57 protein-coding genes (2 of these 57 running past the window's edge) are annotated in these 56,600 nt (G+C 55.9%); 32 read left to right on the top strand and 25 right to left on the bottom strand.

What is annotated here, in order from left to right:
• The 3 genes from AC5TBW_RS02740 to zigA form a co-directional block, all read left to right on the top strand.
• A protein-coding gene (locus AC5TBW_RS02740) for a PepSY-associated TM helix domain-containing protein (RefSeq protein WP_495510608.1) crosses the window boundary here: on the top strand, nt 1–22 show its final stretch. It extends 1,373 nt beyond the left edge of the window; 22 of the gene's 1,395 nt are visible here — the last part of the coding sequence; its start codon lies off the left edge, out of view; its stop codon occupies nt 20–22.
• A gap of 3 nt (nt 23–25) precedes the next feature.
• The gene (locus AC5TBW_RS02735) at nt 26–301 is read left to right on the top strand and encodes a TIGR03643 family protein (RefSeq protein WP_495510607.1); all 276 of its coding nucleotides are present in this window, start codon (nt 26–28) and stop codon (nt 299–301) included.
• Nucleotides 302–391: 90 nt separating this feature from the next.
• A complete protein-coding gene (gene zigA / locus AC5TBW_RS02730) occupies nt 392–1,618 on the top strand; it encodes a zinc metallochaperone GTPase ZigA (protein WP_495510606.1) in 1,227 nt (408 codons plus the stop codon).
• Nucleotides 1,619–1,704: 86 nt separating this feature from the next.
• On the opposite strand, the gene AC5TBW_RS02725 is transcribed toward zigA, so the two are convergent.
• The 6 genes from AC5TBW_RS02725 to AC5TBW_RS02700 all read right to left on the bottom strand — a co-directional run bounded on the left by AC5TBW_RS02725 (nt 1,705) and on the right by AC5TBW_RS02700 (nt 7,788).
• Nucleotides 1,705–3,018: a TRAP transporter large permease gene (locus tag AC5TBW_RS02725; RefSeq protein ID WP_495510605.1), complete on the bottom strand. Its 1,314-nt coding sequence runs from the start codon at nt 3,016–3,018 to the stop codon at nt 1,705–1,707.
• Complete coding sequence (locus AC5TBW_RS02720; RefSeq protein WP_035587466.1) at nt 3,018–3,524, bottom strand: TRAP transporter small permease; 507 nt, start codon at nt 3,522–3,524, stop codon at nt 3,018–3,020. The genes AC5TBW_RS02725 and AC5TBW_RS02720 overlap by 1 nt, the downstream gene beginning before the upstream one ends.
• 65 nt (nt 3,525–3,589) lie before the next feature.
• A complete protein-coding gene (gene dctP / locus AC5TBW_RS02715) occupies nt 3,590–4,588 on the bottom strand; it encodes a TRAP transporter substrate-binding protein DctP (RefSeq protein WP_495510604.1) in 999 nt (332 codons plus the stop codon).
• Between the two features lie 170 nt (nt 4,589–4,758).
• Nucleotides 4,759–5,397 carry a 3-isopropylmalate dehydratase small subunit gene (gene leuD / locus AC5TBW_RS02710; RefSeq protein WP_495510603.1) on the bottom strand — a complete coding sequence of 213 codons (639 nt, stop codon included), beginning with the start codon at nt 5,395–5,397 and terminating at the stop codon, nt 4,759–4,761.
• Nucleotides 5,397–6,836, bottom strand: coding sequence for a 3-isopropylmalate dehydratase large subunit (gene leuC, locus AC5TBW_RS02705; RefSeq protein WP_495510602.1), 1,440 nt, complete (start codon nt 6,834–6,836; stop codon nt 5,397–5,399). The genes leuD and leuC overlap by 1 nt, the downstream gene beginning before the upstream one ends.
• A gap of 145 nt (nt 6,837–6,981) precedes the next feature.
• Nucleotides 6,982–7,788, bottom strand: coding sequence for a GntR family transcriptional regulator (locus AC5TBW_RS02700; RefSeq protein WP_495510601.1), 807 nt, complete (start codon nt 7,786–7,788; stop codon nt 6,982–6,984).
• 213 nt (nt 7,789–8,001) lie between these two features.
• Here AC5TBW_RS02700 and AC5TBW_RS02695 point away from each other — a divergent pair, with 213 nt between their 5' ends.
• The 6 genes from AC5TBW_RS02695 (at nt 8,002) to AC5TBW_RS02670 (ending at nt 13,408) form a co-directional block, all read left to right on the top strand.
• A complete protein-coding gene (locus AC5TBW_RS02695; RefSeq protein ID WP_495510600.1) occupies nt 8,002–8,385 on the top strand; it encodes a nuclear transport factor 2 family protein in 384 nt (127 codons plus the stop codon).
• Between the two features lie 55 nt (nt 8,386–8,440).
• Nucleotides 8,441–9,334: an isocitrate lyase/PEP mutase family protein gene (locus AC5TBW_RS02690; RefSeq protein ID WP_495510599.1), complete on the top strand. Its 894-nt coding sequence runs from the start codon at nt 8,441–8,443 to the stop codon at nt 9,332–9,334.
• 63 nt (nt 9,335–9,397) lie between these two features.
• The gene (locus AC5TBW_RS02685) at nt 9,398–10,063 is read left to right on the top strand and encodes an isochorismatase family protein (protein ID WP_495510598.1); all 666 of its coding nucleotides are present in this window, start codon (nt 9,398–9,400) and stop codon (nt 10,061–10,063) included.
• Nucleotides 10,064–10,078: 15 nt separating this feature from the next.
• Entirely contained in the window at nt 10,079–11,032 is a 954-nt protein-coding gene (locus AC5TBW_RS02680) for a polysaccharide deacetylase family protein (protein WP_495510597.1), read from the top strand.
• 4 nt (nt 11,033–11,036) lie between these two features.
• The gene (locus AC5TBW_RS02675; protein ID WP_495510596.1) at nt 11,037–11,987 is read left to right on the top strand and encodes a polysaccharide deacetylase family protein; all 951 of its coding nucleotides are present in this window, start codon (nt 11,037–11,039) and stop codon (nt 11,985–11,987) included.
• Nucleotides 11,987–13,408 carry an FAD-dependent oxidoreductase gene (locus tag AC5TBW_RS02670; RefSeq protein WP_495510595.1) on the top strand — a complete coding sequence of 474 codons (1,422 nt, stop codon included), beginning with the start codon at nt 11,987–11,989 and terminating at the stop codon, nt 13,406–13,408. Before AC5TBW_RS02675 ends, AC5TBW_RS02670 begins: the two co-directional genes overlap by 1 nt.
• Before the next feature lie 47 nt (nt 13,409–13,455).
• Here AC5TBW_RS02670 and AC5TBW_RS02665 read toward each other — a convergent pair whose 3' ends face one another.
• From AC5TBW_RS02665 to AC5TBW_RS02650, 4 genes are all read right to left on the bottom strand, one after another.
• Nucleotides 13,456–13,674 carry a DUF1653 domain-containing protein gene (locus tag AC5TBW_RS02665; RefSeq protein ID WP_495510594.1) on the bottom strand — a complete coding sequence of 73 codons (219 nt, stop codon included), beginning with the start codon at nt 13,672–13,674 and terminating at the stop codon, nt 13,456–13,458.
• Nucleotides 13,671–14,552 carry a tRNA cyclic N6-threonylcarbamoyladenosine(37) synthase TcdA gene (gene tcdA, locus AC5TBW_RS02660; RefSeq protein WP_495510593.1) on the bottom strand — a complete coding sequence of 294 codons (882 nt, stop codon included), beginning with the start codon at nt 14,550–14,552 and terminating at the stop codon, nt 13,671–13,673. Before tcdA ends, AC5TBW_RS02665 begins: the two co-directional genes overlap by 4 nt.
• A gap of 10 nt (nt 14,553–14,562) precedes the next feature.
• On the bottom strand, nt 14,563–15,336 hold the full coding sequence (locus tag AC5TBW_RS02655; protein WP_495510592.1) for a pseudouridine synthase: 774 nt from the start codon (nt 15,334–15,336) through the stop codon (nt 14,563–14,565).
• Nucleotides 15,337–15,436: 100 nt separating this feature from the next.
• Nucleotides 15,437–16,399, bottom strand: coding sequence for a LysR family transcriptional regulator (locus AC5TBW_RS02650; protein WP_495510591.1), 963 nt, complete (start codon nt 16,397–16,399; stop codon nt 15,437–15,439).
• Nucleotides 16,400–16,582: 183 nt separating this feature from the next.
• On the opposite strand from AC5TBW_RS02650, the gene AC5TBW_RS02645 reads away from it, so the two are divergent.
• From AC5TBW_RS02645 to AC5TBW_RS02605, 9 genes are all read left to right on the top strand, one after another.
• Nucleotides 16,583–18,100 carry an ABC transporter substrate-binding protein gene (locus AC5TBW_RS02645; RefSeq protein ID WP_495510590.1) on the top strand — a complete coding sequence of 506 codons (1,518 nt, stop codon included), beginning with the start codon at nt 16,583–16,585 and terminating at the stop codon, nt 18,098–18,100.
• A gap of 76 nt (nt 18,101–18,176) precedes the next feature.
• A complete protein-coding gene (locus AC5TBW_RS02640; RefSeq protein ID WP_495510589.1) occupies nt 18,177–19,094 on the top strand; it encodes an ABC transporter permease in 918 nt (305 codons plus the stop codon).
• A gap of 12 nt (nt 19,095–19,106) precedes the next feature.
• Entirely contained in the window at nt 19,107–20,015 is a 909-nt protein-coding gene (locus AC5TBW_RS02635; protein ID WP_495510588.1) for an ABC transporter permease, read from the top strand.
• A complete protein-coding gene (locus AC5TBW_RS02630; RefSeq protein WP_495510587.1) occupies nt 20,008–21,057 on the top strand; it encodes an ABC transporter ATP-binding protein in 1,050 nt (349 codons plus the stop codon). Before AC5TBW_RS02635 ends, AC5TBW_RS02630 begins: the two co-directional genes overlap by 8 nt.
• A complete protein-coding gene (locus AC5TBW_RS02625) occupies nt 21,054–22,058 on the top strand; it encodes an ABC transporter ATP-binding protein (protein WP_495510586.1) in 1,005 nt (334 codons plus the stop codon). Before AC5TBW_RS02630 ends, AC5TBW_RS02625 begins: the two co-directional genes overlap by 4 nt.
• 38 nt (nt 22,059–22,096) lie before the next feature.
• Nucleotides 22,097–23,518: a M20 family metallopeptidase gene (locus AC5TBW_RS02620; RefSeq protein ID WP_495510585.1), complete on the top strand. Its 1,422-nt coding sequence runs from the start codon at nt 22,097–22,099 to the stop codon at nt 23,516–23,518.
• Complete coding sequence (locus tag AC5TBW_RS02615; RefSeq protein ID WP_495510584.1) at nt 23,503–24,660, top strand: M20 family metallopeptidase; 1,158 nt, start codon at nt 23,503–23,505, stop codon at nt 24,658–24,660. The genes AC5TBW_RS02620 and AC5TBW_RS02615 overlap by 16 nt, the downstream gene beginning before the upstream one ends.
• A gap of 140 nt (nt 24,661–24,800) precedes the next feature.
• Nucleotides 24,801–25,346 (top strand): superoxide dismutase [Cu-Zn] SodC, encoded by a 546-nt coding sequence (sodC, locus tag AC5TBW_RS02610; protein WP_495510583.1) that lies wholly within the window; start codon nt 24,801–24,803, stop codon nt 25,344–25,346.
• Nucleotides 25,347–25,543: 197 nt separating this feature from the next.
• Nucleotides 25,544–27,019 carry a carbon starvation CstA family protein gene (locus AC5TBW_RS02605; protein WP_495510582.1) on the top strand — a complete coding sequence of 492 codons (1,476 nt, stop codon included), beginning with the start codon at nt 25,544–25,546 and terminating at the stop codon, nt 27,017–27,019.
• Nucleotides 27,020–27,131: 112 nt separating this feature from the next.
• Here the strand turns inward: AC5TBW_RS02605 and bfr are convergent, their stop codons facing one another.
• From bfr to lptF, 5 genes are all read right to left on the bottom strand, one after another.
• Nucleotides 27,132–27,614, bottom strand: a complete 483-nt coding sequence (gene bfr / locus AC5TBW_RS02600) for a bacterioferritin (protein WP_008959829.1) — start codon at nt 27,612–27,614, stop codon at nt 27,132–27,134.
• Between the two features lie 191 nt (nt 27,615–27,805).
• Complete coding sequence (locus tag AC5TBW_RS02595) at nt 27,806–28,012, bottom strand: bacterioferritin-associated ferredoxin (RefSeq protein WP_495510581.1); 207 nt, start codon at nt 28,010–28,012, stop codon at nt 27,806–27,808.
• 157 nt (nt 28,013–28,169) lie between these two features.
• Nucleotides 28,170–28,643 carry an RDD family protein gene (locus AC5TBW_RS02590; protein WP_495510580.1) on the bottom strand — a complete coding sequence of 158 codons (474 nt, stop codon included), beginning with the start codon at nt 28,641–28,643 and terminating at the stop codon, nt 28,170–28,172.
• Between the two features lie 61 nt (nt 28,644–28,704).
• Nucleotides 28,705–29,775, bottom strand: a complete 1,071-nt coding sequence (gene lptG / locus AC5TBW_RS02585) for an LPS export ABC transporter permease LptG (RefSeq protein ID WP_495510579.1) — start codon at nt 29,773–29,775, stop codon at nt 28,705–28,707.
• The gene (gene lptF / locus AC5TBW_RS02580; RefSeq protein WP_495510578.1) at nt 29,775–30,854 is read right to left on the bottom strand and encodes an LPS export ABC transporter permease LptF; all 1,080 of its coding nucleotides are present in this window, start codon (nt 30,852–30,854) and stop codon (nt 29,775–29,777) included. The genes lptG and lptF overlap by 1 nt, the downstream gene beginning before the upstream one ends.
• 146 nt (nt 30,855–31,000) lie before the next feature.
• Between lptF and AC5TBW_RS02575 the strand changes: the two genes are divergently transcribed.
• From AC5TBW_RS02575 to AC5TBW_RS02515, 13 genes are all read left to right on the top strand, one after another.
• Complete coding sequence (locus AC5TBW_RS02575; RefSeq protein WP_495510577.1) at nt 31,001–32,521, top strand: leucyl aminopeptidase; 1,521 nt, start codon at nt 31,001–31,003, stop codon at nt 32,519–32,521.
• Between the two features lie 194 nt (nt 32,522–32,715).
• The gene (locus tag AC5TBW_RS02570) at nt 32,716–33,828 is read left to right on the top strand and encodes a branched-chain amino acid aminotransferase (RefSeq protein WP_495510576.1); all 1,113 of its coding nucleotides are present in this window, start codon (nt 32,716–32,718) and stop codon (nt 33,826–33,828) included.
• A gap of 74 nt (nt 33,829–33,902) precedes the next feature.
• Nucleotides 33,903–34,334, top strand: a complete 432-nt coding sequence (locus tag AC5TBW_RS02565; RefSeq protein WP_495510575.1) for a DNA polymerase III subunit chi — start codon at nt 33,903–33,905, stop codon at nt 34,332–34,334.
• A 42-nt stretch (nt 34,335–34,376) separates the two neighbouring features.
• Nucleotides 34,377–35,585 (top strand): MFS transporter, encoded by a 1,209-nt coding sequence (locus AC5TBW_RS02560; protein ID WP_495510574.1) that lies wholly within the window; start codon nt 34,377–34,379, stop codon nt 35,583–35,585.
• A 91-nt stretch (nt 35,586–35,676) separates the two neighbouring features.
• Nucleotides 35,677–38,523 carry a valine--tRNA ligase gene (locus AC5TBW_RS02555; protein WP_495510573.1) on the top strand — a complete coding sequence of 949 codons (2,847 nt, stop codon included), beginning with the start codon at nt 35,677–35,679 and terminating at the stop codon, nt 38,521–38,523.
• A 234-nt stretch (nt 38,524–38,757) separates the two neighbouring features.
• Nucleotides 38,758–39,801, top strand: a complete 1,044-nt coding sequence (locus tag AC5TBW_RS02550; protein WP_495510572.1) for an aminoglycoside phosphotransferase family protein — start codon at nt 38,758–38,760, stop codon at nt 39,799–39,801.
• Between the two features lie 29 nt (nt 39,802–39,830).
• Nucleotides 39,831–41,075, top strand: a complete 1,245-nt coding sequence (locus AC5TBW_RS02545; RefSeq protein WP_495510571.1) for an ABC transporter substrate-binding protein — start codon at nt 39,831–39,833, stop codon at nt 41,073–41,075.
• 3 nt (nt 41,076–41,078) lie between these two features.
• A complete protein-coding gene (locus tag AC5TBW_RS02540) occupies nt 41,079–42,752 on the top strand; it encodes an ABC transporter permease (RefSeq protein ID WP_495510570.1) in 1,674 nt (557 codons plus the stop codon).
• A gap of 11 nt (nt 42,753–42,763) precedes the next feature.
• Entirely contained in the window at nt 42,764–43,402 is a 639-nt protein-coding gene (locus AC5TBW_RS02535; protein WP_495510569.1) for an ATP-binding cassette domain-containing protein, read from the top strand.
• A complete protein-coding gene (locus AC5TBW_RS02530) occupies nt 43,350–44,102 on the top strand; it encodes a TIGR04283 family arsenosugar biosynthesis glycosyltransferase (RefSeq protein ID WP_495510568.1) in 753 nt (250 codons plus the stop codon). The genes AC5TBW_RS02535 and AC5TBW_RS02530 overlap by 53 nt, the downstream gene beginning before the upstream one ends.
• Nucleotides 44,092–44,727 (top strand): TIGR04282 family arsenosugar biosynthesis glycosyltransferase, encoded by a 636-nt coding sequence (locus AC5TBW_RS02525; protein ID WP_495510567.1) that lies wholly within the window; start codon nt 44,092–44,094, stop codon nt 44,725–44,727. Before AC5TBW_RS02530 ends, AC5TBW_RS02525 begins: the two co-directional genes overlap by 11 nt.
• A 68-nt stretch (nt 44,728–44,795) precedes the next feature.
• A complete protein-coding gene (locus tag AC5TBW_RS02520) occupies nt 44,796–46,940 on the top strand; it encodes a dihydrolipoyl dehydrogenase family protein (RefSeq protein ID WP_495510566.1) in 2,145 nt (714 codons plus the stop codon).
• Nucleotides 46,937–48,070, top strand: a complete 1,134-nt coding sequence (locus tag AC5TBW_RS02515) for an FAD-dependent oxidoreductase (protein ID WP_495510565.1) — start codon at nt 46,937–46,939, stop codon at nt 48,068–48,070. Before AC5TBW_RS02520 ends, AC5TBW_RS02515 begins: the two co-directional genes overlap by 4 nt.
• A 9-nt stretch (nt 48,071–48,079) precedes the next feature.
• Here the strand turns inward: AC5TBW_RS02515 and AC5TBW_RS02510 are convergent, their stop codons facing one another.
• Both AC5TBW_RS02510 and gloA read right to left on the bottom strand, forming a co-directional pair.
• A complete protein-coding gene (locus tag AC5TBW_RS02510; RefSeq protein WP_495510564.1) occupies nt 48,080–48,541 on the bottom strand; it encodes an META domain-containing protein in 462 nt (153 codons plus the stop codon).
• A 52-nt stretch (nt 48,542–48,593) separates the two neighbouring features.
• Nucleotides 48,594–49,034 carry a lactoylglutathione lyase gene (gene gloA, locus AC5TBW_RS02505; RefSeq protein WP_495510563.1) on the bottom strand — a complete coding sequence of 147 codons (441 nt, stop codon included), beginning with the start codon at nt 49,032–49,034 and terminating at the stop codon, nt 48,594–48,596.
• Between the two features lie 127 nt (nt 49,035–49,161).
• On the opposite strand from gloA, the gene AC5TBW_RS02500 reads away from it, so the two are divergent.
• On the top strand, nt 49,162–50,232 hold the full coding sequence (locus tag AC5TBW_RS02500) for a metal-dependent hydrolase (protein ID WP_495510562.1): 1,071 nt from the start codon (nt 49,162–49,164) through the stop codon (nt 50,230–50,232).
• 22 nt (nt 50,233–50,254) lie between these two features.
• On the opposite strand, the gene AC5TBW_RS02495 is transcribed toward AC5TBW_RS02500, so the two are convergent.
• The 8 genes from AC5TBW_RS02495 to rho all read right to left on the bottom strand — a co-directional run.
• On the bottom strand, nt 50,255–50,986 hold the full coding sequence (locus AC5TBW_RS02495) for an MliC family protein (RefSeq protein WP_495510561.1): 732 nt from the start codon (nt 50,984–50,986) through the stop codon (nt 50,255–50,257).
• A gap of 45 nt (nt 50,987–51,031) precedes the next feature.
• Nucleotides 51,032–51,544 (bottom strand): DUF3087 family protein, encoded by a 513-nt coding sequence (locus AC5TBW_RS02490; RefSeq protein WP_495510560.1) that lies wholly within the window; start codon nt 51,542–51,544, stop codon nt 51,032–51,034.
• An 80-nt stretch (nt 51,545–51,624) separates the two neighbouring features.
• Nucleotides 51,625–52,707 (bottom strand): 3-deoxy-7-phosphoheptulonate synthase, encoded by a 1,083-nt coding sequence (locus tag AC5TBW_RS02485; protein WP_495510559.1) that lies wholly within the window; start codon nt 52,705–52,707, stop codon nt 51,625–51,627.
• 2 nt (nt 52,708–52,709) lie between these two features.
• Nucleotides 52,710–52,871 carry a hypothetical protein gene (locus AC5TBW_RS02480; protein ID WP_495510558.1) on the bottom strand — a complete coding sequence of 54 codons (162 nt, stop codon included), beginning with the start codon at nt 52,869–52,871 and terminating at the stop codon, nt 52,710–52,712.
• Between the two features lie 391 nt (nt 52,872–53,262).
• Nucleotides 53,263–53,391 (bottom strand): hypothetical protein, encoded by a 129-nt coding sequence (locus AC5TBW_RS02475; RefSeq protein WP_495510557.1) that lies wholly within the window; start codon nt 53,389–53,391, stop codon nt 53,263–53,265.
• A 57-nt stretch (nt 53,392–53,448) separates the two neighbouring features.
• Complete coding sequence (locus AC5TBW_RS02470) at nt 53,449–54,189, bottom strand: NAD(P)H-flavin reductase (RefSeq protein ID WP_495510556.1); 741 nt, start codon at nt 54,187–54,189, stop codon at nt 53,449–53,451.
• A 55-nt stretch (nt 54,190–54,244) separates the two neighbouring features.
• Nucleotides 54,245–55,741 (bottom strand): 4-hydroxy-3-polyprenylbenzoate decarboxylase, encoded by a 1,497-nt coding sequence (gene ubiD, locus AC5TBW_RS02465; RefSeq protein ID WP_495510555.1) that lies wholly within the window; start codon nt 55,739–55,741, stop codon nt 54,245–54,247.
• 57 nt (nt 55,742–55,798) lie between these two features.
• Nucleotides 55,799–56,600, bottom strand: the 3' portion of a protein-coding gene (gene rho, locus AC5TBW_RS02460) for a transcription termination factor Rho (RefSeq protein WP_007111700.1). Its footprint extends 458 nt past the window's final position; the window shows 802 of its 1,260 coding nt (coding positions 459–1,260); its start codon lies off the right edge, out of view — the gene reads right to left on this strand; its stop codon occupies nt 55,799–55,801.

The raw sequence follows: 56,600 nt of genomic DNA, 5'->3' as shown, positions 1-56,600 counted from the left end.
CCCTTCAAATATATCGAGGTGATCGATGCCAAAAGCCCCCGTCAAACGCTTTCGTCGCTTACCCGATGACGAGCAGTCACGTGTTATTGAGATGGCCTGGGAAGACCGAACGCCGTTTGAAGCGATCGAAACGCTATTTGGTTTAGCTGAACCTGATGTTATCGAGGTAATGCGCCACCAGCTCAAACCCGCTTCGTTTCGCCTATGGCGTAAACGCGTCACCGGCCGCGCGACAAAGCATACCGCATTGCGTTTACCGGACGTTCTACGCGGCTACTGCCCCACTCAATATAAGCGCTGATACTACAGTTACCAAAACAAGCCTTTATCTAAACGTCTCTTTATTGTTATATTATCACATAACATAAATGTGTTTAGAGGCGTGCTAGTAATGACTGCGTTTTCTCCCCTACCCGTCACCGTTCTTTCGGGTTTTTTAGGTGCTGGTAAAACCACCGTACTCAACCATATTTTGGCCAATCGTGAAGGTCGTCGGGTGGCGGTGATCGTTAACGATATGAGTGAGGTGAATATCGACGGTGCCCTGGTTCGGGGCGGCCCTGGTGAGCCGACGCTGGATGGCGATGTTGCTCTGAACCGCTCTGAAGAGCGCTTGGTAGAAATGAGTAACGGCTGTATCTGCTGCACCCTGCGCGAAGACTTGCTAGTGGAAGTCAGCCAGTTGGCTCGAGAGGGCAAGTTCGATTACCTGGTCATTGAATCCACCGGAATTTCCGAACCGCTGCCCGTGGCGGAAACCTTCACCTTTGAAGATGAAAGCGGCCAGAGCCTCTCCCACGTCGCGCGGCTGGATACGCTAGTGACCGTAGTGGATGGCGCCAACTTTCTTGAACAGTACCGTGAAGCACAAAGCCTCGCCGAAGCGGGCGAAAGCTTAGGTGAAGACGACGAGCGCAATGTCGCCGACCTGCTGGTCGATCAAATCGAGTTTTGCGACGTGCTGTTGATCAGCAAGACTGACCTGATCAGTGAGAATGAGTTAGCAGCGCTGAAGGCTATCCTGCATTCGCTAAACCCCGACGCAGAGCTGGTACCAATCACTCAAGGCGGCGTGCCGCTCAATAAAGTACTGGGTACCGGCAAGTTCAATTTCGAGCGTGCCCAGTTAGCGCCGGGCTGGCTAAAAGAGATGCGTGGCGAGCATGTACCAGAAACCGAAGAGTACGGGATTGGCAGCTTTGCTTATCATGCCCGACGCCCCTTCCATCCGCAGAAATTCCACGATCTGCTGAACCAGGAGTGGTTTGGTAAGGGTCTGTTGCGCTCGAAAGGCTTTTTCTGGCTCGCCACTCGCCCCCAGGCCGCTGGTCAGTGGAGCCAGGCAGGCGGTATCGCCCATCACGGCCCTGCCGGTGTGTTCTGGAAAGCAATTCCCGCAGAGCGTTGGCCAACCGATCCAGAAACGCGTCAGTTTATTATGGATAAATGGCAGGAGCCGTTTGGCGATATGCGCCAAGAGCTAGTCTTTATTGGCCAAAACCTGGATCAGACCCGGATGCGCGAAGCGCTGGACGACTGCCTGCTAAGCGAGGCAGAACTGTTGGCAGGCATGGAAGCGTGGAAGCAATTACCCGACCCATTCCCTTCCTGGGAGTAGGTGGCATCAGTCATCCTAAACTACCAAAAGAGAGGCCGTAGCCTCTCTTTTTTGTTGCCATCTACTTTTTCTGCAGGCAAAAACTCTTACTGCAGCATGCTCGGCAACCAAGTAGCGAGCCCCGGGAACACTATCAGCACGGCGACCAGTAGCATCGAACAGAGAATATAAGGAATCGCGGCCGAGTAGATTTCACTCATGGTCGTGCCCGGCGGTGCTACCCCTTTCATCACAAACAGTAACAGCCCCAATGGTGGAGTTGAGAAGCTGATTTCCAGTGCCAGCAACACGACGATACCGAACCACACCAAATCAAAGCCCAGTGCCTGCGCCAGCGGAAAAAAGATCGGCACAGTGAGCATCATGATGGAGATTTGCTCCATAAAAGTGCCCAGCACCAGCAGTACCGCAAACATGGCTAATAGCATCAGGATGGGCGAAAGATCAAAGCCTGTTGCCCAACCGATCAAACCGCCCGAAGCGCCCGAGAAGCCGAGCAATTGGCTGAAGGTGGCCGAACCAAACACGATCAGATAAGCCATCAGCGTGACTTTTAGCGCGCCGGTGACCGAAAGCTTAAACGCCTCCCAAGTCATGCAGCGGAAAATGAACGCCAGGATAATCACGCCCAATGCCCCAAAGGCCGCGGCTTCTGAAGGCGTGGCAAATCCCATCAGCATCATCGCAACGATAATGACCATCACGCTGAGCATTGGCAGAATATCGGTCACTATCAGCTTGAGCTTAGCGCTTAGCGGCACCAGTTCTAACTCATAGACAGGAGCGGCATCCGGATCCAGCTTGGTTTGGATAAAAATGGTGGCAATATAGAACCCCGCCAGCGTCATCCCAGGCAAAATGCCAGCGATGAGCAGCGCGCCAATATCCACTTTTGCCAAGGTTGCCAACAGTACCGCCAACGCAGAAGGCGGAATAATAATCGCCAAACCGCCGGTTCCCAAAATAGGGCCAATGGCCATTTTTTTCTTGTAGCCGCGCCGCTCCATTTCCGGCACCAGCAGCGACCCCATCAATGCCGTGGAGCCCATGGAAGAACCACTCAGCGTGGAAAAGGCCGTACCCCCCACAACTGTCACATAAGACAAACGTCCCGGCAGCTTGCCCATCAGTTGGTCAACGGCATTGAACATTTTCATGCCCAATCCGGTCCGGAAGAACAGTTCACCCATCAGTAGAAATAGTGGGATAGGGACTAGGTTAAAGCTCGAAAGCGCGCCGAAACCGTTATTGAGCATCTGTAAGATGCCGGTTTGGCCACCCATAAAGTGCCAGGCACCAATGACGTTAGCGGCTAAAAACGCCAAGGCTATTGGGGTGCCAATCGCCATAAAGATAAGAATCAGCGAGAGCAGAAAAGCGAGCGCAAAGTACCATTCCATTATTCTTTCATCCCCGCTTCGCCGCTGTGAAGTATTTCATGGCCCACTACAAAGCGGCCAAACTCAATCGCCATTAACGTAAAGCTAATAGGGAATACGATGGTCAGTATCCACTTCGGCACAAAGTAGGCACGCACGTCATAGTCAGTGCGCTCAATATTAAGCAGAAATAGATCCAACCCTTTCCACGCCAGCACGCCGCACACCACGACACATAGCAGCGACACCCCTCGGCTTAGAATGTTGAGTGCTGGCAGCGGCAGGACGGAGGTCAGCAACTCAATATGCACGTGCCCTTTTTGGCGGACCAACCAGGGTGCCCCTAACAGGGTGAGGTAAAACATGGCGTACTCGGTGGAAAGGAAAAACCACGCCGAGGGCTGGAGCCCCAAATTACGGATGACCACCGAAAGCACTACGGCCACCATCAGCCATACCAGCATGATGGCGGCCAGCAGAGCCATGCCATTAAGTAGCAGCAAATAGCCGCGTTGTGCGTAGCGCATAAAAGGCCCTAACGAAAATAGCCACACAAAAAGGGGCGCTCACTAGTGCAGCGCCCCGCTTATCTTTATAGGTCGTTAAATTTTTCGATCAGCGTATCGTAATGCTCAAGCCCTGAAGGATGGCGCTCCATCTGGCGGCGCATACGCTCCCAGGTGGCATCGCGAGCAGCATCGGAGAAACGCTGTGCGGCTTCACCTTCAAGCGTCACTACCTGCATGCCATCGGCCTCAAGTTGCGCCTGCTGCTCTTCAGCTAAATCAGCCAGTTTCTCGGCGCTTTCACGCTCATGCTCGATAGCCACTTCCTGCAGAATTTGCTGGGACTCTTCGCTGAGCTGGTTCCACTTGTCCAGGTTGACGATCACGCCCATATCGGTGGAGAAGAAGGCAGGGTCAACCCGATAGTTAAGGAAACGATCCCAATTGAGGTCTTTTAAACCAATTTGAGTCCAGCCGGTCGCGTTCACCACGCCCCGCTCAAGAGCCGCATAAACATCGGTGGTCGGCAAACTGATCGGCTGCGCGCCCAGGTAGTCCTGGAAGAAGGCGTCATACACCGGGTTACTGCGTAGGCGTAGGCCTGAAACGCTCAGATTGCCGTCGGCATCAACTGAAGGTTCTTCGATAGTATAAAAGTTGTAGCTGACGCCACTATCGAACCAGCCCAAGTAGTAGGTGCCCATCTTCTCTTGATGAATCTCATTGAGCAGGTCGATGCCGCCATTTTCACGCGCGTAGATCGCATTGGTGTTAGAGGCCACCATGGCATCTCGCTCTGGCACGGTACCGGCGTAGAAGCTTGCAGCGGTATAGGCCATATCCACCACGCCGTTGCGCACTGCATCAGGCTGCTCGGAAAGGCCGATCACTTCAGGACCACCACGCACGTTAATCTGCACCACGCCTTCACCGCGCTCGTTTACTTTATCGACAAACTCCAGAAAGCTCTGGGTATAGATGAGCGAAGGGGGAAAGGCATGCACGGCGGTGATTTCATCAACGGCCAGCGCTTGAGCGGAAGCTAGGGCGGTGAGCATGCCCAGGGTAAGCGTTACTTTTTTCATTCGTTAGTCTCCTGCACGAGGTAGTCTGCGTTATAGCGTTTATTGTTTCTGTTGCATTCTTATAAGTCGTTTTATAAAGCTGTTTTTGATTAACCTTTTTTATAAACGTCTGCTGCAAGCGTACGTGCTGTTTTTATTGAAACTCATTCTGGGGATAGCCATTGCTGCCACTACCCTTTACTTATAATGGCGTTTTCTGGCGGCTGCGCCGACGTCCAGGGAAACTGAGCCGTATACCGAGCGGCAAAATCGGTAATGGTGTTTGCATGTTGGCGGGTCATATCAATGTCATCCCAGCCATTTAGCAATTTAGTGCGCCACACAGGGCTAATGGAAAAACTGACCTCTACTTCTGCCACACGGATGACCTGCTTCTCTAAATCAACGTGTATCGCGGCGGGTGAGTCGCCGAGGGCTGCCAGCAATCGCTCGGCGTCGTCCTCTTCCACCACCGCAGGCAGTAAGCCGTTATTGACGGCGTTCGACGCAAAAATATCGCCAAAGCTTGGCGCCACTACACAGCGGAAGCCATAGTCGACCAGCGCATAAACCGCCGCTTCACGAGAGGACCCCGCGCCAAAATTGCGCCGACTGACCATCACCTCAGCATCGCCTGCATTGGGGCGATGAAGAATATACTCAGCGTCCGGTATGCCCTGCTCGTCGTGACGAACGTCGTAAAGCAAAAACTGGCCGTAACCGACGCTGCGCGGCTCTTTCATAAAGCGCGCGGGAATCAGCTGATCGGTATCCACGTTGGCGGCAGCAAGGGCAACGCCAAGGGTGTCTAGTACGGTAATCGGTTGCATTACTGCGCTCCTGAAGCCTGAACGGATGAATCACTGTTCGCTGTTAGCGTGCGCACATCGGCCAGCCGCCCACTGACCGCCGCAGCGGCCACCATGGCAGGTGACATCAGATGCGTACGCGCCCCTGGCCCCTGGCGGCCTTTGAAGTTGCGATTGGTAGTGGAAGCACAGCGCTCTCCACTCGCCACCAAATCACCGTTCATCCCTACGCACATGGAGCAGCCGGAGTGGCGCCACTCAAGCCCGGCATCGATAAAAATGCGATCCAGCCCTTCAGCCTCTGCCTGGGTTTTCACCAGCGTGGAGCCGGGCGAGACCATGCCGGGCACGCGGCTTTTATGACCCGCCAGCACCGCCGCCGCAGCGCGCAAATCTTCAATACGCGCGTTGGTGCAGGAGCCAATAAACACCCGATCAATGGTGATATCAGTGAGCTTTTGCCCCGCGGTTAGTCCCATATAGGCCAAACTATCCCGCGCTTGGCGCGCTTTCGCGGGATCGCTCAACTGATCAGGATCAGGCACCGCCCGGTCGATTGGCAACGCCTCTTCCGGCGAGACGCCCCAGGTCACTGTCGGCGCAATCTCATCGGCATGCAGCGTCACTTCAAGATCAAAGCTGGCGCCTGGGTCGCTATAGAGCGTGGACCAGTGGGCACAGGCTTGCTCGAAGGTCTCCCCTTGTGGAATCCAAGGGCGCTCGCGCAGGTAATCAAAAGTGGTTTGGTCGGGGGCAATCATGCCGCAGCGACCACCGCCTTCGATCGAAAGATTGCACAGCGTCAAGCGCGCTTCCATGGAGAGCGAACGAATCGCCTCTCCGGCGTACTCGATGGCGTAGCCTCGTGCACCATCGGCGCCCAAACGGGCAATCCAGGTGAGCGCAATATCCTTGGCGGTGATGCCTTCGGCCAGCTGACCTTCCACCGTGATACGCATCACCTTGGGCTTGCTTTGCCACAATGTTTGTGTGGCCAGCACGTGAGCAACTTCTGATGCGCCAATACCAAAGGCAATACTGCCAAAAGCACCATGGGTTGCGGTATGGCTATCGCCACACACCATCACCATGCCGGGCTGAGTGAGTCCCTGCTCGGGGCCTAACACATGCACGATGCCCTGGCGTGGGTCATCCAGGCCAAATAGCGTCACCCCATGTTGCTGGGTATTGTGGGAGAGCTGCTCAATCATTGAGCGCACCTTAGGATCGGCTACACCTGCCAAATCGCGGGCTAGTGTCGGTACATAATGGTCAGCAATGCCAAAGGTTAAATCGGGCCGGGCAACGGGCAGGGCTCGCTCAGCGAGCTTATTGAACGCATGGAAGGAACCTTCATGGACAAAGTGACGGTCAATCCACAGCAGACTCTGCCCGCTTTCACTGCGGTGAACCTCGTGGGCGCGCCAAACTTTGTCAAACAGCGTTGTTGGGGTACTCATGGTCGTCGCTCGTTGCCTCGGCCTTCGTTGGACTTATCATTCTCACCCAATACAACTAGCGCAATTTGATAACACAGGTCAAATGTATTTTTTGTAATTTTAAATCTGTATTAAATTTAATACATTAAAAAAACAACCCATCAAACTACTCATCCTTCCCGTTGGTGGGCATTCCAGCTACTTTGGGCTCCCAGTAGCGGGAGTTATCGTCGCCATTACGCTCTAGATCAATTTGGAAGCGATACCGATCCGGTCGATAGAGGGCATCCAGATGCTCTACGCCTCGGCCCTGCTCATCAAACACCACGCGGGTCAGCGAGATCAGCGGCGAACCCACAGCAACGTCCAACGCTTCCGCGACCTCGTGACTGGCCAACGTCGCGGAGATCGATTGGGAAGCATGGTCGACCTTCACACCGCTGCGCTCAAGCAGCACAAACAACGGCGTATTGGCTAAATCCATCTCGTTGTAGTGCAGAGCAATCGATTCTGGAACGTGGGTTACCAGATAGGAAAACGGCTTGCCGTCGACCATACGCACCCGCACCGAGCGCTGCACCTTACCGCTCTGCGCCATGCCTAATCGCTCACGGATCATTTCCGGCGGCAGCACATAGGCAAACTCCAACAAACGCACTTGGGAAGCTTGGCTCATCTTGACCATGTTGGGCATCAGATTAGACACGCTGGCGGTCATCACCGTGGCGTCCAGCGGCTGCTCCAACACCACCGTACCCACTCCCGCTTTACGCTCGACCATGTCCGTTGCTTGTAGCGCTTCCATCGCACGCCTTACGGTGACTCGCGACACCCCATGCTGCTCCGCCAGTTTATTTTCGCCGGGCAATTTACTGCCCGCAGGCAGCCGCCCGCTCAAGATTGCATCTTTCAGCAACAGATAGATGCGGTGTGATTTAGTGCCGCCCACCGCAGAGGATTGTGCCTCACTCATCTACGCCTCTCCTCAGGATGTTGTTTGAAAAATTCATGTCAGGCTTGACGTAGGGATAATAATAGACATAAAAATGTATTACATATAATACATATCGACAGCTAATCAATAACACAACTGCTGCCGCTTGAAAGCCATTATTACAGAACCAGCGCCCTTGGGTATCGCTAACGCGGTGATCACCGAGAAGCCGCTGGCAGTAAGAGAGTGACGATGACTAAATCAGAGGACGTTAACGTAGAGCGGGTACGCGCTTTCTTAAGCGCCATGGAAGCCCGCGACCTAGTCCGTGCAGAGCGCTACCTCGCCGCTAACGTAGCAATGCATTTTCCTGGCGCGCCGCCCATGCAACGGCTAAGCGATGTCGTCGACTGGGCGCAAAGCCGCTACCACCGGGTGAGCAAAACGTTTAACGCAGTAGACCAATGCTTATATCCCAACTACTGCGTGGTGTTTTGCCACGGCGAGCTAACCGTGGAGTGGCTGGATGGCAGCACATCCACCGGCGTGCGCTTTATTGACCGTTTTGAAGTAACCGATGGCCTGATTACCCGCCAGGACGTTTGGAATGACTTGGCGCTAGCCGCTAGAACATAGAGACGCCGCTAACGCTTACCCTACCTTTCGCTGACCTTACAATGACGAGATAGTTATGACACGCCAACAGCACGCATCACACCAGCCAGCCCAACTTAAGCAGCAGTTGAAAGATAGCTCCATTGTGGTCGCCCCCGGCGTATTTGACGCCCTTGGCGCGTCCCTTGCCGAGCAGGCCGGCTTTGATACGGTCTACCTTTCCGGAGCCAGCCTGGCCTACACCCAGCTTGGGCGGCCTGACATTGGCCTGCTCAGCATTACCGAAATTTGCACCGCCATGTCGCATATTCGCGAACGTACCAACCTTTCCGTGGTGGTGGATTGCGACACCGGTTTTGGTAACGCCATGAACGTCATGCGTAGCGTGCGGCTGCTGGAGCGTGCTGGGGCCAGCGCCATCCAGCTTGAAGACCAAACCTACCCCAAACGTTGCGGTCACCTGCGCGGCAAAACCCTGGTATCCAAAAGCGAAATGGTGGGTAAATTGCATGCTGCCCTGGATGCCCGTGAAAGCGATAACACGCTGATTATTGGCCGTACCGATGCACTGGGCGTGGAAGGCACCGACAGCGCTATTGAGCGCGCTCAAGCCTATTATGAAGCGGGCGTGGATATGCTGTTTATCGAAGGCATTCGTAGTGACGAAGATATCAGCAAGATCATGGCCCAGTTCAAAGGCAAAGTGCCGATTATGGCCAATATGGTCGAGGGCGGAGACACACCGCTGCAGAACGCTCAGGCGCTGGAAGACTTAGGCTTCTCGCTGGTGATTTTCCCCGGCGCACTGGTACGGGCAATTACCCACATGGCCAGCCGTTTCTTTGCCACGCTGAAACAGGACGGCACCACCGACGCTTTCCGCGACCAGATGCTCGATTTCAAACAACTTAACGACTATTTAGGCACCCAGGCGATGCTGGAGCTTGGCGAACAGTACGACAATCGCTAACGCTCGCTCAGCAAACCGTGACCCTTATTTATAAATACCAATAAGCAAATTCAGGAGACGACGATGCAGACCACCGACAAAACGGCGAAAGAGATTTTTAACGACGTGATGGCCAACCCACAGCGGGTGCCGTTTGGCTTTGGGAATAAAGCGGTGCTGGTAAACGTTGATCCGCAAAAAGCCTACACTCGTACCGATCTCTTCAAGACCGCCTACGAAACCGACCCCAAACAGCTGGAATATACCAACCAACTGGCACGTGGTTTTCGGGCGCGGGGCTGGCCGGTGGTCTGGACGCATGTGGCTTTTTTAGACTCCGCCGAAGATGCAGGCGTATGGGGCACCCGTACCAACACCCCCGATTCACTGCAGAACATCAAGTATGGCTCCGAGCGCGCCGAATTCGATGAGCGCTGTGAGATCGACCGCAGCCGCGATGTGATCTACACCAAGCGTATGCCTTCAGCATTTTTTGAGACGCCGCTACAGTCGCTGTTGGTATGGCACCAGGTCGACACAGTGATTATTACCGGCGGCTCAACCTCTGGCTGCATTCGCGCCACCGCCGTGGAAAGCCTGTCTCGGGGCTACCGCACTATCGTCCCGATGGAGTGCGTCGCGGATAAACACGAGAGCTATCACTACGCCAACCTGACCGACCTGCACCTCAAATACGCTGATGTCATGCCTGTTGTTGACGTACTGGCGTGGCTTGAGGGCGATGAATAAGGCGAGGAGCTAGCCATGAAAGAGTCATTAGGCGTTTACGGCTACTGGGCCTACGACCAACGCCCCAAAATCGAGTGGCCAGGAGGCGCCAAGGTGGCCTTCTGGGTCGCACCCAATATCGAGTATTACGAGCTCGATCCACCGCAGAACCCACAGCGTAATCCCTGGCCGCACCCGCACCCGTCGGTGCCCGGCTACAGCATTCGCGACTACGGCAACCGGGTGGGCCACCAGCGCCAGATGGCCCTGCTGGATAAGTACGGCATTCGCGGCTCGGTCTCACTATCCGTAGCCCTCTGCGAGCATCACCCGGAAATCATCCAGATGTGCAAAGAGCGCGACTGGGAATTTTTTAGTCACGGCATCTACAACACCCGCTACACCTACGGCCTTAGCGAAGCCCAGGAACGGGCCATGATCCGAGACAGTATGGAAACCATCCATCGTCATACCGGTCAAGCATGCGCGGGCTATCTGGCGCCAGCGCTCTCCCACTCGGAGCGCACTCTGGACCTGTTTGCCGAAGTCGGCGAAGAGCTATTTGGCGACAAAGGCGGGCTTTACACCTGCGACCTGTTCCACGACGACCAGCCCACGCCGGTCAGCGTCCGCTCCGGCAAGCGGTTTATCTCCATGCCCTACTCGCTGGAGATGAACGACACCATCGTCTACGCGGTGAACAAAGTGGAGCCACGCCAGTACACCACTATGCTCAAGCGCCACTTTGACCGCCTGTATCTAGAGGGGGCGGAGTCCGGCACGGTGATGTGCATTCCCACTCATAACTATCAGGTGAGCTGCCCGCATCGCATCAAAGCGTTTGAAGAGGCACTGGAGTACATCACCGGGCATCCGGATGTGTGGGTAGCCACAGGCCGCGAAATCGCCGACTACTATCTCGAACACTATTACGATGCCGCCCTCGGTAGTATTGCGGCCCAGGCCGCCTCTGCAGGCAAACAGGGATAACGCTATGGCGCTTAATGACGACTATCTCGACTACCCTTACCGCCGCCACGGCTATGACCATGAGCGCTATGCGTGGTCGATGCTAAGTGAACGCCCACCGGTTACGTGGCCCGAGGGTAAAACCCTGGCGGTGTGGATCAATATTTCGCTGCAGTTCTACCCGCTCAACCAGCGCGGCAAGCCGTTCAAGGTCCCCAATGGCATGACCATGCCCTACCCCGATCTGCGTCACTTCACGCTACGCGATTACGGTAACCGCGTGGGGATCTATCGCGTGCTCAAAGCGCTGGCGGCGCACAACATTACCCCCACTTTTGCGATTAACGCTCAGTTGGCGGAGCAGACGCCCTACCTGGTACAGCGCTTAAAAGAGCACGGCGGCGAGTTCATGGCCCACGGCTGGAACATGGATCACCTACACTACGGCGGCCAGCCCATCGAAGAGGAGGCCGAACTGGTCAAACGCTCTGTGGACACCCTGCGGCGGGTGACCGGCCAACCCATTCGCGGCTGGCTAAGCCCCGCTAAGCACCAGAGTTTCAACACGCCTGACCTGCTGGCGGAAAATGGCATCGAGTACTGCGCCGACTGGGTGAATGATGACATGCCTTATGCTTGTGACACCAACACGGGCAGTTTGACCATGATGCCACTAGCCACCGAGATCGAAGATCAGTTCGTGATGAGCCAGAACCTGCACTCGGAAGATTCCTGGGTGACCCAGGTAAAAGACGCCTTCGACTTCCTGTTAGAAGAGTCGCGCGAACAGGGCGGCCGTTTATTCGCCTTAAACCTGCACCCCTGGCTGGTCGGTCAACCCCACAGAATTGCCTGTTTAGAAGAAGTGCTGGCCCACATCAACGGCCACCCAGAGGTATGGCAAGCGCCAGCGGGTGAGATCCTTGATGCGTTCAATGCATCGCAACTTGAACTTGCACAGGGAAAAACACGCTAATGGCGATACTCCCCTATAACCACGATAGCTTTGATGCTCATCTACCGCTGCTGATTATCGGCGCGGGTGCCTGTGGTCTAGTGGCAGCGCTAGCGGCCCGGGAGGCGGGCGTTGAGTTGGCTGTGCTGGAGCGCGACGCGCTTCCCCGCGGCAGCACGGCCATGTCATCTGGGTTTATTCCCGCGGCCAATACGCGCTTTCAGCATGAATTGGGCGTCACGGACTCTGCTGACGCCATGGCGGAAGATATCCAGAAAAAAAATGGCTTTGAGGCAGACCCTGCCATTGTCGAGCTGCTGGCCAGCCAATCCGGCCCAACCATCGAGTGGCTGGCGGACCAGCACGGCGTGCCCTTTGAGCTGGTGGAAGGCTTTCTCTACCCCGGCCACCGTCACCTGCGTATGCACGCCACGCCCCGGCGCACCGGGGAAGAGCTAATGGGGGCGCTGCTCAACGCTTCGGAAACGGCGGGCATTGATATTCTGACCCAAGCTCGGGTAGTGGATTTGCACGTTGATGAAACGCAGCGAGTGCGGGGAGTAACCCTTGAGCGCCCAGATGGCAGCCACGAGAGCATTGGCTGCGACGCGCTGATTCTTGCCTGCAATGGCTATGGCGGTAACCCTGAGCTGGTAGAGCGCTACCTGCCAACATTGAAACACGCCCTCTATTACGGCCATGAGGGCAATCAGGGCGACGCCTTGCTGTGGGGCCAGGAAATGGGCGCCAGCACAAAAGATCTGGGTGCCTGCCAAGGCCATGGCTCCCTCGCCACCCCCCACCAAACGCTGATTAGCTGGGCGCTGATGATGCAAGGGGGCATTCAGGTCAACATCAAGGGCGAGCGCTTTTCCAATGAGCACGGCGGCTACTCCGAACAGGCCGCCAAGGTGCTGGCGCAGCCGGAGCAAGTGGCCTGGAATCTTTACGACGCCCGCATTCACGAGTCTGCCCAGGCGTTTGAGGATTACCGTAATGCTCAGGAGAGTGGCGCAGTACGCAGCTTCTCAACCCTTGAGGAGATGGCCACTGGCCTGAAAATGCCCCTTGGTGCACTTCACGACACCTTCGCCCAGATGCAGCAGCACGCTGAGCAGCAAACGGCCGATGCGTTTAGCCGCCGCTTCGACCCCGCCAACCTGCTGAAAGCCCCCTACTACGCCATTCGCGTCACCGGGGCACTGTTCCATACCCAGGGCGGCTTAGAAGTGAATTGCAAAGCCCGCGTGCTCAATGCTCAGGGGCAAGCTCTCCCCAACCTGTTTGCCGCAGGCGGGGCAGCGCGAGGGGTATCCGGCTCCAACGACAGCGGCTACCTTTCCGGCAACGGGCTGCTGAGTGCCGTGGTGCTTGGGGCAGTGGCCGGCAAGAGTGCTGCCGAGCTGCTGCACTTGAAGCTCAGCTCTGCCGCACTTCCTTAAGCTTAGCGTCCTCAGCGCTACGACAAAGACAGCCGAATCGCTCGTTGTTAAAACGTCTTCTCCAATGCGAAGCGCGGCTGGGTATGGCCCTCTTTAGTGACGGTTTCAGTAAACATCTCAAGCGGGCGTACCCACAGGCCGTAGTCGCCGTACAGTGCGCGGTAGACCACCAGCGGCTCTTCGCTTTCGCTGTGCTGGGCGGTGCCCATCACTTCATAAAGGTTGCCTTTGTAGTGGCGGTAAATACCGGGAACGGGGGTCGTCATTCGGTTTCCTTTGTAGTTGCGTGGGTGGCGGCGGGCTGATTAGCTTTTTTAGCTAGCCGCTCCAGCACTTTGGAGGCGGCGACAAAGCCAAAGGTGCCGGTCAGAAAAGTGGCCGCGCCAAAGCCGGAAGCGCAATCCAGCCTGGTGGTGTCGCCACTGCCGGGCTTTTGCAGGCACACTTCGCCATCGGCACCGGGGTAAATCAACTGCTCGTCAGAGTAAACGCACTCCACCGAAAAGCGTCGCTTGGGGTTGCGGGAGAAGCCGTAATCGCGACGCAGCCGCGAGCGCACCTTGGAAAGCAGCGGGTCGTGCTCGGTGCGGGTCAAGTCCGCCACTTGAATTCGCGTGGGATCGGTTTGCCCGCCCGCTGCACCGGTCACGGTAATCGGTATTTTGCGCCGTTTGCACCAGGCGATCAGCGCGGCCTTGGCGATGACGCTATCGATGGCGTCCACCACATGGTCGGCATCATCGGGAATGCGCTCGGCTAGGTTGGTGGGCGTGACGAAAGCGGTATCCGCAATAATCTCGATCTCGGGGGCAATCAGGCGGCAGCGCTCAGCCAGCACGTCTACTTTGGGCTGGCCGATGGTGCCATCCAGCGCGTGGAGCTGGCGATTGACGTTGGAAACACACACGTCGTCCAGATCGATCAGCGTGAGCTTGCCAATGCCCGAGCGGGCTAGCGCCTCTACCGTCCAGCTACCCACGCCACCTACCCCGACCACGACCACATGGGCATGGCGGAACGCCTGCGCAGCGCGCTGTCCGTAAAGGCGTCGAATACCGCCAAAACGAAAATCATAGTCGTTAGAAACACGATCGCTAGAAACTAAGGCGGTAGCAAGCGAGGTTGATGGCTCATTCAATGGCATAGAAACAGACTCACAGTGCTTGGAGAGCGGAAGGCGTTGCAAAAGGCGGCGTTCGCACGCTATCCAGCGGCAAATGCCCCGCCCAGCCAAGGTGATTAAACAGCGCGATCATGGTGTCATCCAAAGCGCAGCTCAACTGTACGCGCTTGGCCAACAGTGGATGGTCAAAGGCTAAATAGGTGGCGGCCAACAGCAAGCGCGGCGCGCCCAACTGCTCAGCAAAAAAGCGGTTGTGAACACTTTTACCGTGCTTGGCATCGCCAATAATCGGATAGCCCCGCCGCGAGAGGTGACGGCGAACTTGATGGCGGCGCCCGGTCAATGGCCGAGCTTCTACCAGGGAGTAACGCGCCACTGGGTAACGGTCGACCTGTACCGGCAACTCAGCGCTATCCAGACGGCGAATATCGGTCATCGCGGGCATGGCGGGCATCTCAGCTTTGGGCCGCGTGCCATCCTCCTCCCGCAATGGGTAATCCAAACGTTCGCTCTCTGGCGCTTTACCCCGCACCACCGCTAGGTAGCGCTTTTCTACCTGACGCTCGCTAAAGGCTTCACTTAGCAGGCCAGCCACCGTTGAAGAGAGCGCAAAAACGATCACCCCAGAGGTCGGCCGATCCAACCGGTGGACGGGATACACCCGCTTACCGAGCTGGTCGCGAAGCTGCTGGAGCAGAAACTCAGTTTCGCCACGCGCTAACGCCGAACGGTGCACTAATAGGCCTGACGGCTTATGCACCGCAACGAGATACTCATCCTGATAGAGGATGTTGAGTGGCGTCATAACGTTCCCCAGTTAAAGCTAACAATCTAAATAGGGCGCCATTGTCGCGGCTTGGCCGTGAGATGTCATCCGCGCAATACGCTATCAAAGCAAGCGCTGGCTAAGATGGCAGGTGATCAGCCGTTAATGTGGGTGGCATAGGAAAAAGCGGCAACTGCCCAGGCGGGATATGCTCTTTTAGAAACGCTAAAAATGCCTGCGTCGCCGTGGGCAGTGTGCGTTTAGCAAGAGTCTGGACTTCAATAAAGCGAGAATCCATGCCCTGATCTCGAATAGGGATCGCCACTAAGCGCTGCTGCTGAATGCGGTAGCGCACCGATATTTCCCCGGCCAACGCCACACCGCCCCCGAGCATGGCGAAGTTAATCAAAGCCTCGGTGTAATCGCTGCTAAAAATGGATTCAAACGCCAAATTTTGACGGCTGCAGCAGATATCAAACAGCTGGCGCAGGGTCGTGTCTGGCGAGGGTAACGCCAGCGGATAGCCCTGAAGCTGTGCCAGCGATATGTATTTTTTAACGGCAAGCTCATGGTGCGGAGAAACCAGCGCCATAATCGGCGCGGGCTGCCTAAGGGCAACGGTAATATCCGCCTCAGGCTTGAGGCTAAAGGTAATGCCAATATCCGCTTCGCCTTCCCTGACATACCGAGTGGCTTGGGCAGGCGCGCCCACCATCAGATGAAAATGAATACCGCTGTAACGCTGGCGAAAAGCCGCAATTGCCGCAGGTAGAAAATCGACGGCAAACCCTTCTGAGCTGGCGAGGCGCACCTTGCCACGCTGTAATCCCCGCAGAGCTAGGATTTCACTGCCTATTCGGTCGGCTTCCAGTTGCATATGGCGGGCATGTACCGCCAATAGCTCGCCTGAAGCACTCGGTACCATGCCACGCGCTCGGCGTTCAAACAGCAACGTGTCCAATTCACTTTCGAGCCGGGCTATCTGTCGGCTGATCGCCGAGGGCGCCACATTTAACTTGCCCGAAGCTTCACTAATGGAGCCGCAGCGAACCACTTCTAAAAAATAACGTAACGCGGTTTCTTGTAGCACCCGTGGATTCATTGTGCCTCCCCCTCTCCATCAGAATTGCCAAAACGGCAATGATAAGTTCTAAACATTGCACTGGTGGCATGACTGATTAATAGCTTAGTTTTAATTCAAGGCGGCGGCTCATCTAAAAAACAAGAAGCCCTGCCAGTGCGCCAAACGCTCATAAACTTCTCTTATTAAAAAACGAGGTATGGCATGCAAACACCTAGAACTCTTTGTTGCGTTACGTCATTTGCTTTACTCAGCATCGCGACACCCGCCTTGGCTGGCAAGGCCAACGATACACTGGTCTATGCCTCTGATAGCGAGCCTGAAAACGTTAGCCCCTACCACAATAATCTGCGTGAAGGCGTTATCCTCGCCCATTTGGCTTGGGATACGCTGATCTACCGTAACCCGCAAACCAACGAGTATGAGCCGCGTCTGGCCACCGAGTGGGAATGGGCCGATGATAAGACCCTCGATCTTGTGCTGCGCGAAGGCGTGACCTTTCACAACGGTGAGGCCTTCAACGCCGACGATGTGGCATTTACCTTTAACTATGCGGTATCCCCCGAATCACGGGTAGTAACGCGACAAAATGTTGACTGGATTAAAAGCGTTGAGAAGCTTGATGAGTACCAAGTCCGCATTCACCTCAAAGAGCCTTTCCCTGCAGCCCTTGAGTACCTTTCCGGCCCGATGCCAATTTACCCCGATGAGTATTTCCAGGAAGTGGGTATCGAGGGTTTTAGTCGTGAGCCCGTGGGTACCGGGCCTTACAAGATTACCAACGTCCGCCCCGGAGACGGCGTTAGCTTAACGCGCTTTGATGATTACTTTACCGACAGCCCGATTGGTCAGCCCGAGATTGGCAATATCGAGTTCAAGGCCATTGCCGATGCAGACTCACGTATGGCGCAATTAATGTCCGGGCAAGTCGATTGGATCTGGCGAGTACCGTCAGATCAAGCTGAGTCGTTAAGCGGGATGCCACAGCTCAGCGTGCTAGGCGGCGAGACCATGCGGGTCGGCTATATCGGCTTGGATGCCGCCATGCGGGAAGAGTCGCCTTTAAATGATATTCGCGTGCGTCAGGCCATTAACCACGCCATGAACCGGGAAGGCTTGGCTAATGATCTAGTGCGCGGTGGCAGCCAGCCTCTTTATGCCCCCTGCTTTCCCACCCAGTTTGGCTGTGAAACGCAGAACGTTATCAAGTATGAGTACGATCCCGAAAAAGCCCGCGAACTACTCGCCGAGGCCGGTTACGCCGATGGCTTTGAGATTGACCTGCACGCCTACCGTGAACGTGACTACGCCGAAGCGATGATTGGCGACCTGCGTGCAGTGGGCATTAATGCCAACCTGCGCTTTATGACCTCCCCCGCGCTGTTGGAGCTTCAGCGCAACGGTCAAACCGATATGGCTTTCAAAGCCTGGGGTTCCTTCTCTATTAACGATGTCTCGGCTTTCGTTAGCGTCTATTTCACAGGCGGCATTGACGATCTCTGGCAGGACACCCAGGTGCAGGAGTGGCTACAAGTCGCCGATACCTCGGTAGACCCTGATGTGCGCTTAGAGTACTACCAGAAAGCTTTCGCCCGCATTTCCGAGCAAGCGTACTGGGCGCCGCTGTTCTCCTACTCCACCTATTACGCTCACACCGCTGATCTCGACTTCACCGCCTACCCTGACGAACTTCCCCGCTTCTACGAGGCGAGCTGGAAGTAACGGTGCCTGGTCGACTTAACGGCAGCCGTGGCAATCTCGCCACGGCTCGCTTTCCGCAGCGAGGGAGTGATGCTTTATGTGGGCATTTGTTTTCAAGCGCACGCTAATAGCGCTTAGCGTCGCGCTGACTATTTCGGTGCTCTGCTTTAGTCTGCTGCAGCTCTCGGGTGACTTGGCGCTCTCCATTGGTGGGCCCGAGGCCACCGCCGAACAGGTTGAGCAAATCCGCGTTGAGTACGGCCTGGATCGCCCGGTGATTCAGCAATTTACGACGTGGCTATGGGGAGCGGTGCAGCTCGATTTTGGGCGTTCTTACTACTACCAGAGCGAGGTTATGGATCTGGTGGTTGAGCGCCTACCGGTGACGATGACCCTAGGAGTATTGGCGTTGGCGATTGCGCTAGGCGTGTCGATTCCCCTCGGCGTTGTGGCCGCGCTGAAGCGCGGCAGCTGGATAGACCGCACGGCCATGGCAATTGCGGTTACCGGCCAGGCAATGCCCAATTTCTGGTTTGGCTTAACGCTAATCATCCTGTTTGCCGTCAAGTTGCAGTGGTTTCCTGCAGCGGGTAGCGATAGCTGGCAAGGCTTTGTACTGCCCGCCGTAGCGCTGGGCTATTACGCCACCCCCGCCATGATGCGGCTAACCCGCAGCGGCATGCTGGAAGTCCTTGAGGCAGACTACATTCGCACCGCCCGGGCCAAGGGGCTGCGCACCGGCACGGTGATCTTCAAACACGCACTACGCAATGCAGTGATTCCGGTGGTGGCGCTGGCCGCCGTGGAGCTGGGATTTATGCTCGGCGGTTCGGTGGTCATCGAGACCGTCTTTTCACTGCGCGGGCTGGGGCAACTGGCCTGGAACGCGATTTCCCGTAATGACTACCCGGTGGTTCAAGCCATCGTCCTGATCATTGCGCTGTTCTATATCGTGCTGACGCTGCTTGCCGACATTCTCAACGCAGTTTTAGACCCACGCCTGCGCGCGCGTTAACGGAGAAACCCCATGGCACATGCCCTTTCCCCACTGGTAGCCGCCGATCAAAACTTAGCCGGCTCTTGGCCGTCTCGTTTACTGAGCATCACACTTAACAACCGCAGCTTAGCCATCGGCTTACTGATCATTACATTGCTGGGTATCATTGCCCTTCTGGCGCCTTGGCTGGCCCCCCATGATCCCTACTTACAGAACACCGCAAACCGCATGGTGCCCCCTTTCTGGCACGAAACGGGGAATTGGACACACCCGTTAGGCACCGATCGTCTCGGCCGTGACTACTTGAGCCGCCTGATTTATGGCACCCGCATTTCACTCTTTATCGGCATAGTGGTCGCGCTGATTTCAGGGTTGATTGGTACCACCTTGGGCGTGTTGGCGGGCTACTTTGGTGGCCGCGTTGATGCCGTAGTGAGTTATCTGCTTACCACCCGTCTGGCCATGCCGGTGGTCTTAGTGGCACTGGCCATGGCCTCGTTAATAGGCGGTTCAATGCTGACCGTTACGCTACTGCTGGGGCTGCTGCTGTGGGATCGCTTTGCGGTCGTTGCCCGCTCGGCGACTCAGCAGTTGCGCAATGCTGAGTATGTGCAGGCGGCCCAGGCACTGGGCTGCTCGCTGCCGTATATTTTGCTGCGCGAAGTGCTGCCCAATATCGCTGGCGCCCTCATTGTGGTGGCCACGCTTGAGGTCGCCAACGCCATTTTGCTCGAAGCAACGCTGTCGTTTCTGGGCATGGGCGTGCAGCCACCATCCCCCTCCTGGGGGCTGATGATCGCCGAAGGCAAAGCCTATATGTTCTTTCAACCGTGGGTGATTACGATTCCCGGCAGCGCGCTATTTATTCTAGTGCTGGCGATTAACTTGCTAGGCGATGGACTGCGTGACCTCAGCGCACCAGGAGGCCGCAATGAGTAATCTCTCCTCCGCTGAGCGCTCAACAGCGCCAGCCTCACCACTACTCACCGTAAAACAACTGCGCGTCGACTTGCCGGTAGCAAAAGGTACGCTTCACGCCGTCCGGGGAATCGACTTTCACGTTGAACGGGGTGAAATGCTCTGCCTGGTGGGTGAGTCGGGCTGTGGTAAATCCATGACCTCGCTGGCATTAATGGGCCTACAGCCGCGCAAGGCGCAGGTAAACGCCGACTGTCTCGACTTTGACGGCGTTGATCTGCTGACGGTTTCCGATCACGAGCGCAGCAACCTGCGCGGTGCGCGCATGGCGATGATTTTCCAAGAGCCCATGACCGCTCTCAACCCCGCCTACACCCTGGGCAATCAGCTATGCGAGGCCTTGCGCCGTCATCAGCGTGTATCGCGTAAAGCGGCCCATGACCGCGCCCTCTATTTACTCAAACGGGTAGGTATCAGCGCCGCCGAAGAGCGTATGCGCCAATACCCTCACCAGCTGTCGGGCGGGCTGCGTCAACGGGTCATGATCGCCATGGCGCTAATGTGCGAACCCGACTTGATTATTGCCGATGAGCCCACCACGGCCTTGGACGTTACGATTCAGGCGCAAATTCTGCACCTGTTGCGCGACCTGCAGCAGGAGTTTGGAACGGCGGTTATTTTCATCACCCACGACCTGGGCGTCGTCGCGCGCATCGCCGACCGGGTCGCCGTGATGTATGCCGGTGAAGTGATTGAAACCGCCTCTGCCCAGGAGCTCTTTCAAGCCCCCAGCCATCCTTACACCCAAGGATTACTGCGCTGCATACCAACACCCGGCAAAACGCTGCCAGGCAGCCGCTTGCAGGCGATTCCAGGGGTAGTGCCCAACTTGGTAGAGAAAGTTGACGGCTGCGCCTTTTGTAATCGCTGCGACCAAGCGGATGAGCTTTGTCACATCACACCGCCCTTGCAAACCGTCGCAGATAGTCACTTGTCGCGCTGTCACTTTGCCCACCAGTTGGCAAATCCGGCAACGATCAACGCTCAGGAGGTAACGCTATGAGCAGTGCCGCAAACCATCTTGACCCGCTTGCCCTAGAGCTCTGCGCGCTATCCAAAACATTTAAACTGGGCGGCGGCATGCTGCATAAGAGTCAAACCTTAACAGCCGTCAATAATGTATCGCTGCGCGTTCCCCGCGGCCAGGTGATGGGGCTGGTGGGCGAATCAGGCTGCGGTAAAAGTACCTTGGCCAAAATGCTGCTGGGACTGACACCCCCTAGCGCGGGCGATGTATTGATCAATGGCAAAGCCATTGTAAACGCTAACCAAAAGGCACTAGCCCGCCATATACAGCCGATTTTTCAAGACCCTTATTCGTCGCTTAACCCACGCCAACGGATTGCTCAAATCGTCGGCTTACCGCTGCGCATTCATGGCATTGGCACCCAGAAGGAGCAGGCAGCCAAGGTGGACGAGATGCTCGAGCTGGTTGGCCTGCCCAAACGCGCGGCCCAGCAATACCCAGGGCAAATGTCTGGCGGGCAACGGCAACGGGTGGCGATTGCCCGGGCGCTGATTATGCGCCCCGACTTGGTGATTTGTGACGAACCCACCTCCGCTCTGGATGTGTCAGTTCAAGCCCAAATCCTCAACCTTTTGCTCGACCTTAAGGATGAGTTTGGTCTTACCTACCTGTTTATTAGTCACGACCTCGCCGTGGTGGAGCATCTGGCGGATCGGCTCGCGGTGATGTACCTGGGTCAGATTGTCGAAGAAGGAACTCGTGAACAAATCTTCACCGCTCCTCGCCACCCTTACACCCAGGCGCTGCTGGCATCCGCTCTGACGCCAGAGCCCGGCTTAGGCGTGCCTGATATCGGTCTTGGGGCAGGACAACCCGACCCAACACGACCTCCATCAGGATGCGCTTTCCACCCTCGATGCCCCATAGCACAGCCCCAGTGCTCAAAGCAGTCGCCAAAGCTAACCGACCTTATTCAAAGTGCAGGCCAAGGCACTACTCAGCCTAATCATCCACGCGTCGCCTGCCATTTTGCCTAAACACTCTTACTGAACGCCTAATACTCAGAGGGATATTTATGTCGCGCCAACAAGCCTTAGACAATGCCAAAGCCTATTTTGATAGTGGCGAATTTTATAATCAGCTTTCGCCGCGTATTGCTATTCGCAGCGAAAGCCAGGAACCCCATCGGCTGGAAGAGCTTCAACGCTACCTTACTGAACAGATTATTCCCGATATTGAGCAGCTCGGTTTCACATGGGAAATTGTCGATAATCCAGCGGAAGGATTTGGGCCTTTTCTGCTCGCTGAACGCCTTGAAACTGACGCCACGTTCAGCGTATTAACCTATGGCCATGGCGATGTGATACGCGGCTACGATGATCAGTGGGCCGAAGGACTTTATCCTTGGCAAATCATCCAGCGGGGAGATCGCTGGTATGGACGAGGCACCGCTGATAACAAAGGCCAGCACACGATTAATTTAGCTGCGCTCGGCTGTGTGCTGAAAGCTAGCGGTGGGCGCCTGGGCTATAACGTGAAGCTGGTGCTGGAGATGGGCGAAGAGACCGGTTCGCCGGGGCTAAAGGAGGTTTGCCACCGCTATCGAGAGCGTTTAGCGGCCGATGTGTTTATTGGTTCGGACGGGCCCCGTCTGGACGCAGAATCGCCGACGCTATTTTTAGGCTCACGGGGATCGTTCAACTTCGACCTTAAACTGCAGGCCCGGGAAGGTGCCCACCACTCGGGCAACTGGGGCGGGGTATTAAAAAACCCGGCGGTGCGATTAACCAATGCCCTGGCCACGCTGGTGGATGCCAATGGTGTGATCCAGATACAGGGATTACGCCCGGCACCTATTCCAGATGCCGTGCGCAACGCCCTATCCTCTCTCGAGGTAGGCGTCGGTGACAATTCTCCGACGATTGACACTGACTGGGGCGAGCCAGGGCTCTCCCCCGCGGAGCGTTTATTCGGTTGGAACACTTTAGAAGTGCTGGCCATGAAGGCCGGAAACCCGGACGCACCGGCCAATGCGATTCCACCCTACGCCTACGCCCACTGCCAGTTGCGCTTTGTGGTGGGCAGCGATCAAGATAACTTTCTTGTCCATTTACGCCGCCATCTGGATCAACACGGCTATCGCGATATTGAAGTGAGCGCGGCGCGCATGTCACAGATGAATGCTACGCGGCTTGACCCAGAAGACCCTTGGGTAAGCTGGGCATTAACCTCGATGCAACTGTCGACGAATAAAACGCCCACGCTATTACCTAACTTAGGCGGATCATTACCCAATGATGTATTTGCCGAAACGCTGGGGTTACCCACCCTGTGGGTGCCGCACTCCTACCCTGCCTGCTCGCAGCATGCTCCTGACGAACACCTGCTGGGCAGCGTCGCCGCCGAGGCACTGCTTTTGATGGCAGGACTTTTCTGGGATCTTACGACTCAGGGCGCAGAGATTCATCAGGAGCGAGCGTCATGCAAGAGCCACTAATACAGCAAGCCTGTGATTGGCTGGATGGGCAGCAGCAAGCGATGGTTGAATGCTTGGCGGCCTTGGTCAATATCGATTCCAACAGTTACGACAAAGCGGGTAACGATGAGGTGGCTGACCTGATTACCCAGTGGCTTGAGCAGGACGGCATCACCGTCATACGCCACCCGCGCCCTGAGTCAGGCGATATTTTAGAAGCACAGCTGGGGGAAACTGGCCAAGGTCATGTGCTTTTAATGGGCCACCGCGATACGGTTTTTCCTACCGGCACGGTGGCTAGCCGGGGCTATACCCAGCAAGACAACGTCGGCTTTGGCCCTGGCGTGGCCGATATGAAAAGCGGCCTGGTGATGAACTGCTTTGTGCTGCGCGCGTTAAGCCGCCTGCACAACTGCCCACTACCCGTTCGCGCCTTGTTTACCGCCGATGAGGAGATTGGCTCGCCAGATGGGCGGGCGTTCATCGAAGCCACCGCCCAAGGGGCACGTGCCGTCTTGAACGTCGAGCCTGGGCGAGTCAGCGGCAATGTAGTCACCGGCCGAAAAGGAGGGGCCGGTTTTTTGATCAACGTCACCGGCAAAGCCGCCCACTCCGGCGTGAGCCATGCCGATGGCGCCAGCGCCATCGAAACACTCGCCCGCAAGATCATCAAGCTGCATGCGTTGACCGATTACGAGGCAGGCATCACCACCAATGTTGGCACTATCACCGGAGGGGTATCACGCAACACTGTCGCGCCATTCGCGTCTGCTCAGTTGGATATTCGCTTTGTAACGACAGCACAGCGTGACCACCTGTATAAAGCCATTGAGACCATTATTGCCGAACCCGATATTCCTGGCACCCAGGCAACCATTGAGCAGACATCGGAGTTCTACCCTCTCGAAAAGCGTATGAGCAGCGAACTGTTTGCTCTTTACCAGTTTCAGGCTAAAAACGTTGGCTTTGATGTTGGTGGTGAATTCACCGGCGGTTGTTCTGATGCTGGCTGGACGGCCAGCTTGGGCATTCCCACCCTGTGTGGCCTCGGCCCGGTCGGCGCCAAAATGCACACTGATGAGGAGTACTGCTTACTCAATACGCTAGTGCCACGCACTCAAGCGCTCACTGCTACTTTACTAAGTTTAAAAGACTGGGCTTAAAAGATTGAATTTAAAAGGATGCTTTTACACAACATCGCGGCGGCCTATTACTAGCCGGGTGGCAAAGTACCCGCTCGGCAGCTACCTTGAATAAGCAACGCTACAGACGCGTTTCCATGGATTAGGAAGGAGAGATCACAATGCGCTATACAACTGCCCGCTATTCACTTACCGCTATGGCTGCCTCGCTGCTACTCGCCACCTCGGCGGCGCAAGCGAATGAAACGCTTGATGTGGAGATGCATAAAGTCAGTGCCGAAGGAGTCGAAGAGTCGATTGGTACCATATCTTTGGAGCATACGGATCATGGCTTACTGCTCACACCTTCGCTGACGGAACTTGAGCCCGGCGTTCACGGCTTTCACGTTCACCAGAACGCCAGCTGTGACCCTGCTGAGAATGACAGCGGCGAGATGACTGCGGCGCTGTCAGCGGGCGGCCACTATGACCCCGAAGAAACCGGCACCCATCAGGGTCCTTTTGGTGAAGGCCACTTGGGTGATCTACCGGTGCTAACAGTGAATGAAGATGGCGAAGCGAACCTGCCTGTTCTTGCTCCACGCCTCAGCATGGAAGATATGCCAGGTCGCAGTATTATGATTCATGCTGGCGGCGATACCTACACAGATGAGCCCCACCTGGGAGGTGGCGGTGCACGCATGGCCTGTGGTGTCGTGGAATCTTAGAGTCAACGCTCACGTAAAGTCGTGAAAAAGGGCAGCCGATCGGCTGCCCTTTTTATAGGGTGATCACCAACTAAAGTCTAACTGTGCTGCTCAGCCCTTATCTGTACATTCGGCTCTGCTAAAAAAGCGTCTCCTTTTGTATTACTGGCCCACTTGCCACTCTTGGCTAATCCCCTTCACTGCTCTAGGTACCTTCGATGATCACCTTTATAGTATCGATCCTGCTGCTGATTGCGGGCTACTTTACCTATGGGAAGTTCGTTGAGCGCGTGTTTGTGACCGACCGCAAGCGGCGTACACCAGCGTTCACCATGCGCGATAACATCGACTACGTGCCGATGAACACCACGCGTAACTCACTTATCCAGTTACTTAATATTGCCGGTGTAGGCCCCATTTTTGGTCCTATTCTTGGCGCACTTTATGGCCCTGTCGCCTTTATATGGATTGTGGTCGGCTGTATTTTTGCCGGTGCTGTCCACGATTATTTGACCGGGATGATCTCGATTCGCAACCACGGCGCTCACCTGCCACAGTTAGCAGGCAAATTCCTTGGTAAAGCGATGAAGCACGTGGTGAATGGTTTTGCGATTCTGCTGCTTCTTCTGGTAGGTACGGTCTTTGTGACCTCACCCGCAGCGCTGCTGGCGAATATGACGTCGCTGTCGTTAACACTCATCATTGTCGCTATCTTTATTTACTACCTGATTGCCACGCTGCTACCGATTGATAAGATCATTGGCCGTATCTATCCTTACTTCGGTGCATTATTACTGTTTAGCGCGGCAGGTATTGGTATTGGCTTGATTGTGACGGGCGCCCCTATCCCCGAGCTCTCTTTCCAAAACATGCACCCTGAATCAGCCCCCATTTTCCCACTGCTGTTTTTAACCATCTCCTGCGGCGCGCTTTCTGGCTTTCATGCCACCCAAACGCCGATTATTTCGCGCACCACTGAAAACGAAACCAATGGGCGTAAAATCTTTTACGGCATGATGATCACCGAAGGCATCATTGCGATGATCTGGGCGGCGGCAGCGATGAGTCTGTTCTACGGCGACCAATCACTCTCCGATGTGCTGGCGGCTGGTGGCCCTGCCGCGGTGGTAAGTGAGGTATCTACCACCATGCTCGGCGCTGTAGGCGGCACACTAGCCGTACTCGGCGTTATTGTGTTGCCAATCACCTCTGGCGATACCGCTTTTCGCAGCGCACGAATGATCATTGCTGATTACATTAAGATTGATCAAAAGCCGATTATGAAGCGCGTCATGGTCGCTCTACCGCTATTTGTAGTGTCCTATGCTTTAACCCATATGGACTTCACACTACTGTGGCGTTATTTCTCATGGGCGAACCAAACCACTGCCGTTATCGCGCTGTGGGTAGGCACCATGTACCTGGTGTTGTCGCGCAAGCCTCACTTGATCACGTCAATCCCCGCTACCTTTATGACCATGGCCACCTTTACCTACTTGGCCTATGCCCCTATCGGTTTTGGCCTACCACTGCACTTAAGCTACGTGGTAGCGGCACTGGGTACGCTTATCTGCATCGCACTATTTATGAAGCGTGTCCGTCGTTTGAGCCGCACGACCTTTACGGTTGATGAACCTGCAGAAGCAGTACTGGGTGGAGGTAAAACGGGCGACACCCTGGCGACGAGCTCTTAACGCAGCGTTATCCATTTAGTAACTGCAAAAAAACGGGCAGCCATAGGCTGCCCGTTTTGCGTTGTGCGCTTAGCTGTCTTTAAAGCTAACTCAAGACTTGGCTAAAGAGGACTTACTCTTCGCCAGCCATCTGCATTTGGCGCTGCAGGTAGTTCTGGATACCCACCTGTTCAATTAATTTCAACTCAGTCTCAATGTGATCAATATGACCCTCTTCATCGGCGAGCAAGTCGCGGAGCATATCGCGGGTAACGTAATCTTTAACGCTCTCACAGTAAGTGATGGCTTCGATGTAATCGTTGCGGCCATCGTGCTCAATTTTCAGATCACTTTCGAGCATCTCTTTGACGTTTTCGCCAATGTGCAGCTTGCCGAGGTCTTGTAGATTAGGAATGCCTTCCAAAAACAGAATACGCTCGATGATCTTATCAGCGTGCTGCATCTCTTCGATGGACTCATCGTATTCCCACTTGGCGAGTGCTTTCAGACCCCAGTCTTTATACATTTTGGCATGCAAAAAGTACTGATTGATCGCAACCAATTCGTTGCCTAGTGCCTTATTGAGATGCTCAAGAACTTTAGTATCGCCTTTCATAACGTCACCTTTTCTACTGTAATGCTGATGTTTAATCTGGATTAGACAATGCGATCAAGCAGTTACGTTTGAAGAAGAGTATAGGCGCAAATAGCTATACTCCCAGCTTTCCTGAGAGTATAGATAAGGTATTTAAAAGTTCAAGCAAATCATATATTTGCTAAAGATAACCCTAACAATAGTGATTCGCGTCACACGGCGTAGGCAAGGCCCATATCGGCTTCTTGGCGTGCTTCATGTAAGGCATCGCGGGTAATGGATTTGGCATAGCACGCGCACTTACCACACTGTGTTGCACAGCCGGTTGCTTCACGTACTTCTCTCCAGCTGCGCGCTCCGTCGCTAACGTGCTGGCGAATCTGATGATCGGTTACTCCCTTGCACACGCAAACGTACATGGCGATACCTCATAAAAGTCATGAGGTGAATGTAAATGATTCGCATACATCTTATCAAGTGGAAATGGATACTTTTTGATATCCATTCGTCTTAATAAGCAGGAGCAGCAAGATAACATTCTGGCGTAAAAGCACTTTTTCGCCATGCCAGTTAAAATTATTTTTTCGGCAAAACCACCGTTTGGGTGTGGGAAGCAATATCTGGCCAGCTACGCCGCTGTTTATCGAACAGCACCCATAAATAGCCCATACCAAACGTCAGTAGCGAGAGCCACGCCACCGCGCAGCGTATGAGGCACTGTTTCAAGTTCAGGGAATAGCCCTCTAGTGTTTGCACCCGCAACCGCCACGCCTGCATGCCCAAGGTCATTCCACCGCGCGACCAGGAGAAAACAAAAAACAGAGTGACAAAAAACAGTAGTAAGAGTCGCAAACTCCAGATATCGCTGGCCGTAGTGCCAATCTCTTCTGGCTGCTGGCCCAGCACATAGCGGAAGAAAACCATATGGATGACGGTCACCGCGATCCATATTGCCGCGACTAAAAAACCGTCATACAGCATAGCGCCCAAGCGGCGGCCAAGCCCCGCTGGCCATACGCTGTCCAACTGGCCAAAGCGTCGTATTCGCATAGTTCTCTCTTATCCGGTTCTTGGCAGTGATGAAGTCATGTTTTGGCCTTAGCAAACCGGCCTACCCGTTTCGGCGTAAAAAGTAGATGCCTACCCCTGCGCAGGCCAAAGTGGGTACCAGAACGGCCCAAACAGGGGAAAAGCCAAAAATCGTTGAGGCCGGTGCCAACAGATCCTGTACGTACTTAAAGGACAGCCCTGTAATAACGCCGTAAAACACACGGGTACCCGCCGCCACAGTACGCAGGGGCCCAAACACAAAGGAGGCAGCAATCAGTACCAGCGACCCCATGGTGAGCGGCATCAGCATCTTCTGCCAAAAATAGAGCAGCGCCTGCTCATTCTGCAGTCCCTGATCTTTAAGGAACTGGGCATAAGCCCAAAGCTCGCTGGGCGCTTGGCTCTCGATATCGCGCAGTAGCCGCTCTAGCTGGGTGGGCGTAAAGGAGGTTTCCCAGTCCAGGCTTGCTGCTTGGTCAGACTCGGTGTGATCATCGAAGATGCGCGTGGTAGTGATGTTTTCCAAACGCCATGCATCACCTGCCCAGCGAGCACGCTGGGCATAAGTGGCTTCGACTAGCTGGAGATCATCAAAACGATAGCGGGTTAAATCAAGCACGACATCATCGGCGCGAATCGCCCCGAAACGATAGACGCTGTCGCCCTCAATCTGCCAGCCGCTGCGGCTGGTTAGCATGGCGCCTTCACCCTGAATCTTTTCCAGCCGCCACGCTTCGGCATACTGCTCGGTGCGCGGGCTAACATACTCAGCCACCAGTAACACTGCCACTACCACCAACAGCACCGGCTTCATCACGCCCCATACAATCCGTGCCAGGGAGCGTCCAGAGGCCCGCATAACGGTAAGCTCATTGCTGGACGCCATGCTGCCCAAACCAATCAGGGCCCCAATCAATACCGCCACAGGGGCATACTGATAAAAGCGCCAGGGTGTGCGCATTAGTAGGTAAAGCAACGCATCAAGGGCGGTGTAGCCAGCCTGTACATCGCCTAAATCATCGATATAGGCGATGGTGATATCCAGGCCCAACAGCACGAACTGGACGACGACAATGGCCGCCAGCACGTTTCGGGCGATATATCGATCGAGACGGTCAGCTATCGTTAGCATTAGCGCATCCCCTTGCGCTGCGAGCGCCATAGCAATAATAGGCCCAGCCCCAAGAACAACCCATGTACCGGCCACACTCCTAGCGTGGAGGGCCAAGTGCTGCTGCCAATCGCATCGACAACCGCCAGCAGCAGGCTGAGATACGCCACATATAAAAATACCGCAGGCAACAGTTTGCCAAAACGCCCCTGACGGGGGTTTACACGAGAAAGTGGTTGCGCTAATAAGGCCAGTACAAACACCATCAGTGGCAGCCCCGCCCGCCATTGCCATTGAGCCTGGGCACGGGGACTTGGGTTACTCCATAGCTCAGGCGTGGAGGCATACTCCAGTGAATCAAGCTCCTGCCGGTCACGACTCAACCCCAGGCGCAGCGTATAGCGCTCAAACGTGAGCCGCTCAGCACTCTGTTCCCCAGGCGTCACCCCGTAGCGCTCACCATCATCCAGCACTAAAAAACGGCTGCCCGTTTCGAGCCGTGTTTCCTGATAGCCCGACGCCGCGCGGGTAACATAGTCATGCGTCGTCTCATCCCCTGGTTGATTCTGTTCGTGCACCAGCACGTCTCGCATTTCCGTGCCGTCACTAGAGAAGCCGCCTATATACGCGGTACGGCCGCCGCCGAACTCTTGAAAGCGCCCTGGGGCCAGGACGGAAACATCCAAACGGCTACGCTGTTCTTCGAGCGCAGTTTCGGTTTGCAATGCACCGTAAGGCGTCAGCCACAGGCTACAAACACCGACCAACACCGCCACAACACTGGCGGGCAGTAGGGTCACTTTCAACAGCCGCGTGGGGCTCATCCCACAGGCGACCATCACCGTGATTTCGCTATTCATATAGAGCTGCCCATAGGCAAGCATGATGCCTAAGAAGAACGACAGGGGTAAAATCAGTTCCATAAAGCCAGGCAAGTGAAACATCATCAGGCTGCCCAACATGGTGACGGGTATATCGCCTTCCGCTGCGTCCGAAAAATAGCGAATAAAGCGGCTGCCCATGATCACCAGCAACAGAATGCCAGCGACCGCCGACATGGTGAGTAACACTTCGCGAGTTAGATATCGAAATAAAATCAACGCGCTCTCCGGCTAGTCGTGCAGGATGCCATGCAATAAGCGTATGGCTTGGGTACACTAATCAAACTGTTTTCAGTCCCTTTTAAAAATCAAAAGCAACGAGGCATTATCCCGAATCCCTCGATGCTTGTCTTGTTGGAGACGTCATGGAATTTTCCGTTCAGACTGCTAACCCGGCCAAAACCGAAACGGCCTGTCTCCTGGTGCCGGTTTATAAAGGTGGCGACTTACTCCCCACCGTTGCCAAACTGGACGACGCCAGCGAGCGCCTGATTGGTCAATTGCTCGAGCGCGGTGACTTTGACGCAGCACTGGGCAATGTGCAAATGGTACCGTTTGCGCCAGGGCTAGGCGCCGAGCGCATCTTATTGATTGGTTTGGGTGAGCGCGAGAAATGCCAGGAAGCCGCCTTTATCAAGGCACTGGATGCAGCCATGACAGCGCTGGTAAAACTGCCCATCGACGAAGCCAGCGTGATATTTAGTGATGTTCCGTTGACCGACCGCGACGCGGCCTGGAAAGCACGCAAGGTAATGGAAGCGGCCGAGCGGGCTATTTATCGCTTCGATCAGTTTAAATCGTCGCCTGCACCGGCCCCCAGCCTTGCCAAGCTGACGTTAATGATCAGCGATGCTGACGCAGTGCCCCAGGTTAAGCAGGGGGCGTTAGTGGGCAATGCCATCGGTCAGGGCATCAACTACACCCGCACCCTGGGCAACTTGCCCGCTAACATCTGCACCCCCCGCTACCTCGCCGAGCAGGCAGAGCAGCTGGGGCGTGACGCTAAAGGCGCATTAGAGGTCGATATTCTCGATGAAGAAGCGCTGGAAGCCCTGGGCGCAGGCTCGCTATTATCGGTTGGCCGCGGCAGTAAAGAGCCAACACGCCTGATTGTTATGAAGTATCAGGGTGCGGAAAATGTCGATGAAGCCCCTCATGTGCTAGTTGGCAAAGGTATTACTTTTGATACTGGCGGTATTTCGCTCAAGCCCGGCGAAGGCATGGACGAAATGAAGTTCGACATGTGCGGCGCCGCTAGCGTGTTCGGCACCGTCAAAGCGGTATTGGCGATTAAACCCAAGCTCAACCTGGTATTTATCGTTGCCGCAGCGGAAAACATGCCCGACGGCCACGCCACCAAGCCCGGCGACATCATCAAAACCCTCAAGGGCTTGACCGTGGAAGTGCTGAATACCGATGCGGAAGGCCGCTTAGTGCTTTGCGATGCACTCACTTACGCCGAGCGTTTCACCCCGGCCAGCGTCGTGGACATTGCCACTCTCACCGGCGCGGTGATTGTGGGCTTAGGCCACCACGCCACCGGGCTGCTTTCCAACGACGATGACCTGGCGCTGGATCTGCTGGATGCAGGCGAAACCGCCTGGGATCGCGCGTGGCACCTACCTCTATGGGATGAGTACCAAGAGCAGCTTGAATCCAACTTTGCTGACCTGGCCAATATTGGCGGACGCCCCGCAGGTACGATTACCGCCGCGTGTTTTTTATCGCGTTTTGCCGACCACTTCCCCTGGGCGCACCTGGATATCGCCGGCACTGCTTGGCACTCCGGCAAGCAGAAAGGCGCCACCGGTCGTCCTGTGGGACTGTTAACCCAGTACCTGCTTGATCGTGAAACAGACGCCCAAGTAGAAAACAGCGACGCCTAATATCACCACTCATCATCACGATCTGTCGCTCAACGGTTGCCTTTCAGCGCGGCAACCGTTAAACCTGAACATATCAAGGGTCACCGGGCTGATGTAACGCACTGAAGCTCGGTGCTCGCTTATTACGACCAACTTATCGTCACCAATACCCAACCGCCTTTTTACAGAAGCGGTATTAACGGAGAGTAACAGCCGTGCCCACTGCCAGCTTTGAAACGAGTTTTGAAACCCTGCCATCCAATCAGCCGATGGCCGATGACCTTCGTGAAAATATTCTTAAAAACCCCGGTTTTGGTCGCTACTTTACCGATCATATGGCGCATATCCGGTGGACTGGCGATGCTGGCTGGCACGGCCATCAGGTACGTCCCTACGGCCCATTGACGTTAGACCCCGCCGCCTCGGTGCTGCACTACGGCCAGGAGATTTTTGAGGGTATTAAAGCGTATCGCCACGCCGACGGCTCTATCTGGACGTTCCGTCCCGAGAAAAATGCTGAGCGTTTTCGCCGCAGTGCCCGCCGCTTGGCACTCCCCGAGCTTTCCGACGAAGACTTTATCGGCTCACTGAAAGCGCTTTTAGCACAAGACCACGCCTGGGTGCCCACGCCTGCCAGCGCTTCTGACGAGTGCAGCCTCTACCTGCGCCCGTTCATGATCGCTTCTGAAGCGTTTCTAGGCGTACGCCCATCACAGGAAGTCGATTACTACGTGATCGCCTCTCCCGCCGCGGCGTACTTTAAAGGCGGTATTGCCCCGGTTTCGATCTGGCTCTCCTCGAACTACAAGCGTGCCGCCCCCGGTGGCACCGGCTTTGCTAAATGTGGCGGTAACTACGCGGCGTCATTAGCAGCGCAGAAAGAGGCCGAAGCTCATCAGTGTGGCCAGGTAGCGTTTCTGGATGCCGCTGAAAACAAGTGGGTAGAAGAGCTGGGCGGTATGAACCTGTTCTTTGTCTTCAAAGATGGCCGCTTGGTAACACCGCGCCTGACCGATACCATTTTAGAAGGCGTGACCCGCAACTCAGTGCTCACGCTGGCCAAAGATGAAGGGTTAACACCGGAAGAGCGCCCGATCAGCATTGATGAGTGGCGCGAAGGCGCAGCCTCCGGCGAAATCACTGAGATATTTGCCTGCGGTACCGCCGCGGTCATTACTCCAGTAGGTGAACTGGTCACCGAAAACGAGCGTATTCGCCTGCAATCCGATGGAAATAATGAAGTCGCGATGCGCATTCGCACCAAACTGCTCGACCTGCAGTATGGCCGCAGCGAAGACAAGTACGGCTGGCTCACCAAGCTGGTTTAACGCCTGAGCTTACCTTTCACCGCCGCACCTGATGCGGCGGTGTTGTTTCTGGAACCGACCCACCTGGAACCGCCATGGCGCGCATTGATTTCTACATTTTGCCCGATACAACCTTAGAAGCCCGTTTGCAGTTTGCCTGCAGGCTCGCCGAAACTATCTGGCGCAAAGGCTACCGTCTGCACCTCCACTGCGAAGATAAAGCGCTTGCGGAGCAAGCTGACAGCGCGCTGTGGAATTTTCGCTCCGACGCCTATTTGCCCCATGCTTTGGAGGATAGCGAGATGGCTGCCAGCGTGCCGATTACGCTAGGCTGGCAGCAGCTCCCTGTACCTACGGAAGAGACCGCACTGCTTAATCTGCACCCCGATATTCCCGAAGGCATTGATCGCTACACACGGATTGCCGAAATCATTAATCAGCACCAACAAGTGCTGATTGCCAAACGCGCCTGCTGGCAGCGCTATAAAGAAATGGGCCATGAAGTTGTGCCGCATAAGCTCTGCTAACTAATTTTTTTAACAACAATAACTCAACGAACGAGAGCGCCGATGCTGTCCCACGCCTTTTTAGCCCGCACCCCATTGGCCGTTATCGTTATCGCCCAACTGTTTGGCACCTCGCTATGGTTTAGCGTTAACGGTGTTGGCTTGGCGCTGCAGGAGGCAGTGGGCCTGAGCGAAAGTGACTTGGGGCTGTTAACCATCGCCGTTCAGGCCGGGTTTATTAGCGGCACGCTGCTGATTGCCACCACCGGCCTTGCTGATCGCGTTCGCGCCAGCCACTTGTTTGCGATTTCCGCTGTTCTCGGTGCGCTGATCAACGCCGCTTTTATTGGTGTCGCCGAAAGCGTGACACTCGCCGCTGTGGCGCGCTTTGCAACAGGGCTCTGCTTGGCGGGCATCTACCCGCTGGGCATGAAACTGGTAGTGAGCTGGACCCCCAGTCACGCTGGGGCGGCGCTGGGCTGGCTGGTGGGCATGCTCACCCTGGGCATTGCCTCCCCGCACCTGCTGCGCGGTTTAACGCTGAACCTACCCTGGCAGTGGCCGCTACTGCTGGCATCTTTGTTGGCGCTGGTCGCTGCACTAATGATTTTCCGCCTGGGCGTAGGCCCTCACCTTCCCGCCACCGCCAGAAGCGGACGCCCGTGGGCCGGGTTGGCGGCGTTCAAGCAGCCCCGTTTTCGCGCTGCTGCATTGGGCTATTTTGGCCATTGTTGGGAGTTGTATGCCCTTTGGGCGCTGGTGCCGTTTCTGGTTGCCCGTGAACTGGAGCGTTTGGGCGCCACCAACGGCGCTCAGCCGTGGCTAAGCTTTGGCGTGATTGCGTTGGGCTTGCCTGGTTGCGTACTTGCGGGCAAATGGAGCCGTCACATCGGCAGTGATCGAGTGGCCTGTGTGGCACTGACCACCTCCGGCGCGCTGTGCTTGATGTATCCGCTACTGGGCAGCGCCTCGCCCTGGCTACTACTGGCACTTCTCGGTGTATGGGGCATTAGCGTGATTGCCGACTCTGCCCAGTTTTCAGCACTCGCCAGCGCCACGGCACCGCCTGAGCGGCTAGGGGCAGCGCTGGCGATGATGAACGCGATTGGCTTTGGACTAACCATTCCCTCCATCGCGCTGGTCACCGCGCTATGGTCTAGCCAGTCACTGGCGGTGATTTGGTGGTTATTGCCAGGACCTGTCCTTGGGCTGCTCGCCATGCGCGGTTTTTCTTCCCACCAACGTTTCACCCGCACAATCGAGCGTCAGTAGCACCTGACGGCTATGCCACTCACGCTGTATACTCTTGCGCTATACATTTTCACACTTTGCACATTTCTTGCCAGCCGTGAGCCAACTCCACATGGAAAAGACCTACCAACCCGAACAGATCGAAACCCGCTGGTACGAGCGCTGGGAAGCCGACAACCGTTTCGCTCCTTCCGGCAAGGGCGCACCTTTTTCGATCATGATCCCCCCGCCCAACGTGACCGGCAGCTTGCACATGGGGCACGCGTTTCAGGACACCATTATGGACACCCTGACGCGCTGGAAGCGGATGCAGGGAAACAACACCCTGTGGCAGGTAGGTACCGACCACGCCGGGATTGCCACTCAAATGCTGGTCGAGCGTAAAATCGCCGCCGAAGAGGGAAAAACCCGCCACGACCTCGGCCGTGAGGCGTTTATCGATAAAGTGTGGGAGTGGAAGGAGGAGTCAGGCGACCATATTACCCGTCAGCTGCGCCGTATGGGCGCCAGCGTCGACTGGTCACGCGAACGCTTCACCATGGACGACGGCTTCTATAAAGCGGTACAAGAAGTGTTTGTGCGCCTGCACGAAGAGAAACTGATTTATCGTGGCAAGCGCTTGGTCAATTGGGACCCCACGCTACACACCGCCATTTCCGACCTGGAAGTGGAAAACAAAGAGCAGCAGGGGAGCTTCTGGCACTTCCGTTACCCGCTGGCGGACGGTGTTAAGACCGCCGACGGCAAGGATTACGTTGTGGTCGCCACCACTCGCCCGGAAACTCTACTGGGTGATACCGGCGTAGCGGTGAACCCGGAAGATGCACGCTACGCCTCCCTGGTCGGAAAGTTCATCGAGCTGCCGCTGGTCGGACGCCGTATTCCTGTGGTCGCCGACGAACATGCCGATATGGAGAAAGGCTCGGGCTGTGTGAAGATCACCCCTGCCCACGACTTCAACGACTATGAAGTCGGCAAGCGCCAGAACCACCTGCTGATCAACGTCTTCTCCAAAGACGCAGCGATTCTTGAAAGCGCCGAGATTTTCGACCTGAAAGGCCAGCCCCAGCCGGACGAGGACGCCACACTGCCCGCCAAATACGCAGGGCTTGATCGCTTTGAAGCGCGCAAACAGATCGTGGCGGATATGGATGCCCTGGGCCTGCTGGAGCAAGTCGAAGCCGTTAACAACACCCTGCCTTATGGTGACCGTTCCGGCGATGTCATCGAGCCGTTGCTCACCGACCAGTGGTTTGTGGCCGTGGAGTCACTCGCCAAGCCCGCCATCGAAGCGGTGGAAAATGGCGATATCCAGTTCGTACCCAAAAACTACGAAAATATGTACTTTGCCTGGATGCGCGACCTGCAGGACTGGTGTATTTCCCGTCAGCTGTGGTGGGGCCACCGCATTCCCGCTTGGTACGACGCTGAAGGCAATGTCTACGTTGCCCGCACGGAAGCCGAAGCTCGTGAGAAGCATGAGCTGGGCGCCGATGTAGCGCTTACCCAAGACGAAGATGTGTTGGATACGTGGTTTAGCTCAGGCCTTTGGACCTTTGGTACTCTTGGCTGGCCGGAAGAGACGCCGGAACTGGAAACGTTCCACCCTTCCAGCGTGCTGGTCACTGGCTTTGACATCATCTTCTTCTGGGTTGCCCGGATGATCATGATGACCCTGAAATTCACCAAGCAGGTGCCGTTCAAGACGGTTTACGTACACGGCTTGGTGCGCGACGGTCAGGGTCAGAAAATGTCCAAATCCAAGGGCAATGTGCTTGACCCCATCGACCTTATCGACGGCATCACACTAGAGGCGCTGCTCGACAAGCGCACCGGCAATATGATGCAACCGAAACAGGCCAAGGCGATTGCCAAAGCCACCAAGGATGAGTTTAAAGATGGCATCGAAGCTCACGGCACCGATGCGCTGCGCTTTACGTTCCTCTCCCAGGCCACCACCGGGCGCGATATCAAGTTTGATATGAACCGCCTGGATGGCTACCGCAATTTCTGCAACAAGCTGTGGAATGCCTCACGCTATGTGCTGATGAACGCCGAGGGCGAAGATTGCGGTACAAGTGGAGACGACGTTGAACTCTCCCTTGCCGACCGTTGGATCATCTCCCAGCTACAAAAGACCGAAGCTCAGGTAACTAAAGCACTCGACGAATACCGTTTCGATCACGCTTCCCAGGCGCTATACGAGTTCATTTGGAACGAGTACTGCGATTGGTATCTGGAGCTATCCAAGCCCGTACTGTGGGACGAAAATGCGACAGCCGAAGCCAAGCGCGGCACCCGCCGTACCCTGGTACGCGTGCTGGAAACTATCCTTCGCCTCGCTCACCCGATGATGCCCTATATCTCAGAAGAGATTTGGCAACGCGTCGCCCCCCTGGCGGGTGTGTATATGGGAGAGGGAGCAACAATCATGCTGCAGTCCTGGCCGGAAGCCGATGAAAGCAAAATCGACGAGCAGGCAAGCCTGGATATCGAGTGGCTCAAAGGCGTCATCATCGCTGTACGTAACATCCGTGCCGAGATGAACATCGCCCCCGGCAAACCCCTCGACGTACTGCTCACCAAAGGCAAACCCGAAGACGCCGAGCGCCTTGAGAGCAACCGCCGCTTCCTCTCCAAACTCGCCAAGCTGGAAAGCGTGACGTGGCTTGAAAACCCAGACGACGCCCCGCTCTCCGCCACTCAACTGGTGGGCGATATGGAAGTACTGGTACCGATGGCAGACTTGATCGACAAAGACGCCGAAATCGTCCGCCTCAGTAAAGAGATCGAGAAGCAGGACAAGCTCATCGGCGGCATTGAGAAAAAACTCGGCAACGACGGCTTTATTGCCAAAGCCCCGGTTGCCGTGGTCGAAAAAGAACGTGCCAAACTGGCCGATTTCCAAGCGACCAAGCAGTTGCTGGAAGAGCAAAAGGCGAAGATTGAAGCTTTGTAGAAGTGGTTAGTTAAGGTCACTGACCCAAAAACGGCACCAATAAGGTGCCGTTTTCTATTTGGCCCCTCTGATCATTTGATCAGGCCATTTCAAAGTCTTGCTGAATTAATGTGTTACTCCTTCTACCCTCTTCTTACACCCATCTTAACCACATTTTCTGACGAAACGTGTAAGGTTGGTACAAGAACGGCCACTAAGTGGTATCGCTAATTCAGCAACGACACGGACGGCTCAATGCCCACACCTATTGAAGCACGATTAGAGGCGCTGGCAACCGAACTTACACGGGCCGGAATGACGTACCGTGAGCTTTCACCCATGGCAGATACTGGGCTTGCTCACGACCACGTATGGATTCATCGCAACGATGGTGATGACTGGGTGGCGAGGTTGCCGAAGCAGAGTCAGATGAATTTACCGCCGGAAGAGAACCTTGCTTATCAGGCCGCCTGTTATCAGCGCTCTAGCCCTGGCGGACACACGCCAATGCTTTATAGAGCCCTGAAACCCAGCCAAACGCTGCCCCGTGGTGGGCTCTTGGTTGAGGCGATCCGTGGCCGCTTGGCCAAACTTCCTGAAGACCTGCCCGCCATCGCCGATGCATTAGCGAGCCTACATAGTCAACCGCTGCCCAGCATTCCGGCACGGGCACCACTGCTCGCTCCTGAAGACCCTTGGCAGGCGATGGTCGATGAAGTCCGCCAGCAGGCGAACTGGTTAAGTGACGCGCAGCTTTCGAGCAAAGTGACTCAACGCATTAAGCAGGAACTGGATCTTTTACCGCCCCACCTAAGCGATGCCACCCCGACACTGATTAGCTTTGATACGCATCCCGGGAACTTCTTGATCCGTGATGATGGCCGAGCCGTATTGGTGGATTTAGAGAAGTGCCGCTACGGCCTGCCAGGGATCGATCTCGCCCATACCTCTCTCTACACGTCGACCACCTGGGATATCAACAGCCAAGCCGAACTATCGCTAAAAGACGTGATTCATTTTTATCGCCGCTGGCAAGCCGCCATGGAAGTATCTCCCGATGCCGACACACTGGTCGCCTGCCGCCGGGCTACCTGGCTTTGGTCGCTGACTTGGTGTGCTAAATGGCGCGCCCAGCACTTAAACGCCAAGGATTCCCAGCAGCTCGGTGAAGACTGGTCGGCAGAACTCACCGACCCCGCAGTGATTGACCACGTGCGTGACCGCGTTGAACACTACCTCTCGCTGCCGATTATTGACCACGTGCATAGCGAGCTCCAATGCTTGCAAGCCTCCCTATAACGTTTTTCCCTACTGATACGAGGTGTGCTATGCCAATTTACCGTCACTCTCTGCGTTTGACGTTTTCAACCACACTAGCCACCACCCTTTCCACAGCGATGCTAGCCCTCGCGCTTCCAGCTGTGGCCAACCCTGACCCTAGTGATTGGCAAAGTGTTGTGGCAGAAGCCGAAGGCCAAACCGTTTACTGGAATGCCTGGGGTGGCGATACGCGCACCAATCGTTATATCGACTGGGTGGCGGAGCAGGTGCAGGCACAGTTCGGCATCGAGGTTGAGCACGTAAAACTGGATGATACCGGCAGTGCAGTGGCGCGGGTGCTGGCAGAAAAACAGGCGGGTAACCACGACGATGGTAGTATCGACCTGATTTGGATCAACGGCGAAAACTTTGCTGCGATGCGCGAAAGCGACCTACTGTTTGGCCCCTTCGCCGAGGCACTGCCCAACTTTGGCCTCACCAACGCGACTCAAAACCCTGAGGTGGTCACCGACTTTACGCTACCCACTGAGGGCTATGAGTCGCCATGGGGTAAAGCGCAGATCACCTTCTATTACGACAGCGCTCAAACCGAAACACCGCCCCAGGATATGCAGTCGCTGCTGCCATGGGCCGAAGCGAATCCCGGCCAATTCAGCTATCCCCGCATTCCCGATTTCACCGGCAGCACCTTCCTGAAGCAGGCGCTGATTGAACTGACCGATCAGGATGAGGCGCTTTACCAGCCTGTGTCAGAGAGCGATTTCGACGCCATAACAGCGCCGCTGTGGGCGTACTTGGATGTGCTGCACCCAAACCTGTGGCGCAGCGGTCGCACCTTTCCCGATTCAGGCCCCCACTTGCGTACGCTGATGAGCGATAGCGAATTGAGCCTCGCGTTTTCGTTCTATCCTACCGATGCCGCCGTGGCCGTCATGGAGTATGAACTACCGGAAAGCGTACGCAGCTACGTGCTGACTGGCGGCACGCTGGGTAACGTTCACTTTGTGGCCATTCCCTACAACTCGCCCAATAAAGCCGGTGCCATGGTGCTCGCCGACTTCCTGCTTTCACCGCAAGCCCAAGCCAAAAAACAGTCGCTGGCGATGTGGGGCGACCGTAGCGTACTGGATATCGATCAGTTAGAAGCGGCTGACCAAGTACTGTTTGAACAGGGTGATCGGCACCCATCCGAGCTACCGGCAGATGCGCTATCAAACACGCTACCCGAGCCGCACCCCAGCTGGATGACCGCCCTGCAAGATGCATGGCTTGAGCGTTACGGCGTTAACTAGACCATGCTGCGACTGGCCCCGGCGCTCATCATTACCCTGCTCGTACTACCGGTAGGCGCCGGGCTGCTGATGATTCTGCTGCCAGCATTTGGCTACCTGCCGGTGCTAGGCGGTGATCGCGTTAGTTTAGCCCCCTGGCAAATGCTGTTCGCCCAGCCGGGGCTAGAGAGATCAGTGGCGGTTAGTTTTGCCAGCGGGTTGGTGAGCACCGCCATCGCGTTAATAATGGTGGTGCTGTTTTTGGCGGCCAGTCGGGGCACTTGGTTAGATCGTGGTATTCGGCGGCTGGTCTCGCCGCTGCTCGCTATTCCCCATGCCGCTATTGCCTTTGGGTTTGCCTTTTTGATTGCCCCTTCGGGCCTAGTGGCGCGGCTGATATCGCCCTCACTAACGGGCTGGGAGCGTCCGCCGGATGCACTGATCGTCAATGATCCCTTGGGGCTCTCGCTGATGGCCGGACTGGTGTTGAAAGAGGTGCCATTTCTTCTATTGATGAGCCTTGCAGCACTGCCTCAGCTAGCGCCTGAGAAGCGCTTGATGCTAGCGCGGTCGCTGGGTTATTCCCCTACGATAGCTTGGCTAAAAACCGTACTGCCCTCGCTTTATCCGCTGATTCGCCTGCCGGTGTATGCGGTGATCGCCTATGCCACGTCGGTCGTCGATATGGCGCTGATTCTAGGTCCAACGCTTCCCCCCACGCTCAGCGTGTCAATTCTTGGCTGGTTTAACGACCCCGATATTAGCCACCGTTTTATGGCTTCGGCGGCGGCGGTGCTGCAACTTGGCATTACGCTCGCCGCGCTGCTCTGCTGGTGGCTACTGGAACAACTTATCCGCACATTAACGCGCGGCTGGCTGACCAACGGCAGTCGCCATCGGGGTGAAATCATCCTGCGAAGAGTAGGTCGCTCGGCATTACTGATGTCCAGTAGTACCGCACTGGCTGCCCTGATTGGCTTGGGGCTCTTCTCGGTGGCTGGCTTTTGGCGGTTCCCTGAACTGCTGCCGCAGATGCTGACCCTCGATCACTGGCAGCGCAGTGGCTCAATGCTGGCGTCCCCGCTGCTCAATACAGCGCTGATTGGCCTTATTTCCACGACACTGGCCACCGCGCTGGTACTCGCCACACTGGAGAACGAGCACCGCCAGCACCTACAGCCAAAACGGGCTCTGTGGCTGCTCTACCTCCCGCTGCTGGTGCCGCAAATTGCCTTTCTTTTTGGGCTGATTGTCGCGGCTGAAAGTGTAGGTATTCGTCCTCAGTTTGGCCTCGTTATCGCCGGCCATTTACTGTTTGTGCTGCCTTATGTCTATCTTTCGTTATCCGAGGCGTACCGCCAACTGGATCCTCGCTGGCTGCAGGTGGCACGTTCATTGGGCGTGTCACGCAGCGCTGCATTTTGGCGCGTACGCCTGCCGCTACTATTAGCCCCGCTGTTAACGGCCTTTGCCGTGGGCTTAGCGGTCAGTATCGGCCAGTACTTACCTACTCAACTACTCGGGGCCGGGCGTGTCACAACGGTAACGACGGAGGCAGTTGCGCTTGCTGCGGGCAGTAACCGACGCTTAATCGGCGTGTGGGCGCTAGTGCAAGCGGGCTTGCCACTCATTGGCTTTATGCTTGCCCTAACGCTGCCCCGCTTGCTGGGCGCGCAACGCCGTCAACACGCTACCTAAGAGAGAACCACGTGACAGCTTCATCAACCGCACCACTGCGCCTGGAACAGATAATAATAGCCCTGGCAGGCCGCGAGCTATTAGCGGTAGACGCCACGATCGCCCCTGGCGAAGTGCTGACGGTAATGGGCCCTTCCGGGTCGGGAAAATCGACCCTTCTGGCGTATATTGCCGGATTTCTTGAGCGCGATTTTAGCGCCAGTGGCGGCGTATGGCTGGGCGAACATAATTTATTGAACCTACCTGCAGAGAAGCGTGGCATAGGGCTACTATTTCAAGATCCGCTGCTGTTTCCGCACCTAAGCGTAGGTGGCAACTTGCGTTTTGGGCTACCTCGCCATAGCAGTGATAAGCGCCACCAGGTCACCCACGCGCTTGAAAAAGTTGGGTTGGCAGGCTTTGAAGAGCGCGACCCGGCCACGCTTTCCGGCGGCCAAAAAGCGCGGGTGGCGCTAATGCGCTTGCTGCTTTCACAGCCCCGAGCAGTGCTGCTGGACGAGCCTTTTTCCAAACTGGACACAGCCCTGCGCCAAGAGATGCGATCGCTGGTGTTTAGCCAACTGCGGGAAGCCGGCCTACCAGCGCTACTGGTCACCCATGACCACGCAGATGCCAACGCAGCGGGAGGACCTATTATTGCGCTCGGCTGAAAAACCTCCGCGTCTTAGCATCGTGGTTCCCGTGCTTAATGAAGCGCTAACCCTGGCCCAGCATTTAACAGCGCTGCAGTCGCTGCGTGCTCATGGGGTAGAGGTGATGGTGGTCGATGGCGAAAGCTGTGACGACAGTGTGCGCGTTGCTAAATCGCTGGCTGACCGTGTGCTCAGCAGCCCCCCAGGCCGTGGCGTGCAAATGAACTTAGGGGCGCAACACGCTAGCGCTTCAACACTACTGTTTCTGCATGCAGATACACAGCTGCCTGAAGGCGCCGTTGAGCAGATAATCCATGCTATGAAGCCCCATGCCATGAAAACCCATGCCTGGGGGCGTTTTGATATTCAACTCTCGGGCCGAAGTTGCTGGCTCCCGGTCATCAGTTGGATGATGAACAAGCGCTCGCGGCTTACCGGCATTGCGACCGGCGATCAGGGTATCTTTGTATGCGCCAGCGCGTTCAAGGCCATAGGTGGCTTTCCCGAGCAACCGCTGATGGAGGATATCGAACTCACTAAACGGCTCAAACGGGTGTCTCGACCCGCCTGTTTAAAGGCGAAAGTGATAAGCTCAGGTAGACGCTGGGATCACTACGGCGCTTGGAAAACGATCCGCCTGATGTGGCGGCTGCGCTATCGCTACTGGCGCGGCGTAAGCGCAACCCAACTCATTAAGGAGTATCGTGATGCCCGCTGAAACGCCGGTAAAGAGCCGGATGCTGCCCCACCTCCATCTACTTGCGAAGGCGCCTCTGGCAGGACAAGCTAAAACGCGCCTGGCGCCACTGCTGGGAAGTGAGGGTGCCGCTGAGGCCCATGCCGAACTACTGCGCCACTGCGTCGCGACTGCATGTAAAGCGCTGCCCGCAGAGCAAGTCACGCTTTGGACGGCGCTTGATCACGCACACCCACTGTTTATCGAGCTTCATGAGCAGTTTGGCTTGATACTAAACGCCCAGCCAGATGGCGATTTAGGGGCGCGAGTTCGCTACGCCCTCAATAGCACACCTGGGCCAGCCATGCTGATGGGAAGTGACTGCCCCAGCATTACCAGTGCGCTGATTACTACCTGTGCACAAAAATTAACCCGCTACAACGTGGTCATTTTACCCGCTGAAGACGGTGGCTACGGCTTTATTGGCACCCAGCAAGACTACCCAGCCCTCTTTGAAGACATCCCCTGGGGCACCCAAAGCGTACTCACAACCACGCGGCAGCGCATTGAGTCGTTGGGACTCAATGCTGTTTATCCGGCTACCATTTGGGATGTGGACCGACCCGAGGATTGGCAACGCTGGAAAGCGTTTGCGATGTCCGTGTAAGGAAACGGGCTCTCTTATCACTCAGTGAACACCACACACTCGTTTACCCCCTGGCGCTGGAGCGTACCGTGACCCGACAACGTTTGATTATTGCAGCGCTACTGGTCATTGCCATTGGCGTGTTTTTTCTTAGCGGCGCCCACCAATGGTTCACGCTAGACACCCTCAAGGTTTACCAAAGCGATTTCCAAGCGGCGTTTAGCCAAACCCCTTGGCAGGTGGCGGGGATCTTTTTTGCCGTATACGTGGGGATGTCCGCGCTTTCGCTGCCAGGCGCTGCGCTGCTAACGCTGCTCGGTGGCGCGCTGTTTGGATTCGGCTGGGGGCTGCTGATTATCTCGTTCGCCAGCGCGCTGGGCGCAACGCTCGCGTTTATACTCTCGCGGTTTCTATTTCGCCAGCCTATTGAGAAGCGCTTCCCGCGCCAGTTTGAAGTGGTCAATCGCGGTGTTGAACGCGACGGTGCGTTCTATCTGTTTATGCTGCGTTTAGTGCCGGTATTTCCATTTTTTATGATTAATTTGGTCATGGGCCTAACACGCCTTAAAACGCTAACATTTTATTGGGTTAGCCAACTGGGGATGCTGCCTGGCACGGCGGTCTTCGTGAACGCGGGAGGGCAATTGGGGGAACTGGAGAGCCTTGGGGGCATCGTTTCGCCGACGCTGTTAGCCTCGTTTGCACTGCTGGCCATTTTCCCCTGGATTGCCCGGCGCATCGTGCTGCTGGTGCAGAAGCGCAAGGTATACAGAGGCTTTACCCGGCCAGAGCGCTTTGACTACGACATTGTGGTTATTGGAGGCGGTTCGGCGGGGCTGGTCACCAGCTACATCGCCAGCGCCGTTAACGCCAAAGTAGCGCTGGTCGAAAAGCACAAGATGGGCGGCGACTGCCTGAATACCGGCTGCGTGCCCTCCAAGGCGTTAATATGCGCTGCCCGCGCTGCTCATGAAATTCGCACCGCACCACGTTTCGGGGTGACTGCCGGCGAACCCCAGGTTGATTTTGCCAAGGTGATGGGGCATGTGCATCAAGCGATTAGCGATATCGAACCCCACGATAGCGTCGAGCGCTATCGCAGCTTAGGCGTTGAGGTGTACCAGGATCACGCCAAGCTCATTTCACCGTGGAACATCCAGGTGGGTGATAAAACCATTACCGCCCGCCATATCGTGCTGGCAACCGGTGCGCGGCCACGGCTGCCGCCACTGCCTGGCATTGTGGATGCGCCCGTTTTAACGTCTGAAAACTTGTGGTCGCTGACAGAACTGCCCAAGCGCTTAGTGGTGTTAGGCGGCGGCGCAATTGGCTGTGAATTGAGCCAGAGTTTTGCTCGCCTGGGTAGCCAAGTCACTTTGGTAGAGGGAGTTTCCCAACTGCTGGGCCGCGAAGACCAGGACGTCGGCGAGTTGGTCGAAAGCACCCTGACTGGCGAAGGTGTGATGGTATTGACCGACGCCAAGGCGTTGGAAGTTGTTAACGACGCGGCAGGGTATCAGTTGGTGGTAGAGCATCACGGAGGGCGAAAGGTACTTCACTTTGATTACCTGCTGGTGAGTACGGGCCGTCAAGCCAACGTGGAAGGCTTAGGCCTGGAAGCACTCGGTATTTCTACCACCCAAGCGGGTACCTTGGAAATCAACAAGCGCCTGCAAACCCGTCTGCCTAATATCTGGGCCTGCGGTGATTTAGCGGGGCCTTATCAGCTAACGCATGCGGCGGCCCACCAAGCGTGGCACGCGGCGGTCAATGCGCTGTTTGGTGAGTTCAAGAGTTTTGCAGTGGATTACCGCTTTATGCCCGCCGTCACCTACGTACAGCCAGAAGTGGCACGGGTGGGGTTGAATGAGAAAGAGGCCAAAGCAAAAGGGATCGCGTTTGAAGTCACCCGCTACGCCATGAGTGAGAGTGACCGCGCCATTGCCGAAAACGCAACAGCAGGCTTTATCAAAGTGCTCACGGTGCCAGGCAAAGACAAAATTCTTGGCGCCACGATCGTTGCCGAAAACGCCGGCGAATGGCTGGGGGAGTTTACCATTGCAATGAAACATGGGCTGGGACTCAACAAACTGCTAGGCACCATCCACCCCTACCCGACGCTGGGCGAGGCGGCCAAAGCCACTGCAGGCGTCTGGAAAAACGCCCATAAACCCGAACGGGTGCTGGCGCTATTGAAGCGTTACTTCCGTTGGCGGCGTGGTGACAGTCAATGAAGCAGCTGTTACTCATTGGCGCGGGCCATGCTCACGCCTTTGTACTGGAGGCCTTTGCCAAGCAGTCAGACCACCATATCGCACTGACCGTGGTGAGCGACGCAGCTACCGCCGCCTACTCAGGTAGCGTGCCAGCCTGGCTTGCAGGTGAGAGTACGCTGGAAGAGACGCAGATTGATATAGCCGCGCTGTGCCAGCGGGCCAATGCCCGGCTGATTCTCTCCCCGGCTAAAACGGTGAATACCCAGGCGCGCTACGTAATGCTGGCAAATGGTGACCGGATTGATTTTGACGTCGCCTCTTTCAATATCGGCTCCACGTTAAAACCTCCCCAACAGCACGGGAATCGGCTACCCAAGTTACTCGCTATGCGCCCGTTAAGTACGCTGCAGCGACGCTGGCAGGCACTGCAAAATGACGCTAACTACTTACCCACTGGTGGCCACCAACGCGTGGTGGGTGTTGGTGGCGGTGCGGCGGGCTGCGAAACGCTGATGAGTGTTTTGGCTCAACTGCGTAAACAGCGCCCGGATATTAGCTGGCAGAGCCATCTACTTAGTGCATCAAACGAGCTGCTGCCCGGTGCTGGCCGCTTGCCGCGCTGGCTTATTCAGCGAGCGTTATTACGCGCAGACATTAACGTGCATCATCAAGTACGTGGGGAGACACTGGTAGACGGCGGCGTATTAACTCACTGCAACGTACTCGTTCCCGCGGACATCGTGCTCTGGGCCACCGGGGCGGTGGGTCACGGTTGGCTCGCTGACAGCGCGCTACCGTTAGATAACAATGGCTTTATTCGGGTAGCGAAAACTCTTGAGGTAATCGACCAGCCGGGCTTTTTTGCGTCGGGTGATTGCGCCGCGTTCACGCCTACACTGCCCAGCGCAGGCGTCTATGCGGTGCGCATGGGCCCGCACTTAGCAGAAAACTTGCGCCGCGCCTGCCACCGCGAACCGTTACTCTCCTGGCAGCCACCCAAACGGGTATTGTCACTGATTGGCACCGGTGACGGCCACGCGATTGCCAGCCGGGGCGCCGTGGGTTTCTCAGGCAAATGGGTATGGAAGTGGAAAAGGCGCATTGATGCGCGCTTTATCGCCCGCTTCAACCCGCCTTTTGAGGACTAATTAACTAAATTAGTTACCTTCGCGCCAGCCGCCTAGCACCCGACTATCCGGGCCAAAAAAGACTAACCGGTCGTGGTCGATCAAATAGCGATAAGCTGTCTCCATCATATTCGTGACCCGCTGCGCATCGGCCATTTGCGGGCACGCCATGCGTGTAGTCGCCAAGTCGCTAAACTCAATCCGCTGATTTTCGCCTAACGTGACCTGCCCCGTAATGCGGTTGCAGCCGTCGTGGCCGCTGACACTGCCATCCCGCGCTATCTGGAAAAAAGGCGTTTCGGGCATGGAGAGCCGCTCATCGGTTCCTACCAGGAGTAAGTTCCAACGCTGCTCAACAATCGCTCCTGAAAGCGCAGAGCCACTTGGCCCTTGTGGCGTCGATGTGCTTGGCCCTGGAGCACTGCTACACGCACTTAACAGAAGCACGGCCGAGGCCAGCAATGGCAGTAAACGCCAACCTTGCTTGGTCATGGTGATCTTTCCCTTGTTTAACGATTATCTGCTATTTCTTTCCCACGATTGCTTACCAGCTACCGCTGTTTTCCATGGAGGCCCAGGGTTCTTGCGGCGCTAAGGCGTCGCCCTTCTGCAATAATTCGACTGAAATGCCGTCAGGAGATTTTACAAATGCCATATGACCATCGCGGGGTGGGCGATTAATTGTGACACCGCTGTCTTGCAGGTGTTGGCACAGTGCGTAAATGTCATCCACACGGTAAGCCAAATGGCCGAAATTGCGACCGCCCGAGTACTCTTCCGGATCCCAGTTATAGGTCAGTTCAAGCTCGGGGGCGGTTAACCGCTCTGAGCGAGTCTCGTCCTCTGGCGCGGCCAGGAACACTAATGTGAAACGCCCTTTCTCATTTTCTTTACGACGAACTTCTTTGAGTCCCAACAGATCGCAGTAAAAATGCAGTGAAGCGTCTAGGTCACTTACCCGCACCATGGTATGAAGATATTGCATAACGACTCCTTTGAAAAAGACCTTAGCCGTACTTTACAAGAATGTGACAGCTAAAAGAAAACACCACAACGCTGTACAATTAAATCATAACGTTTATCTTAACTGGGTTTACCCGCCGGAGAAACCTGTGGATTCAGTTACACAAGCCGCCTTGGGCGCAACCATTGGCGGCGCCATTATGGGCCGACGCTTAGGCCGTAAGGCTATCCTGATGGGCGCTGTCCTGGGCACCCTGCCGGATCTTGATGTGGCGTTGGATTATGGGGACGCCGTCGCTAACGTTACCCAGCACCGCGGCTTTAGCCATTCGCTTTTTGTACTTACGGGTTTAGCGACGCTATTGGCACTGCTGTGCGCACGCTTTGTGCCCCTCAAGACGATTAGCCTGCCCCGCTGGTGGTGGTTTTTCACGCTTGTACTGATTACGCATCCGCTGCTTGATGCCCTGACTACTTACGGCACCCAGCTATTTTGGCCGCTTGACCTCCCCCCAGTCGCATTGCCGATTATTTTCATTATTGATCCGCTTTATACCCTGGCGTTGATAATCGCCTTGGGAATCGGGCTGGTCTCTATGCGGATGAGAAAAGCCTGCACCTGGGGATTGGTCGTCAGCTGCATTTACCTGGCCATGGCGGCGGGGGCGAAAGTCATGGTCGAACAGCGTCTCGACCCGGTGCTGGCGGAGCAGGGGCTGCAAGAGGCTCCTCTGCTGATACAGCCAACCCCGTTCAATATTGTGCTATGGCGCGCCACGGTGATGGATGGGGATCGCTATTATGAAAGTTTGATCAGTGTGTTTGACGGTAGCAGTCCGCCCCGCCTGGAACCACTGATTCGTAACGCAGCGTTGGAAGCCCCTTTTTTAGCTAGTCTGCAAGGACAGCGTTTGGCGTGGTTCGCAGGGCCTTTTCTGCGCTATGAAGAGCGTTGGCTGGACGGTAAAGAGACGCTCATTGCCACCGATATACGGCTCGGCTTCCCAGGATTTCATCCATTTAGTTTCACGCTGGCCACATTAGAAGATGAGCGCTGGATACCCCTAGCGGCGAGCGAACAAGTGGAAAGTTCACGTGGCATCCAATTTACAACGCTTTCCCGGCTTGCCGCTCGCGCTGCGGGCAACACCTCGGTCCTATGCGCCAGCGACTTTGTAGCGCAGGAGTGGCGGCCCGAGCGTGTCATCTATCGCTGCTGAGCTGCCTGTTTATTAGATAAACCTAGGGGGCAATACCTTGGCCACAGCCGCTATACTGCTCACCACCGTAGGTCAGGGTGACCCTGGCTGGGAAAGGCTCTCCGCTCATGTTGTCAAAGCAGGCACCAGCGTCAATGCGCACGCGGAAAAACGGCTCAACATCGGCGTTTTCGATAACCACTCGTCCCGCTTCATTGTCCATCACACTGACCATATACGGTAATTGAAGGCTTTCTTCCCCATAGTTCGTCTCCATGGTCAGCGTCGGCGTATCGTGTGCTAGCGCAACTGTCCAGCCCGGCTCGTTACCCTGGCCAAAGAACATCACGCCAGGCTTCTCCGCTCGGGTTAAGGCGTCACGCTGTTCGGCCAGGGAGCACTGCAGTTGCCCTCGCGGGGTTTCCACCAGCGCCTTGTTACCCCGGTTCCAGAAGCTAATTTCACCATCTTGATAACGGGCACCGCTGGCCACTACGGCTTGGGGCAGTCGCCATGCACCGTGCAGCGACCATAGGCGCAGATCGTTGGTATTGGTTGCGGTCACTAAGTGTTGTTTAGCAGGCTCGCAGTGCCATGCGGAAAACTGTTCAGCGGAGCCAGGAAAAAGCGCTGAAGGCAGGAAGGGAGCCCGGTTATCTAACGTAGCTTGATTGGCTGTAGCTGTTTCGGCGGTGGGCGTCGCCGCACACCCTGCTAGTACTACCATCACGCCTACTGCGACAACAGCCCTGCTCCATACTCTTAACGTATTCATTCACTGCGCTCCCTGTATGACTTTTTCGATGATGGCTCGTATTAATTATCCGCGTTTGAATGCCTGCAGATCATGTGTATCAATGCTCTCAACCTGGGGGGGCAGCCCCAGCTCTTCGCGTTTAATTTTCACCTGCATCTTTTCTGTTAACCGCTCTGAGTCGTCGTCGGTGGTACGCCCATTAAGCTCTGCTAACTGCGCCATGCCTTGGTGGTAGAAAGTCAGCAGATCCAACGCCGTGCGGTTATTCTCTTCCACCGCTTTGCGCAATTGGGAAAGGTAGCCGCTGACTTGAGACAAGTGGTGCTTGAGCTGCCAAACGTAGTTTACCTCTGTCATCCAAGGACGCTCTCGTAAGACGGCAAATAGCGCGCTAGTGGCCAGCAACCCCAGCAATACCCCCAAGGCGTTCAGCCATAGGCTGCTGCCAAAGGTAGAGGTAAGTAACATTGAGAAAAGGAGGCCAAAAATAATCAGTTGCCCCGCCATGGCAACGCTAATCATGCGGGCTTTGCGGCGATAGGTCTCGGGGTCGTGATGTTCTAGGGTAAATACCATGGCCAGCCTCATTATCGCTGCAAACGCTCTATGATACGGGGCTGACCAGGGCAAACAAGTAATAGTGTTTACAAATGCAATTACGCCAAACGCTCTGCAGCCGTTTTGAGTAAGTGCTCAGTCGTTTCCCAGCCCACACAAGCGTCGGTGACCGATACGCCGTAGCGCATAGTGCCGGGCTTGAGCGGCTGCTTGCCTTCGAACAGATGGCTTTCCAGCATTAGCGCTACTAGGTTGGCATCGCCCGCCTGACGCTGAGCGAGAATATCCAACATGACTTCACTCTGGCGACGGTGATCTTTGCGTGCATTGGCGTGGCTGCAATCCACCATCAACCGAGGGTTTTGCCCGGCGTTACGCAGCGCAGAAGCGGCCGCCTGCACATGGTGTGCCTGATAATTGGGCTCACCGTGTCCACCACGTAGCACCACGTGGGTGTGTGGGTTGCCCGTAGTTTGCTGGACGATCGGGTGGCCTTGGGAATCTACCGCAAAGCGCTGGTGCGGGTGGGCCGCCGCGCTCATGGCATCGATGGCGACTTGAACGTCGCCGCTAGTGGCATTTTTAAACCCCACCGCCGCCGCCAGGTCGCTGGCAAGCTCACGGTGCAGCTGCGATTCAGTGGTGCGCGCGCCTATTGCTACCCAGCTCAGCAAATCGTCTAGATAAGGTGCCAGCATCGGCTGTAAAAGCTCGGTGGCCACCGGTAAGCCACGGGCGGCCACTGCGTGCATCAACTCACGTGAGAGCGCCAACCCGCGAGGCATATCGCCGCTATCATCTAAATCCGGGTCATAGGCCAGCCCTTTCCAGCCCACGGTGGTGCGCGGCTTCTCAATGTAGACGCGCATGACGGGTAAAATCTGTTCGCTTATCTCTTCACTTAGCGCTGCCAAACGGTCGGCGTATTCAAGCGCAGCGTCGGGGTCGTGAATAGAACAAGGGCCAACGACCACGAGTAGGCGGTCATCATGGCCACTCAAAATCTGTTGAACGGCATGGCGCTGGCGGCCAATTTGTTGACTTAACGAGTCACTTATCGAAACACGCTGACGCAGTTCAGCGGGGGTAGGCAGCCTTCTTGCAGGGGATATAGGCGTAGACGGCGTTAGCGTGGAAGTAACGGTGGTCGTGTTTAAACTAGGACTAATGGGCGCATTCATGATTAATTCTCCGCAATCGTATGACATCGTAAGGCTGTATGACCACCCAGGCTCACACGGTCGGAGGTGGCAGCTAGCACCGACCGCGCGTCGCTAAATCGCCAACCGAAGCCATAGACCACATAGCCGGTTGCGAAAGCGTTAGTCAGTGCGCGATAAATCATGATGCTGCTCCTTGATGAAATAGTGATGAATAACGGTCGACGAAATTCGCTAACCCTTGAATACCTTGAAATAGATAGCCCTAAAACGCCAAAAGCCCCGGCGGGGTTACCGACCGGGGCTCGATGCTTGCGGCAGGCAACCGAGTGGTGTGCCTGCTGGCGCGACATTAGGCGTCGGCCAAGGGCACACCGTGGCTAAACCAATACCAATAAGCTACAGCGCGCGCACCGCCATACCCAGCCATTGTAGGCAGAGTATTGACAGTAAGAAGGCACGCTAGAGTTTGCATCGCTATTTCCGATTTGTAGAATCAGGTTAGTAAGAGCGTATTGGGCCGCCGCAATGGCGTTATGAATTTATCCTGCCTGCAAGCGTTGCAAATGGCAACACTCAACCGCCAAAAGCTTGTACCCAACCAATCGTAGCGGGCAGTGCCGACATGCCCACCAGCACAACGACACCTAGCAAAATGGCCAGAAAACCAGAATTATCTTTAAAATTTTCATCGTGATGGGCCATATTAGCCTCCGTTTTTCGCAATGCTATGTCAGGGGAGCAAAAAGATTAAACGAAATATTAAGCAGTTCGGGGGGCATAGGCAAACACATCCGAAAATACTCGCTCTAGCGGCACACCTTTAGTGTCGAGCACATCCAGGCAGGCATAGACCATCCCGGGCGAGCCTGATATATAAACATCGTGGGTGTCCGGAGACATCTCAGCGGCTTTTAAGACTTGGTCAATGCGCCCCTGGTGATGGCTAATGCGCTTTCCCGCTGCCAACGGTTCTTCCAACGGCAGTTCGGTGACCGCATGGAAAGAGACATTTGCATGAGTTTGTGCCCATTCACTTGCCAGCTGCTCTAAGTAGAGGTCGCGGTGCTCTCGGGCGGCCCACCACAGTGAAATTTCTCGTTCGGGCTGTTCATGGAGCGCGGCTTCAATGATGGCCTTCATTTGCGAAAAGCCGGTTCCCGCGGCGATCAACAGCAAAGGCCTTTCGCTTTCGCGGTCCAGCACACATTCACCGCCGGGCAAGCGCAGCGTGAGCTGGTTGGCCACCTGAAGCAGCTCGCGTAATCGAGCGGAGTTGTCACGCTCCGGCCAGTGCTGAATATGCAGCTCAATGATGCCATCGCCACGCTCCGCGCTGGCGATGGAAAACGGCACCCATGTGGTATCGTCTATTTTAAGCTCTAAATACTGCCCCGGGGCATGCTGCATGGCTTCGGCGCGCCCGGCTAGCGTTACGCCAAACACATCGGGGTTTAAGTTTTCAACCTCGGTGACTTGGCAAGTCAACGTCCTTGCACTCATGAAAGCCTCTTTTAACAAATTCGGTCAGCGATACGCCGTATGATCAACTGTTGTGTTAACTACCGTGGCGGGAAGGAGGCAATTCCAGGCCAATCCCCAGCGCTTCCCAGCGCTCATCTACGCGCGCTTTAACCGCTTCGTCCATCACAATGGGAGTGCCCCATTCACGATCGGTTTCTCCCGGCCACTTATTGGTGGCATCAAGCCCCATTTTCGAGCCAAGGCCCGAAACCGGCGAAGCGAAATCGAGATAATCAATCGGCGTATTCTCGACCATCACGGTGTCGCGTGCGGGGTCCATCCGAGTGGTAATCGCCCAGATCACGTCTTCCCAATTGCGAGCATCCACGTCGTCATCCAGCACAATCACAAACTTGGTGTACATGAACTGGCGCAGAAAGCTCCATACCCCCATCATGACGCGCTTGGCGTGGCCCGGGTACTGCTTCTTCATCGTCACGACTGCCATGCGATAAGAGCAGCCTTCCGGCGGCAGGTAGAAATCGACAATTTCGGGGAACTGCTTACACAGGATCGGCACGAACACTTCGTTCAACGCTAATCCAAGGATCGCGGGTTCATCCGGTGGTCGCCCGGTGTAGGTCGAGTGATATATCGCATCACGGCGCATGGTCATCCGCGTGACGGTAAATACCGGGAAGTGGTCGACCTCATTGTAGTAACCGGTGTGGTCACCAAAGGGGCCTTCCGCTGCCATGTCGTCCGGGTAGATAAAGCCTTCAAGGATAATCTCGCTTGATGCAGGCACATCCAGATCTGCATGACCGCACTTCACCAGCTCAGTACGCGAACCGCGCAGCAGCCCTGCAAAAGCATACTCTGAGAGTGAATCTGGCACGGGAGTCACGGCGCCCAAAATCGTCGCCGGATCGGCACCGAGCGCGACCGCGACCGGGAAAGGCTCGCCAGGATGGGCTTTTTGAAACTCCAAAAAATCCAAGGCGCCGCCGCGATGAGAGAGCCAGCGCATAATCAGGCGGTTTTTGCCGATTTTCTGCTGACGATAAATCCCTAGATTCTGCCGCGTTTTGTTCGGCCCTTTAGTAATTACTAATGGCCAAGTGACCAGCGGCCCTGCATCGCCCGGCCAGCAGTGCTGAATTGGCAACAGGCCAAGGTCGACCTCGTCGTCTTCATACACCACCTCTTGCACCGGCGCATGTTTGACGTTTTTGGGTCCCATGCTGAGCACTTGCTTAAAGATCGGCAGCTTGTCCCAGGCGTCTTTCAAGCCTTTTGGCGGATCAGGCTCTTTCAAAAACGCCAGCAGCTTACCCACTTCTCTGAGCGCTTCGACCGATTCTTGGCCCATGCCCAGTGCGACCCGCTTGGGCGTACCAAACAGGTTGCCCAACAGCGGCATGTCGTGGCCTTTGACGTTCTCAAACAGCAACGCCGGGCCACCGGCACGCAGCGTGCGGTCGCAAATTTCGGTGATTTCCAGGTAAGGATCGACTTCGACATGGATACGCTTAAGCTCACCCTGCGCTTCAAGCGCTGAGATGAACTCACGCAAGTCTTTGTACTTCAAGGTACGCTCCCTGGCTGGCGAATGCGCCGCGTTAGCGGCGCTCTTTTTGGCTACAAGCTAGCGGCGCTTCATCGCTTCAAAGAACTCAAGATTGGTCTTGGTATCTTTCAGACGGTCAATCAGGAATTCAGTGGCGGCGGTGTCTTCCATCGGATTGAGCAGCTTGCGCAGAATCCACATGCGCTGCATTTCATCTTCAGAGGCCAACAGGTCTTCACGACGGGTGCCACTGCGACGGATATTGATCGCCGGGAATACGCGACGCTCTGCCAGCTTGCGGTCCAGGTGGGCTTCCATGTTGCCGGTACCCTTGAACTCTTCGAAGATGACTTCGTCCATCTTGGAGCCAGTATCGACCAGCGCCGTGGCGATAATCGTCAGGCTGCCGCCCTCTTCGATGTTACGCGCCGCACCAAAGAAGCGTTTCGGCTTCTCAAGGGCGTGGGCATCGACACCACCGGTGAGCACTTTGCCGGAGCTCGGTACCACGGTGTTGTAAGCACGCGCTAAGCGGGTAATCGAGTCAAGCAGGATGACCACGTCTTTCTTGTGCTCAACCAAACGCTTGGCTTTCTCGATGACCATTTCAGCCACTTGTACGTGACGGGCTGGTGGTTCATCAAAGGTCGACGCCACCACTTCGCCACGCACGGTGCGCGACATTTCGGTCACTTCCTCAGGGCGCTCATCGATCAGCAGGACGATCAGATGACACTCTGGATTATTGCGCGTGATGGAGGTCGCGATGTTTTGCAACATCAGCGTTTTACCCGCTTTGGGCGGCGATACCAGCAAGCCACGTTGACCTTTACCAATCGGCGCGGTTAGATCGATGATCCGCGCGGTAAGGTCTTCCGTG

The sequence above is a fragment of the Vreelandella sp. ssv genome (assembly GCF_059448525.1).
This window is presented reverse-complemented; position numbering and strand designations above follow the sequence as displayed.

What these genes read in the sequence shown, in the direction of transcription:
- AC5TBW_RS02735 (WP_495510607.1), top strand. Translation starts at nt 26, where the DNA reads ATGCCAAAAGCCCCCGTCAAACGCTTTCGTCGCTTACCCGATGACGAG.
- zigA (WP_495510606.1), top strand. Translation starts at nt 392, where the DNA reads ATGACTGCGTTTTCTCCCCTACCCGTCACCGTTCTTTCGGGTTTTTTA.
- AC5TBW_RS02725 (WP_495510605.1), bottom strand. Translation starts at nt 3,018, where the DNA reads ATGGAATGGTACTTTGCGCTCGCTTTTCTGCTCTCGCTGATTCTTATC.
- AC5TBW_RS02720 (WP_035587466.1), bottom strand. Translation starts at nt 3,524, where the DNA reads ATGCGCTACGCACAACGCGGCTATTTGCTGCTACTTAATGGCATGGCT.
- dctP (WP_495510604.1), bottom strand. Translation starts at nt 4,588, where the DNA reads ATGAAAAAAGTAACGCTTACCCTGGGCATGCTCACCGCCCTAGCTTCC.
- leuD (WP_495510603.1), bottom strand. Translation starts at nt 5,397, where the DNA reads ATGCAACCGATTACCGTACTAGACACCCTTGGCGTTGCCCTTGCTGCC.
- leuC (WP_495510602.1), bottom strand. Translation starts at nt 6,836, where the DNA reads ATGAGTACCCCAACAACGCTGTTTGACAAAGTTTGGCGCGCCCACGAG.
- AC5TBW_RS02700 (WP_495510601.1), bottom strand. Translation starts at nt 7,788, where the DNA reads ATGAGTGAGGCACAATCCTCTGCGGTGGGCGGCACTAAATCACACCGC.
- AC5TBW_RS02695 (WP_495510600.1), top strand. Translation starts at nt 8,002, where the DNA reads ATGACTAAATCAGAGGACGTTAACGTAGAGCGGGTACGCGCTTTCTTA.
- AC5TBW_RS02690 (WP_495510599.1), top strand. Translation starts at nt 8,441, where the DNA reads ATGACACGCCAACAGCACGCATCACACCAGCCAGCCCAACTTAAGCAG.
- AC5TBW_RS02685 (WP_495510598.1), top strand. Translation starts at nt 9,398, where the DNA reads ATGCAGACCACCGACAAAACGGCGAAAGAGATTTTTAACGACGTGATG.
- AC5TBW_RS02680 (WP_495510597.1), top strand. Translation starts at nt 10,079, where the DNA reads ATGAAAGAGTCATTAGGCGTTTACGGCTACTGGGCCTACGACCAACGC.
- AC5TBW_RS02675 (WP_495510596.1), top strand. Translation starts at nt 11,037, where the DNA reads ATGGCGCTTAATGACGACTATCTCGACTACCCTTACCGCCGCCACGGC.
- AC5TBW_RS02670 (WP_495510595.1), top strand. Translation starts at nt 11,987, where the DNA reads ATGGCGATACTCCCCTATAACCACGATAGCTTTGATGCTCATCTACCG.
- AC5TBW_RS02665 (WP_495510594.1), bottom strand. Translation starts at nt 13,674, where the DNA reads ATGACGACCCCCGTTCCCGGTATTTACCGCCACTACAAAGGCAACCTT.
- tcdA (WP_495510593.1), bottom strand. Translation starts at nt 14,552, where the DNA reads ATGCCATTGAATGAGCCATCAACCTCGCTTGCTACCGCCTTAGTTTCT.
- AC5TBW_RS02655 (WP_495510592.1), bottom strand. Translation starts at nt 15,336, where the DNA reads ATGACGCCACTCAACATCCTCTATCAGGATGAGTATCTCGTTGCGGTG.
- AC5TBW_RS02650 (WP_495510591.1), bottom strand. Translation starts at nt 16,399, where the DNA reads ATGAATCCACGGGTGCTACAAGAAACCGCGTTACGTTATTTTTTAGAA.
- AC5TBW_RS02645 (WP_495510590.1), top strand. Translation starts at nt 16,583, where the DNA reads ATGCAAACACCTAGAACTCTTTGTTGCGTTACGTCATTTGCTTTACTC.
- AC5TBW_RS02640 (WP_495510589.1), top strand. Translation starts at nt 18,177, where the DNA reads ATGTGGGCATTTGTTTTCAAGCGCACGCTAATAGCGCTTAGCGTCGCG.
- AC5TBW_RS02635 (WP_495510588.1), top strand. Translation starts at nt 19,107, where the DNA reads ATGGCACATGCCCTTTCCCCACTGGTAGCCGCCGATCAAAACTTAGCC.
- AC5TBW_RS02630 (WP_495510587.1), top strand. Translation starts at nt 20,008, where the DNA reads ATGAGTAATCTCTCCTCCGCTGAGCGCTCAACAGCGCCAGCCTCACCA.
- AC5TBW_RS02625 (WP_495510586.1), top strand. Translation starts at nt 21,054, where the DNA reads ATGAGCAGTGCCGCAAACCATCTTGACCCGCTTGCCCTAGAGCTCTGC.
- AC5TBW_RS02620 (WP_495510585.1), top strand. Translation starts at nt 22,097, where the DNA reads ATGTCGCGCCAACAAGCCTTAGACAATGCCAAAGCCTATTTTGATAGT.
- AC5TBW_RS02615 (WP_495510584.1), top strand. Translation starts at nt 23,503, where the DNA reads ATGCAAGAGCCACTAATACAGCAAGCCTGTGATTGGCTGGATGGGCAG.
- sodC (WP_495510583.1), top strand. Translation starts at nt 24,801, where the DNA reads ATGCGCTATACAACTGCCCGCTATTCACTTACCGCTATGGCTGCCTCG.
- AC5TBW_RS02605 (WP_495510582.1), top strand. Translation starts at nt 25,544, where the DNA reads ATGATCACCTTTATAGTATCGATCCTGCTGCTGATTGCGGGCTACTTT.
- bfr (WP_008959829.1), bottom strand. Translation starts at nt 27,614, where the DNA reads ATGAAAGGCGATACTAAAGTTCTTGAGCATCTCAATAAGGCACTAGGC.
- AC5TBW_RS02595 (WP_495510581.1), bottom strand. Translation starts at nt 28,012, where the DNA reads ATGTACGTTTGCGTGTGCAAGGGAGTAACCGATCATCAGATTCGCCAG.
- AC5TBW_RS02590 (WP_495510580.1), bottom strand. Translation starts at nt 28,643, where the DNA reads ATGCGAATACGACGCTTTGGCCAGTTGGACAGCGTATGGCCAGCGGGG.
- lptG (WP_495510579.1), bottom strand. Translation starts at nt 29,775, where the DNA reads ATGCTAACGATAGCTGACCGTCTCGATCGATATATCGCCCGAAACGTG.
- AC5TBW_RS02575 (WP_495510577.1), top strand. Translation starts at nt 31,001, where the DNA reads ATGGAATTTTCCGTTCAGACTGCTAACCCGGCCAAAACCGAAACGGCC.
- AC5TBW_RS02565 (WP_495510575.1), top strand. Translation starts at nt 33,903, where the DNA reads ATGGCGCGCATTGATTTCTACATTTTGCCCGATACAACCTTAGAAGCC.
- AC5TBW_RS02560 (WP_495510574.1), top strand. Translation starts at nt 34,377, where the DNA reads ATGCTGTCCCACGCCTTTTTAGCCCGCACCCCATTGGCCGTTATCGTT.
- AC5TBW_RS02555 (WP_495510573.1), top strand. Translation starts at nt 35,677, where the DNA reads ATGGAAAAGACCTACCAACCCGAACAGATCGAAACCCGCTGGTACGAG.
- AC5TBW_RS02550 (WP_495510572.1), top strand. Translation starts at nt 38,758, where the DNA reads ATGCCCACACCTATTGAAGCACGATTAGAGGCGCTGGCAACCGAACTT.
- AC5TBW_RS02545 (WP_495510571.1), top strand. Translation starts at nt 39,831, where the DNA reads ATGCCAATTTACCGTCACTCTCTGCGTTTGACGTTTTCAACCACACTA.
- AC5TBW_RS02540 (WP_495510570.1), top strand. Translation starts at nt 41,079, where the DNA reads ATGCTGCGACTGGCCCCGGCGCTCATCATTACCCTGCTCGTACTACCG.
- AC5TBW_RS02530 (WP_495510568.1), top strand. Translation starts at nt 43,350, where the DNA reads ATGACCACGCAGATGCCAACGCAGCGGGAGGACCTATTATTGCGCTCG.
- AC5TBW_RS02525 (WP_495510567.1), top strand. Translation starts at nt 44,092, where the DNA reads ATGCCCGCTGAAACGCCGGTAAAGAGCCGGATGCTGCCCCACCTCCAT.
- AC5TBW_RS02515 (WP_495510565.1), top strand. Translation starts at nt 46,937, where the DNA reads ATGAAGCAGCTGTTACTCATTGGCGCGGGCCATGCTCACGCCTTTGTA.
- AC5TBW_RS02510 (WP_495510564.1), bottom strand. Translation starts at nt 48,541, where the DNA reads ATGACCAAGCAAGGTTGGCGTTTACTGCCATTGCTGGCCTCGGCCGTG.
- gloA (WP_495510563.1), bottom strand. Translation starts at nt 49,034, where the DNA reads ATGCAATATCTTCATACCATGGTGCGGGTAAGTGACCTAGACGCTTCA.
- AC5TBW_RS02495 (WP_495510561.1), bottom strand. Translation starts at nt 50,986, where the DNA reads ATGAATACGTTAAGAGTATGGAGCAGGGCTGTTGTCGCAGTAGGCGTG.
- AC5TBW_RS02490 (WP_495510560.1), bottom strand. Translation starts at nt 51,544, where the DNA reads ATGGTATTTACCCTAGAACATCACGACCCCGAGACCTATCGCCGCAAA.
- AC5TBW_RS02485 (WP_495510559.1), bottom strand. Translation starts at nt 52,707, where the DNA reads ATGAATGCGCCCATTAGTCCTAGTTTAAACACGACCACCGTTACTTCC.
- AC5TBW_RS02480 (WP_495510558.1), bottom strand. Translation starts at nt 52,871, where the DNA reads ATGATTTATCGCGCACTGACTAACGCTTTCGCAACCGGCTATGTGGTC.
- AC5TBW_RS02475 (WP_495510557.1), bottom strand. Translation starts at nt 53,391, where the DNA reads ATGGCCCATCACGATGAAAATTTTAAAGATAATTCTGGTTTTCTGGCC.
- AC5TBW_RS02470 (WP_495510556.1), bottom strand. Translation starts at nt 54,189, where the DNA reads ATGAGTGCAAGGACGTTGACTTGCCAAGTCACCGAGGTTGAAAACTTA.